Below are 49810 nucleotides of genomic sequence, written 5' to 3' on the forward strand. Positions count from 1 at the left end.
GGGGCGCCCGGTCCGGCGGATCGGCCCTCAGGCCTCCACCGTGAGGATCGCCTCGACTTCGGCCCGCTCGCCGCCGTCTTCGATCCAGACGAACCGGAAGGCGCCGCTGCGCCGGGCCAGGAACGCGATCTCCAGGAAGGGATTGGCGGCGACGCCGGGCTCCAGGTCCCAAGCGAGGACCGGCGCCCCGTCGAACGTGCATTCGAAGCGGTGGACGATCCGGCGCGGCACGCGACGGCCGTCGGGGCCGAGGCGGAGCCCCGATTCCATCGGATGCATCAGCAGCGCCCGGATGATGATCGCCTCGCCGGCCTTGGCGGTGGCCGGCACCTTGACGCGGGGTGTTTCCATCAGCCCGGCTCCAGCGGCAGGTCGAAGCCGCAACCACCGACGACCACCGCCACCATGCCCTCGGCGCGCAGCACGCGCCCGCCGGCGGTCTCGGCCAGGGCGATCACCGTCTGCGACCGGGCGAGGCGGATACGGGTGGCGAGGCGCAGCGGACAGCCGGTGTCGCCCACATGGAAGGTGGCGATCCGGACGAGCGGGTTGTCGGGCGCCAGAAGGCGGACGCGGGTGATCGGATCATCGGCTCCGCCGGATCGCAGCACGACCGGCACCGAGTATCCGCTTTCCGCCACCTCCGGAACCTCGAGCGTCAGGTCACCGGTGTCGACAGGTCGGCCGGCGGCGAAAAGGGCGATCTCCGAATCGGTTCGCGCCGCGGTCGCGGCCGCGCTGGAGGTGAACGAACCGAGACAAGGTGCCGCAAGCGCCCATGAGAGGACGCGCCTGCGGGTTGGTGCATTCGGACGCCACACGATCGAAAGCCTCCGCTATTCCCCTGATTCAAAGCGACTTTTCGACGAATTGCGACCGCCCGCCGAGGACGGCTGACGCGCCGCCGGCCATCCGGCGATAACGCTACGTAAGCCATTTCCCACTTTGCGCTTTTAACCTTGTTATAAATGCGTATAATTGTGTCATTAACACCTACACGTCGCGTAGCCAGCGTACGACATGGTTCCAACGCAACTTTGGGCACCCCCATGCAGCACGACCCCAATATCACGAAGCAAACGACGGGAATCGGCGACATCGCCAAGAAGGCAAGTGATACGCTCCGGGCTCTTTCGCACGAGCACCGCCTCATGATCATCGGTCTCCTCGCTCGCGGCGAGAAGTCCGTCGGCGAGCTCGAGCGCATCCTCGAACTTCCGCAGCCGGCAGTATCGCAGCAACTGGCCCGTTTGCGTCTTGACAATCTCGTCACCTGCCGTCGCGACGGCCGCACCATCTACTACAGCGTGACCCCAGCCCGGATCGGCGATCTCTTCAACGAGCTGAGCGTCATCCTGCTGCCGGGCGAGGCCCACGAGGCTTCCGAGGTGACGAGCTTCGAACAGGTCCAGTATCGCGCGGCCGCGCGCTGACCGGCAGTCTGCCCCGCCAGCTTTCCGCCCGCTCCGCAGCCGTCGTTCCGCATTGCAGCATTTCGTCATTTTCCCGAGCCTCAACAACCCCGCCTCGCGCGGGGTTTTTTCTTGGCCGGAACGCAGCAAGGCCCGATCCGCTGGGCGGATCGGGCCTGACCTTGAGGCACGGCTGCCACATGCCCCCCGGGGCTAATCGCATCCGGGGACGGCGTTCACACGCGAACGGCCGGGCGGACGTCCGGCCTTCAGCGGATCAGCGAGCCACGTCCTCGACCGCGTCGCCGGTTTCGCGGACGTCGCGTCCGACGCCGCGGACGGTGTTGTCGCAGGCGCTGAGCACGAACGACGAGATGAGGACAGCCACAAGAGCAACGAAGGACTTGGACATGGGTGGATGATCCCTTCTGGCGACGCCAAGGACCGGACCTGTCAGGGGATGGGGCCTCGGGCCGCCGCGGATCGGATCCGCCTTGGCCGTTTCGCCCCGCCGGTCGTCGTTCGGGCGGGGATGTCCGCCTTTTCTCGGGCGGAACGGCTCCTCCCGGCCGGAACGACCCCGAGGGTCTGACAAGGGTCCGGCGCTCCAGCCTGCGTCTATCGGCCGTCGCGCCTGTCCGTAACGCGTGCGGGCGGGACGCAAGTTCCCGCCCGCACGACATTTTCCACAGAGGATCAACCGAATGGCCGCCGGATCACTTCAGCATGTCGGTGACCGCGTGGGTCCAGGCGCCGGTGGGCTCCTTGGTGATGACCGGGGCCTCGCCGCCGGCGGCGAGCAGGATCTTCACCGTGCGCTCGTAGTCGGCCGGGTCGAGGGTGCCGTCTGAGCCCTCGGTCAGCTTGTTGATCTCGCCCATCATGCGGACCTGGTGCTTCTCGGTCTGGGCGCCGGTCTCGTCGTTGTCGAGCACGATCTGCGCCGCCTCCTCGGTGTTCTCCCGGGCGTAGGCCCAGCCCTTCAGGGAGGCGCGGACGAACTTGGCCATCTTGTCCACGAAGGCCGGATCCTGGAGCTTGTCCTCCATCACGTAGAGGCCGTCCTCCAGGGTGGCGACGCCCTGCTCCTCGTACTTGAACACCACGAGGTCCTCGGGCTTGAAGCCGGCGTCGATGACCTGCCAGTACTCGTTGTACGTCATGGTGGAGATGCAGGCCGCCTGCTTCTGGATCAGCGGATCCACGTTGAAGCCCTGCTTCAGCACGGTGACGCCGTCGGCGCCGCCGGTGGTCGGGATCCCGAGCGTCGCCATCCAGGACAGGAACGGATACTCGTTGCCGAAGAACCAGACGCCGAGGGTCTTGCCCTTGAAGTCCTCCGGCTTGGTGATGCCGGTCTCCTTCAGGCAGGTCAGCATCATGCCGGAGCGCTTGAACGGCTGGGCGATGTTGACCAGCGGCACGCCCTTCTCGCGGCTGGCGAGGGCGGAGGGCATCCAGTCGACGATGACGTCGGCGCCGCCGCCGGCGATCACCTGCGGCGGGGCGATGTCCGGTCCGCCGGCCTTGATGGTGACGTCGAGGCCTTCCTCTTCGTAGAAGCCCTTGTCCTTGGCCACGTAGTAGCCGGCGAACTGGGCCTGCGTCACCCACTTCAGCTGGATGGTGACCGGGTCGGCCGCCAGCGCGGGCCCGGAGACGAGGCCGGCGACGAGGCCGAGAGCAGCGATTGCACGTTTGGTCGTCATGGTGCTTCCCCTCTTTATGTGCCTTCGGTCGCCGGCTCGATCCGGCGCCTTGGGTGCATGCGCATCCGGGCGCGTGCGCCCGGGTGCGGTATCCGCCGGCCCCCGCCCCTCGCCGTTCAGCGGCGCATGGAAGGGTGCCAGAAGGTGACGAGCCGCTCCACGAGGCCGATGGCCCCGTAGAACAGCGAACCGGCCAGGGCCGCGACGGCGATCTCGGCCCACACCATGTCGATCGCCATGCGGCCGACCTCGGTGGAGATGCGGAAGCCCATGCCGACGATCGGCGTGCCGAAGAATTCGGCCACGATGGCGCCGATCAGCGCCAGGGTGGAGTTGATCTTGAGGGCGTTGAAGACGAACGGCATGGCGGCCGGCAGGCGCAGCTTCAGGAGTTCCTGGCCATGCCCGGCGGCATAGGTGCGCATCAGGTCGCGCTCCATGCGACCGGCGGCGTCGAGCCCGGCGAGCGTGTTCACCAGCATCGGGAAGAAGGTCATGATGACCACGACGGCCGCCTTGGACGGCCAGTCGAACCCGAACCACATGACCATGATGGGCGCGATCCCGACGATGGGAAGCGCCGAGACGAGGTTGCCGACCGGCAGGAGGCCGCGTTTCAGGAAGGGCACCCGGTCCACCAGGAGGGCGACCAGGAAGCCGGAGCCGCAGCCGAGCGCCCAGCCGACGAGCACGGACTTCAGGAAAGTCTGGCGGAAGTCGGCCCAGAGCGTGGCGGTCTCGGCGGCGAGCTTGGCCCCGATCGCCGACGGCGCGGGCAGCAGGACCGACGGCACGCCGAGGCCGCGCACCAGCACCTCCCAGAGGATCAGGAGCCACACGCCGAACAGGATCGGGATGGCGAGATCCGCCGCCCGGCGGGCGACCGGATGGCGGGGAGAGAGGCCGGCGATGCGGTCGACCGTCGTCCAGGCGAGAAGCCAGACGGCGACGAGCGCGAACCAGAAGCCCTGGCCCATGCCGGGAGAGCCGGCCGGCAGGGGGCCGTCCGGCAGGTCGTCGATCAGGAGGGCGGCGCCGGCAAAGGAGGCGACCAGGCCAAGGCCGATCGCGAGGGCGTCGGCGCGGCGCAGGAAGAGGGCGGCGGCGACCACCACACTTGCCGTGAGGCCCCCAAGGGCGACGGGCGACAGGCCGAGGGAGGTCGCGTCGCCCGGCAGCGGAAAGGCGAGGAAGATGGCGACGATCGCCAGGAAGGGCAGCACGCCGCCGCCGCGCAAGGGGGCGAGGAGCGCGTTCACGAGCGGATCCCCATGCGCTGGCGGACGATGCGATCCAGCATGCCGACGATGGCGACCAGCACGGCGGCCATGAGGGCGGCGGCGAAGAGGGCGGACCAGATCTGCACGGTCTGGCCGTAGTAGGAGCCGGCGAGGAGCCGGGCGCCGAGGCCCGCGACGGCGCCGGTGGGCAGTTCCGCCACGATGGCGCCGACGAGGCTGGCCGCGATGCCGACCTTCATGGAGGTGAAGAGGAAGGGCACGGCGGCCGGCAGGCGGAGCTTCCAGAACACCTGGGACGACGTGGCCGTGTAGGTGCGCATCAGATCGAGGTGCAGCCGGTCGGGCGAGCGTAGGCCCGTGACCATGCCGACCGCGACGGGGAAGAAGCTGAGATAGGTGGAGATGAAGGCCTTCGGCAGGAGGCCCGTGACGCCGAGCGCGTTGGCCACCACCACGATCATCGGGGCGATCGCCAGGATCGGGATGGTCTGGGACGACACGATCCAGGGCATCAGGCTCTTGTCCAGCGTGCGGCTGTGGACGATCAACACCGCGAGACCGATGCCGAGCAGGGTGCCGATGCCGAAGCCGACGAGCGTGGACGAAAGCGTGATCCAACCGTGGTAGACGAGGCTGCGCTTGGAGGTGATCGGCGTTCCGACCGTCGTCTTCCAGAGCTCCTGCGCCACCTGGTGCGGCGACGGCAGGATGGGCCGCTCCATGGTGTAGGTGGCGAGGAAGAGCTCTCCGGCCGTGTAGGGCGTCCCCGCCCGGTCCAAGGCGTCGCGCTGGACGGTCACGTTCAGGACGTAGGTGGCGACCATCCAGACGACCAGGATGGCGCCGACCACCGCCAGCACCGGGACGGCGCTCTCGGCGACCCAGCGGGAGACCGCGTGCGGCCGGTGCGCGGCCCGGAGCGGCGCGATCGCCTCAGTCCGCATAGGAATGCCCGGCCCGCAGGCCCTCCCGGACGCGGTGGGCGATCTTCAGGAACTCGGGCGTCTCGCGGATGTCGAGCGGTCGGGGCCCGCGCGGCAGGTCGCTCTCCACGATGTCGTGGATCCGGCCGGGCCGTGGGCTCATGACGACGATCTTGGTGGAGAGGTAGACCGCTTCCGGAATGGAGTGGGTGACGAAGACCACGGTCTTCTCGGTCTTCGCCCAGAGCTGCAGGAGCTGCTCGTTGAGGTGATCGCGGACGATCTCGTCGAGGGCGCCGAACGGTTCGTCCATCAGGAGGAGATCCGGTTCCACGGCGAGCGCGCGGGCGATCGAGGCGCGCTGCTGCATGCCGCCGGAAAGCTGCCAGGGGAATTTCTTCTCGAACCCGGCGAGGTTCACGAGGGCGAGGTTCTTCTGCACCCGGCGCAGCCGCTCCGCCTTCGGCAGCCCCATGATCTCCAGCGGCAGGGCGACGTTGGAGGCGATCGACCGCCAGGGATAGAGGGCTGGCGCCTGGAACACGTAGCCGTAGGCGCGGTCGAGCCGGGCCTTCTCCGGAGAGGTGCCGTTCACCGTGATGGTGCCGGCGGTCTGACGCTCCAGGTCGGCGATCACGCGCAGGAGCGTGGTCTTGCCGCAGCCGGACGGGCCGATGAAGGAGACGAAGTCGCCCTTCTCGATGGTGAGGTCCACGTTGGAGAGCGCATGGACCGGCCCGTCCGCGGTGGTGAAGGTGAGCGACAGGCCGCGCGCATCGATGACGGACGGCCGGGTCGAGGATCTGGCCTCTGTCATGGAACGGGTTTCCTGGCGACGCGGGTCCAGCGGAAGCACATGGGCCATGGCGATGCTCGGGGTTATGCAGGAGTGGGTGGGGGGCGTCCACCGCTGGGCGGTTCCCCCCACCCCGGCCCTCCCCCACAAGGGGAGAGGGAGAGTGTGGCGGTTCCAGAGGCTGACAAGGGCCGGCGGTGTTACCTCCCCCCTGATCCCGTCGCCCCCTCCCCCCTTGAGGGGGAGGGACGGGGTGGGGGGTGCTCCCGCCGCCCTAATGCGTAAGGGGTCCCCCCCCTCACACCCCGATCGGCATGTGCTCCGGCTTCCTCTCGATCATCCGCGGCGCGGTGATCTCCTTCCAGACGCTGAGCGCCTGGTTGACCGGGTTGTTCGGCTTGCGGGGCACGAACTGGCCGCGGCCGGGGCGCGGGCTTTCGTTCTTGCCATCGGCGTAGACCACCTCGCCGCGCGAGAGGGTGTAGCGCGGCAGGCCGGAGACCTCGACGCCCTCGAACACGTTGTAGTCGATGATGGACCGCTGGGCGGCGGCCGTGATGGTCTTGGTCTTCGCCGGGTCCCAGACCACGATGTCGGCGTCGGAGCCGGGCAGGAGCGCGCCCTTGCGCGGGTAGAGGCCGAGGATCTGGGCGATGTTGGTGGAGGTGAGCGCCACGAATTCGTTCGCCGTGATGCGGCCGGTCTTCACGCCCTTGGTCCAGAGGACGGGCATCCGGTCCTCCAGGCCCCCGGTGCCGTTCGGGATCTTGCGGAAGTCGTTCACGCCGAACCGCTTCTGCTCCGTCGTGAAGGCGCAGTGGTCGGTGGCGACCACCTGGAGCGAGCCGGCGGAAAGGCCCGCCCAGAGGCTGTCCTGGTGCTGCTTGTTGCGGAACGGCGGCGACATCACCCGGCGGGCCGCGTAGTCCCACTCCTGGTTGAAGTATTCGGTCTCGTCGAGGGTCAGGTGCTGGACGAGCGGCTCGCCGTAGACGCGCATGCCCTTCTGGCGCGCCCGGCGGATGGCCTCGTGGGCCTGCTCGCAGGACACGTGCACGATGTAGACCGGCACGCCCGCCGCGTCGGCGATCATGATGGCGCGGTTGGCGGCCTCGCCCTCCACCTCCGGCGGGCGGGAATAGGCGTGCCCTTCCGGCCCGGTGACGCCGGCGGCGATGTACTTGTCCTGCAGGGCCGCGACGATGTCGCCGTTCTCCGCGTGGACGAGCGGCAGGGCACCGAGCGCGGCGCAGCGCTGGAACGACGCGAACATCTCGTCGTCGTTGACCATCAGGGCGCCCTTGTAGGCCATGAAGTGCTTGAAGGAGGTGATGCCCCGCTTCACCACCTCGCCCATCTCGTCGAAGACCTCCTTCGACCAGCCGGTGATGCACATGTGGTAGGAATAGTCGGCGCAGGCCTGCCGGGTGGCCTTCTCCTCCCAGGCCGCGATGGCATCCAGGAGGCCGCCGTCGGTGCGGGACGGGATCACGAAGTCGACCACCATGGTGGTGCCGCCCGAGAGGGCCGCGGCCGTTCCGCTCTCCCAGGTCTCGGCCGCCGTGGTGCCCATGAAGGGCATTTCCAGGTGGGTGTGCGGGTCGATGCCGCCCGGCATGATGTAGGCGCCGGTGGCGTCCAGCACCGTCTCGGCGGCAAGGTCCGGCCCGATGGCGGCGATCTTGCCGCCCTCGATCAGAACGTCGGCTTCATAGGAGCGGTCGGCGGCCACGACGGTGCCGCCCTTGATGACTGTCGCCATGTCCCTGTCACCCTCTCGTGACGCCGCTCATGTCGGCGGCTTGATTTTGACCAGATGATCGAAGTTTTTCGCAGTTCGGTCAATCGGGCAGCGTGCCTAATCGGGAGCCAGATTGGCGGGGCAAGTGCCTGTGGGCAAGGCTTCTTGTGTCCATGGCGTACGACAGACCCACGCGAAGCCGGTCAGGCCGCATAGGCTTCTGGATGTGCGTCCGTCATCCCGGCGAACGCCGGGATCCAGCGGACAGGTCCTCCGCTCAACCGGTGCAACTCCATCTGCCGTCGGCTGGGCCCCGGCTTTCGCCGGGGTGACGACCTAGATCATCGCGCAGCGTGCGGTCGAGCCGATCGCGCTCTCCGGCCCCCCGTCTGACTGTGCCAACCTCACTCCACGATTTCCGCCGTCTCCAGCGCCGCGTGGAACAGCACGTCGGCGCCGGCGGCCGCCCATTCCTTGCTGATCTCCTCGTCCTCGTTGTGGGAGAGGCCGTCGACGCAGGGGCAGAAGATCATGGCCGTCGGGGCGACGCGGCTCACCCAGCAGGCGTCGTGGCCGGCGCCGGAGACGATGTCGCGGTGGGAGTAGCCCAGGCGGTCGGCGGCGGTGCGGATGCGGGCGAGCAGCGTCTCGTCGAAGGCGACGGGGTCGAAGGCGCCCACCTGCTCGATCTCGATGCCGAGCTTCAGGTCCTCGGCGATCCGGGCCGCGCCCGCGCGGATGCGCTGGTCCATGTCGGCGATCACCGCCTTGTCCGGGTGGCGGATGTCGACGGTGAAGACCACCTTGCCCTGGATGATGTTGCGGCTGTTCGGAAAGACCTCCATGTGGCCCACCGCCCCGACGGCGAGCGGGGCGTGGCTCCAGGCCACCTCATCGACCAGTTGGACGATGCGGGCGGCGCCGAGGCCGGCGTTGACGCGCTTCGGCATGGGCGTGGAGCCGGTGTGCGCCTCCTTGCCGGTGAGCGTGATCTGCAGCCACTTCAGGCCCTGGCCGTGGGTGACGACGCCGATGTCGATGCCCTCGTCCTCCAGGATCGGCCCCTGCTCGATGTGGAGCTCCAGCATGGCGTGCAGCTTGCGCTGACCGACCGGCTCCGGGCCCTCGAAGCCGATCCGCTTCAACTCCTCGCCGACCGTCTTGCCCTCGACGTCCTTGCGGGCCTTGGCCCACTCTTCCGTGAAGACGCCGGCGAACACGCCGGAGGCCAGCATGGCGGGGGCGAAGCGGGTGCCCTCCTCGTTGGTCCAGTTGACCACCTCGATCGGCCGGCGGGTCTTGATGCCGAGATCGTTCATGGACCGGACGACCTCCAGCGCGCCGAGCACGCCGAGAACGCCGTCATACTTGCCGCCGGTCGGCTGGGTGTCCAGGTGGGAGCCCATCATCACCGGGTCGAGCGTGGGATCCGCGCCCTCGCGGCGGGCGAACATGGTGCCCATGGAGTCCACCGCCACGGTCATGCCGGCGTCCTCGCACCAGCGCTGGAACAGGAGCCGGCCCTCGCGGTCGCTGTCGGTCAGGGTCTGGCGATTGTTGCCGCCGCGCACGCCGGGGCCGATCCTGGCCATCTCCATAAGGCTGTCCCAGAGGCGGTCGCCGTTGATGCGCAGGTTGTCGGTCGGGGTCGGCATGGGGGCTCCTGGGGAAGGGTCAGGTTGGGAGTCTGGCCGGATCGGCCGAGAAAGGATCGAAGGCCGGAACGCCGGTCGGTTCGAAATGCCGGAGGTTGCGTGTGAGGATGCCGTCGCCGCGCACGGCGGCGGTGGCGGCGATTAGGACATCTGCAAGACCGGGATGCCGGCCGGCCGCGACCAGACGGTCGGACAGGGCCGCAGCCGTCAAGGCTGCCTGCATATCGAGATCGACGATGCGGCTACGGAAGATCTCCAGAATGCCCACGAACCAGGCCGCGAGTTCTCCGGCGCGACGGGCCGAGCCGACCCGTTCGAGCCGGTGGATGCCCTGCTGGATTTCCATGGCGGCGATGGTGGGCAGGAACCAGCGGTGCTGGTTGGCCAACGCCCAGGTGATCCGTTCCGGAGCGATCGGCGACCGACCCGGCGCGAAATGAGAGATCACCGAGGTGTCGACGAGGAAGTTCACGCCGCCGCCGTGTCGTCGAAGAGGTCGATGTCGCGAATGCGCGGCCGCTCGTCCTCGGGGAGTTCGACGGGGCACGGGATCTTCATCAGGTATTCGACGAAATTGGGTTCGGGCGCCTCCGGGTGGAGGCGACGTCCTTCCTCGATCGGCACCAGCATGGCGACTTCCTTGCCGTGTCGGGTGATCACCGTCGGCTCGCCGGTCACCGCGGCCTCCACCAATTCGGAGAGGCGGGCCTTCGCGTCGCGCAATTGGACCTTGTTCATGGCGCCCTCCGCGCTGTGACCACTTGTAGTCACAGTATGCCGCCCCGACCGGCCGTTCAAGATCGGCTCACCGCTTGAACTCCACCTCGATGAAGCTCATCGGCTCGGTCCCGCCGTTGACTACGTTGTGCTCCACACCCTCCGGCCGGGTGTAGGTGGCGCCCTTCGGCACCTCCACCCGGCGCTCGCCGCCGGCCTCCTCGATCAGGAAGGAGCAGTCGGTCATCGGGATGACGAGATACGCCATCCCGTGCCGGTGCCAGCCGGTGTCGGCGCCGGGTTCGAAGTCCCAGCGCGTCACCCGGCAGCGGTCGTCGTCCTGCAACACGGTGGCGACCGCAGGCGGCCGCGCTGTGAACCTCGACATGGCCGCCCCCGCGCTCTTCGGGTCACATGGTCGGGAAGGTGAACACCGCGCCGGACTTGATGCCCTCCGGCCAGCGCTGGGTCACGGTCTTCAGGCGGGTGTAGAAGCGCACCCCCTCCGGCCCGTAGATGGAGTGGTCGCCGAAGAGGGACCGCTTCCAGCCGCCGAAGGAGTGATAGGCCACCGGCACCGGGATCGGCACGTTGATGCCCACCATGCCGACCTCGATCCGGTCGGCGAAGGCCCGGGCGGCGTCGCCGTCGCGGGTGAAGATGGCGGTGCCGTTGCCGTATTCGTGCCGGTTGATGAGGTCCACGGCGTGGTCGTAGGTGGGCGCGCGCAGGACGCTCAGCACCGGGCCGAAGATCTCCTCCTTGTAGATGGTCATCTCCGGCGTGACCCGGTCGAACAGGGTGCCGCCGACGAAATAGCCGTTCTCGTAGCCCTGGAGCGTGAAGCCGCGGCCGTCCACGACGAGGTCGGCGCCTTCCTTGACGCCCTGCTCGATGTAGCCGAGCACCTTCTGCTGGTGCGCCTTGGTGATGACCGGCCCCATCTCGGCCGACGCGTCGGTGGACGGGCCGATCTTCAGCGCCTCCACCTTGGGCTTCAGGGCCTCGACCAGCTTGTTGGCGGTCGCCTCGCCCACCGGCACGGCGACCGAGACAGCCATGCAGCGCTCGCCGGCGGAGCCGTAGCCGGCGCCCATCAGGGCGTCGACCGCCTTGTCGATGTCGGCGTCGGGCATGACGATCATGTGGTTCTTGGCGCCGCCGAGCGCCTGCACGCGCTTACCCCTGGCGGTGCCGGTGGCGTAGACGTATTCGGCGATCGGGGTGGAGCCCACGAAGGACACGGCCTTCACGTCCGGATGATGCAGGATGGTGTCCACCGCCACCTTGTCGCCGTGGACGACGTTGAGCACGCCGGCCGGGAAGCCGGCCTGCTGGAACAGGTCGTAGGCCAGCATGACGGCGCCCGGGTCGCGCTCGGACGGCTTCAGCACGAAGGTGTTCCCGCACGCGATGGCGATCGGGTACATCCACATGGGCACCATGGCGGGGAAGTTGAACGGCGTGATGCCGGCCACGACGCCCAGCGGCTGGCGGTCGGAATAGCTGTCGATGTCCGGACCGACGTTGCGGGAGAACTCGCCCTTCAGGAGGTGCGGGATGCCGCAGGCGAACTCGACCACCTCCAGGCCGCGCTGCACCTCGCCGAGGGCGTCGTCGTGGGTCTTGCCGTGCTCGGCCGAGATGGCGCGGGCGATGTCGGCCGCGTGGCTCTCGATGAGTTCCTTGAACTTGAACATGTAGCGCGCGCGCTTCAGCGGCGGCGTGCGGCCCCACGCCTCCGAGGCGGCCTTCGCGGCGGCGATCGCTTCGGAGACCTCCTCGGCGGAGGACAGCGGGACGGTCGCGACCTGTTCGCCGGTGGCAGGATTGAAGACCGGCGCCGTACGGCCGGAGGTGGAGGCGACAAGGCGGCCGCCGATGGCGTTCATGATGGTGCGCATGGGTGTTTCCGTCCGTGGGTGTTTCGTCGTTGGTCGGCGCGTGGGGCTCCCCCTCTCCCCAACCCTCCCCCACGAGGGGGGAGGGGGCGCGTCGGCGCTCGGGTCAGAAGCGGTGCATCGCAGCCGGTCGTTATGGCGCTGGAACCGATCGGGACCCCCTCCCCCCTCGTGGGGGAGGGTCGGGGAGAGGGGGAACACCGCCGACGCCAGCCGTTTCCCCCTCCCCTTCACTTAAGCTTCGACAGCACCATCGCCAGCGTCGCCACGATCTCGTCAATCTGGTCCGTGGTGATGATCAGCGGGGGCGACAGGGCGATGATGTCGCCGGTGGTGCGGATGAGGACGCCCTCCTCGTAGGCGTCCAGGAAAGCCTGGAAGGCGCGCTTGGTGGGCTCGCCCGGGATGGGTTCCAGCTCGATCGCGCCGATCAGGCCGATGTTGCGCACGTCGATCACGTGCGGCATGCCGCGCAGCGTGTGGAGCGCGGTTTCCCAGTAGGACGCGAGGTCGGCGCCGCGGGTGAGGAGGCCCTCCTCCTCGTAGGTGTCGAGCGTCCCGAGGGCGGCCGCGCAGGCGACCGGGTGGGCGGAGTAGGTGTAGCCGTGGAAGAGCTCGATCAGGTGCTCCGGCCCGGTCATGAAGGTCTCGTAGATGTCCGACGAGACGAACACGCCGCCCATGGGGATGACGCCGTTGGAGATGCCCTTGGCGGTGACCACCATGTCCGGAACGACGTCGAAATACTCCACCGCGAACGGCGCGCCGAGGCGGCCGAAGCCGGTGATGACCTCGTCGAAGATCAGCAGGATGTCGTGCCTGGTGCAGATCTCGCGGATGCGCTTCAGGTAGCCCTTCGGCGGGATCAGCACGCCGGTGGAGCCGGCCACCGGCTCCACGATCACGGCCGCGATGGTGGACGGGTCGTGGAGGGCGACGAGCTTTTCAAGGTCGTCGGCGAACTCCACCCCGTGCTCCGGCTCGCCGCGCGAGAAGGCGTTGCGGGCAAGGTCGTGGGTGTGGCGGATGTGGTCGACGCCGTTCAGGAGCGTGCCGAAGAACTTGCGGTTGTTGGTGATGCCGCCGACCGAGATGCCGCCGAAGTTCACCCCGTGGTAGCCGCGCTCGCGGCCGATCAGGCGGAACTTCTGCCCCTTGCCCTTGGCCCGGTGGTAGGCGAGCGCGATCTTCAGCGCCGTCTCCACGCTCTCCGAGCCGGAGTTGGTGAAGAACACGTGGTCGAGAGGCTTCGGCAGGTAGTTGACGAGCCGGGCGGCGAGTTCGAACGCCTTCGGATGGCCCATCTGGAAGGCGGGCGCGTAGTCCATCTCGGCGATCTGCTTCTGCACCGCCTCGACGATCTTCGGCCGCGCATGGCCGGCGTTGCAGCACCACAGGCCCGCGGTGCCGTCCAGCACCTTGCGGCCGTCCGCCGTGGTGTAGTGCATGTCCTTGGCGCCCACGAACAGGCGCGGGTTCTTCTTGAACTGCCGGTTCGCCGTGAACGGCATCCAGAAGCTGTCGAGATTGTTGCCGCCGGGGGCGGGCGCGGGCGTGGACATGAAGGTGCGATCCCTGTGCTCGAAGAGCCTTGAAAGCCGTGTCGGCGAGCACTTTATCGACATCCAAGGATAGTGAACAAGGCGATATGTTCCGTCGACTGTTCAGCCGGTTTTTCTTGCCTTTTTGCCTCCGGTGTTCAGAATCCCGAACATCTGAACAGGGCGCGGGGGAGTGGCCCATGGATGTCGGCGGTCGTTTGAGGGCGGTGCGCGAGGCGCGGGGCCTGTCGCAGCGGCAGCTGGCCCGAATGGCGGGCATTTCCAACGCCACCATCAGCCAGATCGAATCGAACGCCATCAACCCGTCCGTCGGGGCGTTGAAGCGCATCCTGGACGCCCTGCCGATGCCGCTCGCGGACTTCTTCGCCACCACGGACGCGCCCGCGAAGGTGTTCTACCGGGCCGGCGAGTTGACCGAGATCGGCCGAGGCGGCGTCTCCTACCGGCAGGTCGGCACGGATCTCACCGGCAAGGCCCTGCAGATCCTCACCGAGCGCTATCAGCCCGGCGCCGATTCCGGCCGGATCCCGCTGAAGCACCAGGGCGAGGAGGCCGGCGTCATCATCCGCGGCCAGCTGGAGGTGACCGTCGGCGACCAGCGCGCGGTGCTGGGGCCGGGCGACGCCTACTATTTCTCAAGCTCCGAGCCCCATCGTTTCCGCAACGTCGGGCCGGAGCCGTGCGAACTCGTCAGCGTGTGCACGCCGCCGTCCTTCTGACCGCCCGCCCCTCGACGGAGGCCGCGCAAGGGCATACAAAAACGAACGATAGGGCGCCGGACTTCACGCATGGATGATTTCAATCTTGCCCGGGCGCGCGCCTCCAAGAAGCGCACGCGCATCCAGGCCGAGAACGAGGAAAAGATCCTCGACGCGGCCCTCGACGCGTTTTCCACCTACGGCTTCCGAGGCGCGACGGTGGACCAGATCGCCGAGCGGGCCGGCATGTCGAAGCCCAACCTGCTCTACTACTTCCGCCGCAAGCAGGACCTCTACACCGCCGTGCTCCAGCGCACGCTGGACATGTGGCTGACGCCCCTCGGCGAGATGAACGCGGACGGCGACCCGGCGGAGGAGATCGGCCGCTACATCCGCCAGAAGCTGCAGCAGTCGCGCGACCACCCGCAGGAGAGCCGCCTCTTCATCGGCGAGATCATGCAGGGCGCACCGATGATCGCGACGGTGCTGAAGACCGAGCTGAAGGACATCGTGGAGGAGAAGGCCGGCGTGATCCGCGGCTGGGTGAAGGCCGGCAAGCTGGCGCCGATCGACCCGGTGCACCTCATCTTCATGATCTGGGCGACGACCCAGCACTACGCCGACTTCGACGCCCAGGTGAGCGCGCTGCTCGGAAAGGGCGTGGAAGACGAGAGCGTGTTCAGGGACGCCGTGGAGACGGTCACGGGCGTGCTGCTGCGGGGCATCCTGCCGCGGTGATCCGGCCCTCCTCGCGCCGGCCCGTTTTCGCGCCCGTCATGGTCCGCGAAGGCGGACCAACGACGCCTTTCCGAGCGCTGCGCGCCCGTCCGTCGGTGCCCCCGACCGTCATGGTCCGCGAAGGCGGACCACCAACGCATTTGACAGGACGTTGCGTCATCCAATGCGTGGGTGGTCCGGATGAACCGGACCATGACGGCTTTGGTGGCCGCCGGCCCTCATGTCCAGCTTGGACCTGCGCATCCGTGAATCCACCCGTGTGCCCGTCCGCTGGCTCGCGCGCCTACCCGCTCGCGCGCGTCATGGTCCGCGAAGGCGGACCAGCCACGCATATGACAGGACGTTGCGCCATTCAAAGCGTGGGTGGTCCGGATGAACCGGACCATGACGGCGGTGCTGCCGCGGGGGTCACTCCGGCTCCGGGCTGTCGGCGACCGAAAAGATCTCGCCGAGCACGCGTTCCGGATCGGCAAGGAACCGCCGCGTCACGCGGACGTGTTCCGTCTCGCCCCATTCCACCCGCTCCAGTCCGTCCGGGCCGATCCGGTAGATCCAGGCGTCGGGATAGGCCATCAGGATCGGCGAATGGGTGGCGATGACGAATTGGGAGCGAGCCTCGACAAGCTCCTTCATGCGGACAAGCATGGCGAGCTGACGCGTCGGCGACAGCGCGGCCTCCGGTTCGTCCAGCACGTAGAAGCCGTTGCCGCGGAAGCGGTTCTCGATCAGCGCCATGAAGGACTCGCCGTGCGACTGCTCGTGCAGCGAGCGGGACGAATAGCCGGGCATGATCCGAGCGCCCGGGCCGGGTTCCTGGTCCAGCTGCTCGATCGACGTGGCGAGGTTGAAATAGCTTTCCGCCCGCAGGAAGAAGCTGTCGCGCGGGCGACGCGGCCCGCGGACAAGACGTAGCGCCTTGTGCAGACCGGAGTGGGATGCTCGGGTCGAGAAGGTAAAGTTGCGCGAGCCGCCCTCGGGATTGAGGCCGGCCGCGACCGCGATCGCCTCCACCAAGGTGGACTTTCCCGATCCGTTCTCCCCGACGACGAAAGTAACCTTCGGGTGGAGTTGCAGGCTCTCCAAATGCGCGATGGCCGGCAGCGTGAAGGGAAAGCGGCCCGGCTGGGCGCGGCCCGGGGGTATCTCCACCCGGACGACATAGTGCTTGCAGTCGACAATCCGAACACGCCTGGCCTCGTCAGCGCTCATTTCTGTTCCGCACACGGTTTCATCGGATGGAGCCCGATGTCCTCGTCAGCATACCAGAGCACGAGACCAATCCTCGCTTCCAGGAATCCCACCTCGGCCGCCGGAGCGTGAAAAGACCAAGTCGATGCGTCGCGGTCGTCGTCCGGAACTCGGGTCGCGCCTGACGGCGGCGACGTCGTTGTCTCCGGACGACAGCAGATCCCGCGCCGGATCCGGATGCGGATTGGCGCTATCCCCCCCCGCCTCACTCCGCCGCCACTTTGTTCGCCGCCGCCGGGTTGTTCGGATGCGTCGTCCAGTTGGCGTATTCGCGGTGGATCGGCCGGCCGGTGCGCGGGTCGACGCCCTCGGTGAGCTCCACCATGGTGATGCAATTGTCCACCGGGCAGACGTTGACGCAGAGGTTGCAGCCGACGCATTCGTCGTCCATCACCTCGAAGTGGCGCACGCCGTCCACCAGATGGGTGATCGCCTGGTGCGAGGTGTCCTCGCAGGCGATGTGGCAGCGGCCGCACTTGATGCAGAGGTCCTGGTCGATGCGCGCCTTGGTGACGTAGTTGAGGTTGAGATACTGCCAGTCGGTCACGTTCGGCACGGCGCGGCCGCGGAAGTCCTCGATCGACCGGAAGCCCTTCTGGTCCATGTAGGCGGAGAGGCCGTCGATCATCTCTTCGACAATCTTGAAGCCGTAGGTCATGGCCGCCGTGCAGACCTGGACGTTGCCGCAGCCGAGCGCGATGAACTCCGCCGCGTCCTTCCAGGTGGTGACGCCGCCGATGCCGGAGATGGGCAGGCCGGCCGTCGCCGCGTCGCGGGCGATCTCCGCCACCATGTTGAGGGCGATCGGCCGCACGGCCGGGCCGCACATGCCGCCGTGGCTGCCCTTGCCGTCGATGGTCGGCGTCGGGGCGAACAGGTCGAGGTCCACCGACATGATGGACGACACCGTGTTGATGAGCGACACCGCGTCCGCCCCGCCGGCCTTGGCGGCGCGGGCCGGGTAGCGGATGTCGGTGATGTTGGGCGTCAGCTTCACGATCACCGGCATGCGGCTCGCCGCCTTGCACCACCGGGTGACCATCTCGATGTATTCGGGCACCTGGCCGACCGACGAGCCCATGCCGCGCTCCGACATGCCGTGCGGGCAGCCGAAGTTGAGCTCGATGCCGTCGCAGCCGGTCTCCTCCACGCGCTTGACGATGGCGGTCCAGTTCCGCTCCTCGCACGGCACCATCAGCGAGACGACCATCGCCCGGTCGGGGAAGGCCTTCTTCACCTCGGCGATCTCGCGGAGGTTCACCTCCAGCGGCCGGTCGGTGATGAGTTCGATGTTGTTGAGGGCGATCAGCCGGCGGTCGTTGGAGTGGACGGCGCCATAGCGCGGGCCGTTCACGTTCACGATCTCCGGATCCTCGCCCAGCGTCTTCCAGACGACGCCGCCCCAGCCCGCCTTGAAGGCGCGCTCCACGTTGTACTTCTTGTCGGTCGGCGGCGCGGAGGCGAGCCAGAACGGGTTCGGCGACTTGATGCCGATGAAGTCGGTGCGAAGGTCAGCCATGGTGGTCGGTCCTGGAGAAAGAGGTCGAGGTCGGCTGCTGGAGATCCTTCCCCTCAGGGGAAGGTGCTGAGCGGAGCGAAGCGGAAGGGGTTGTCTTTTTTCTTGTCCTCGAGCCAGCTCGCCGGTCTGGAAAGACGACCCCTTCCGGCCCCTTCGGGGGGCCACCTTCCCCTGAGGGGAAGGATGTTCGCGTCGCGGCTCTCTTCACCCCATCAGCGCGGCGTGGATGGAGCGGGCGGCGATCTTGCCGTGTTCGACGGCCTGGACGGTGAGGTCCTCGCCGCCGAGCACGCAATCGCCGCCGGCCCAAACCTTGGGCAACGACGTGCGGCCGTCCGCGTCGACCACAATGCGGCCCTTGTCGAGGGCCACCGCCTCGGCGGTCTCGCCCGCCACGGGGCCGGGCACGAAGACCTGCCCGATGGCCTTCATCACCTGGTCCGCCGGGATCAGGACGCGCTCGCCGGTGCCTTCCAGCTTGCCGGAGAGGCCCATGCGGGTGCGCTCGAACTCCACGCCCGTGACGACGCCGTTGGCGCCGTGGAGCGCGACCGGAGCCGCGAAAGTGACGAGCTTCACGCCGTTCACCTGCGCCACCTCCTGCTCGTAGGTGGAGGCGTTCATGCTCTCCTGGCCGCGGCGGTAGACCATGGTGACCTCCTCGGCGCCGAGCTTCCTCGCCTGCACGGCGGCGTCCACCGCCGTCATGCCGCCGCCGATGACGACCACGCGCCGGCCGACCGGCACCATGGCCTTGTCCGGCGCCTGGCGGAGCGTCTCGATCCACGACACGGCGTCCTCCACGCCGAGCATCCCCTCGCCTTCCAGGCCGAGCGCGTTCACCGCCTGCAGGCCGAGGCCTAGAAACACGGCGTCGTAGGAGCGGCGGAGGTCGCCGAGGCGGATGTCGCGGCCGAGCGCCTTGCCGGTCTCCAGCGTGACGCCGCCGATGGAGAGGACGAAGTCCACCTCCTTCTGGGCGAAGTCGTTCACGGTCTTGTAGCTGGCAATGCCGTGCTCGTTGAGGCCGCCGGCCTTCGGACGCGCCTCGAAGACCGTCACGTCGTGGCCTTCGGCGGCCAGCGCGTGGGCGGCGGCGAGGCCCGCCGGGCCGGCGCCGACCACCGCCACGGTCTTGCCGGTCGGGGCCTTGCGGGCGCCGTAGCCGTCATGGCTCTCCATGTAGTGGTCGGTGGCGTAGCGCTGGAGGAGGCCGATGCGGACCGGCTGGTCCTCGGCCGTGTTGCGCACGCAGGCCTCCTCGCAGAGCGTCTCCGTCGGGCAGACCCGGGCGCACATGCCACCGAGGATGTTGGCCGAGAAGATGGTCTCCGCCGCCCCGTCCACGTTGCCGGTGCCGATCTTGCGGATGAACATCGGGATGTCGATCGACGTGGGGCAGGCCTTCTGGCACGGCGGGTCGTAGCAGAAATAGCAGCGGTCGCTCTCCACCACGGCCTCGTGGCGGGAGAGCGGGTCGTGCATGTCGGCGAAATTCTTCGCATACTGGTCGGGCGACAGCCGACCGGCGGCGACGTCGGTGCCGGCCGGAACGGCGGCCAGCGCGTCGAGGACGGATGACATCTGGTTCACTCCTCCGTTCGCCGGCTGGGCGGTTCGCCTGGCTGCCGGACGTCCGTGATCAGCGTTCGCATGCCGGGCGGCGACGACGGCCCGCCCGAAACCTCGGGCCGCCGTGACGACCGGCGGCCGCGACCCTCTGCGGCGGGTCTTCGCCCGCCTTCGTTGGGCCGGACGGTCGCGCCATCCGTGCCTTTCCTTGATCTTTCGGTAAAAATTTCCACCCGTCAAGCGGCGACCGACAGTCGTCGATGGTGCGGTGCGAAGGATTGGACGCCGAGTGCTTTATTGTTGGTCGTCGGCAGCGCCCGCCGCCCAGACCACGCCAAGGTGAACCGGACGGATCGAGACGGCAAGACATTGTGACGACTGGAGAAGTTTTGGCACGCAGAAAACCTGAATTGCTAATTCATGTTTTTACCTCGCGCAGCTGCCTTCTTTCCGTTCACCGATGCACAAACGTGCGCCGACCGCCCGGTGGATGGCGCGCGCGCATGAGAAGGCCCCGCTTCCGTCCACCGGGCGCAGCGGCTAGGGTCGGCGGCGTTCGCGTATGGTCAAAGGCGTATCCCATCGTGTCGCTGACTTCGGTCGACATCCTGTCCCGGCTCGTGTCCTTCGACACCACGAGCCGCCTCAGCAACCTGCCGCTCGTCGCCTGGGTGGAGGCCTACCTCGCCGCGCACGGCGTCGCGTCCGAGCGCATTCCGGATCCGACCGGCGAGAAGGCCAACCTCCTCGCCACCATCGGACCGGCGGACGTGCCGGGCTTCGTGCTCTCCGGCCACACGGACGTGGTGCCCGTCGACGGCCAGGACTGGTCCACCGATCCGTTCGTCCTCACCGAGCGGGACGGCCGCTACTACGGCCGCGGCGCCTGCGACATGAAGGGTTTCCTGGCAGTCTGCGTCGCCGCCGTGCCGGCGATGACCCGGGCGGAGCTGAAGCGGCCGATCCACCTCGCCTTCTCCTATGACGAGGAGGTGGGCTGCCTCGGCGTGCGCGGCATGATCGACCGACTCGCCGCGCGGCCCGCCCCTCCCCTCGCCTGCTTTGTGGGCGAGCCGACCGAGATGCTGCCGGTGATCGGCCACAAGGCCAAGCGCAGCCTGCGGGCCACCATCACGGGCCTCTCCTGCCATTCGTCCCTCGCGCCGCACGGGGTGAACGCGGTGGAGTATGCCGCCCGCCTGGTGGTGCGCATCCGCGAGATCGGCCGATGCCTCGCGGCCGGGCGGAGCGACCCGCTCTACGACGTGCCGGTGACCACGGCCCATGTGGGCACCATCGTCGGCGGCACCGTGCTCAACATCGTGCCGGACCGGTGCGAGTTCACGTTCGAGTTCCGCGCCCTGCCGGAGGAGGATGTGGACGCGCTCGTTTCGGAGGTGACCGCCTTCGCCCGTGACGAACTGGAGCCGGAGATGCGCGCCGTCGCGCCGTCGAGCGGGATCGCGTTCGAGCTCACGTCCGGTTTCCCGGGCCTCTCCACCGCCGAGGACGCGGAGGTCACCCGTCTCGCCAAGCGCCTTGCCGGCCGCAACGACCACGGCAAGGTGGCCTACGGAACCGAAGCCGGCCTGTTCCAGGCGGCCGGCATCCCGACGGTCGTGATCGGCCCGGCGTCCATCGGCGAGGCCCACAAGCCCGACGAGTTCATTGCCGCCAGCCAGATCGAAGCCTGCGAGCGGTTCGTCGCCAGGGTGATCGAGGCGGCTTGCGAGTAGGCGCGGGGCCGGGTGGTCGGCAGAGGACGCCCCGAATTCCTTCCCTTCAGGGGACCGCGGATTGCATTGCCGGCCGGAAGGGGTCGTCCTTGGCGGCGGACCGTGTGAGGAGACGGGTCGCAGGCGGTCACAGATCTGGCACCATCCTGCCCTCCCCCATGGACGTTCCGCCCGATCGGCGACACCATGGGTCCGTCGTCCGAATCCGCCGAGGACCGCCGTGCTGATCGCCCAGATTTCCGACCTCCACTGCACCGTTCCGGGCCGCGAGGTGGTGCCGGGCGTGGACACGGCGGAGCATGTGCGCCGGGCGGTGGAGCGCATCGCCGCCCTGCCGGACGCGCCGGATGCCGTGATCGTCACCGGCGACCTGGTCGACACGATCGTGCCTGAGGAATACGCGGTCGCGGCCGGCCTCCTCGGCGGCATCAAGGCCCCGGTGTTCCTCGTGCCCGGCAATCATGACGACCGGGACATGATCCGCGCCGCCTTTCCCGGCCACGGCTATCTTCCGGCCACTGGCCGCCTGAACCACGCGGTGGACCTCGGCGCGCTCCGTCTCGTCGGCCTCGATACCCTGGTGGATGGCGCCATCCACGGCACGGTCGGGGCCGACGGCCTCGCCTTCCTGGACGCCGCCCTCGCCGCCGCGCCGGACCGCCCGACCCTCGTGTTCCTCCACCATCCGCCGTTCGAGACCGGGCTGCCGATCATGGACGGCTGGCGCCTCACCGACGCCGACGCCCTGGAGGCGGTGATCGCGCGGCATCCCTCGGTCCTTCGCGTCGTCGCCGGCCATGTCCACCGGCACGTGACGGCGAGCTTCGGCGGCACGATCGCGATGACGGCTCCGGCCCTCTGCCACGCCATCGCGCTCGGCCCCGGCGACGGCCTGGGCAACCCGGAATACACCCTGGAGACGCCGGGCCTTCTCCTCCACCGGTTCGACGGCCGGCGGCTCGTCACGCACCTCGTCCAGACCGGCGGCGCCTGGCAGGCGCGGCGGTTCGACGGCTGATCGGGCGCGCCCGCAACCGGCTTGCGCCCCTTCGGGCCTTCCGCTATCGCTATCGGTCATGACCCTTTCGCACGTGGCTCTTGGCTGGTGGTGGCGGCGCTCCTGATCGGGCGGCTGCTTCCGCATGCGTGCGTGTGAGCATTCAAAATGGCCGCCCGGGACGAACCCGGCGGCCTTTTTCGTGTCTGGCTCACGAGAAGGTCCGAAAACCGGGTCGACCCGCGGCGACCCGGCTGGGACAACGGACCGATGACGCGGACGAGACTGGGGAAGGACGCCTTGATGGTGGAGACTGGAGCGTTCACGACCGCGGGCGGCGTCGCCGTCGAGCGCACGCCGCGGCAGGTGACCTACAAGGACGCCGCCCTCACCTACGTGGACCAGCTGGACGAGAGCCGCGGCGCGGTCTTCTCCTCCAACTACGAATACCCCGGCCGCTACGCCCGCTGGGACATCGCGTTCCTGAACCCGCCGGTGGCGCTCACCGCCCGCGGCCGCGGCCTCACCATCGAGGCGCTGAACGCCCGTGGCCGCGTGCTGCTGCCGGCCTTCCGGGCCGCCATCGAGGGCGGCGACGACCTCGTCAGCTTCGAGGCCGGCCCCGAGCGGATCAGCCTCACGGTGAAGGCGCCGGAGCCCGGCTTCCCCGAGGAGGAGCGCTCGCGCCAACCGTCGGTCTTCTCGGTCATCCGCCGGCTCGTGGCCTTTTTCCGCAGCGAGGAGGACCAGAACCTCGGCCTCTGGGGTGCCTTCGGCTACGACCTCGCCTTCCAGTTCGAGCCGATCGACTTCAGGCTCGACCGGCCGGACGACCAGCGCGACCTCGTCCTCTATTTCCCCGACGAGATCCTGATCGTCGACCACTACCGGGCCGCCGCCACGGTCTACGCCTACGATTTCACGGTCGCCGGCATGTCGACGGACGACCTGCCCCGCGACGGCGCGCGCACGCCCTTCCGCCCGTCGGACCGCATCCCCGGCCGCGGCGACCACGAGCCCGGCGAATACGCCGCCTCGGTCTCCAAGGCGGTGGAATATTTCAAGCGCGGCGACCTCTTCGAGGTGGTGCCCGGCCAGACCTTCTACGAGCGCCCGGCCGCGCCGCCGTCCGCCATCTCCCGCCGGCTGCAGGAGATCAACCCGTCGCCCTACGGCTTCATCATCAACCTCGGCGAGGCGGAATACCTGGTCGGCGCGTCGCCTGAGATGTACGTGCGCGTCACCTCCGGCCGGCGGGTGGAGACCTGCCCGATCTCCGGCACCATCCGGCGCGGCCGGAACGCCATCGAGGACGAGGCGCAGATCCGCACCCTCCTCAACTCCAAGAAGGACGAGGCGGAGCTCACCATGTGCTCCGACGTGGACCGCAACGACAAGAGCCGCATCTGCGAGCCCGGGTCGGTGCGCGTCATCGGCCGGCGCCAGATCGAGATGTACTCGCGCCTCATCCACACGGTGGACCACATCGAGGGGCGCCTGCGCGAAGGCATGGACGCGCTCGACGCCTTCCTCAGCCACGCCTGGGCGGTCACCGTCACCGGCGCGCCGAAGCGCTGGGCCATGCAGTTCATCGAGGACCACGAGAAGAGCCCGCGCGCCTGGTACGGCGGCGCGGTCGGCGCCATCCTGTTCAACGGCGATCTCAACACGGGCCTGACGCTCCGCACCGTCCGCATCAAGGACGGCATCGCGGCCGTCCGGGCGGGCGCGACGCTTCTCTACGATTCCGACCCGATGGAGGAGGAGAAGGAGACCGAGCTCAAGGCTTCGGCCATGCTGGCGGCCATCCGCGAGGCCGGCAAGGCCCGCTCGGCGGTGCTCGCCAACGGGCCGGACCAGGTGGGCGCGGGCCTCAAGATCGTGCTCGTCGACCACGAGGACAGCTTCGTCCACACGCTCGCCAACTACTTCCGCCAGACCGGCGCCGAGGTGGTGACGATCCGCTCGTCCAAGGGCGTCGGCGTGGACCCGGCCCTCTTCGACGCGCTGAAGCCCGACATGGTGGTGATGTCGCCCGGCCCGGGCAGCCCGTCGGACTTCCACTGCACCCGAACCATCCAGGCGATTCGCGAGCGCAACCTGCCCATGTTCGGCGTCTGCCTCGGCCTTCAGGCCATGGCGGAGGCCTATGGCGGCGACCTCGCCCGGCTGGAGACGCCCGTCCACGGCAAGCCGTCGGAGATCAGCGTCGCGCGCAACTCCATCCTGTTCGCCGGCCTGCCGGAGCGGGTGATCGTCGGCCGCTACCATTCGATCCACGCGGTCCGCGACCGGCTGCCCGCCGGGTTCGAGGTCTCGGCGGTCACCGACGACGGGATCGTCATGGCCATCGAGCACGCCCGCGAGCCGATCGCGGCGGTGCAGTTCCACCCGGAAAGCATCATGTCCATGGGCGACGACGCCGGCCACGTGATCGTCGCCAACGCCATCCGGGGCCTGCTCGGATCGCGTGCCGCCGGCAAGGACGAAGCGTCGCACGGGTAAAGTTAGCAATTGAGTAAGTATAACCCTGAATTTCAGGCGTGCACGTTCTACCCGAATAGCGTTACTGTTGGCGGGCGGGATCGTTCAGCTGGCGCAGACGGTCCCGCTCGCCGGTTATCCGGCAGCCGCGTTCGCGCGGTTTTGCGGTCCAAACTTCAGAGGAGAGCCTCGTGCTCTCCTCTTTTTTCATGCATCGCCCGCTCTCGGGGGCCCTGCCTCCGGCGCGCTGATGGGGCCGAGCCAGGCGGTCGATTCTCCCCGCTGCATCCGGATCGCCAGGCGGAAGCTGTTGGCCATGCGCTCGGCGCGCTCCACCACCGCGCTCGCGGCCTCCGGGCCGAAGGTTTGGCGCGCCGCCTCCTGGAAGAGGGCGAGCCAGCGCAGGAAGTGCGCGTCCTCCAGGCCGGGCAGCCCCAGGTGCGCGGGCAACGGCCTGCCGCCGTATCCGCCGGTCCTCAGGAGCGCGGACGACCAGAAGGCCCGGATGGTCTCCAGGTGCTGGGGCCAGCGCTCGTCCGGCACCGCCGCCGCGAACACGGGGCCGAGAAGGTCGTCCCTCCGGGCAGCGCCGTAGAAGCGCTCCACCAGGAGCCGGATCCGCTCCTCGTCCACGCCGTCCACGACCGCCGGTCCGGCCGGTCCGGGCGCGGCCCGCACGATCAGTCGCTCGTCGGCCATGTGGTCTCGATCATTCCCGTCGTCCCCTCCGACGTCACCGTGACGGACCGTGGACGCTGTGCCAACACCGTGACATCCCGGATGCGCCCCGCTCCCGAAACGAGAAAGGCCGCCCCCTCGTCGGGAGCGGCCTTTCCATTGCCGGTCGCGGTCATCCGGACGAAGCCGGAGCCGCCTCAGGCGGAGGTCACCTCGAACGAGGCGACGATCCAGGACCCGTGAGCGGCGGACCGCAACTGATGACAATGAGACACTGGATCACCTCCTTTCGGTTGTTGATGGTGACCCCCATGTGGATGCCTCTCCCGGCAAGTGCAAGTCCCGGCGCGATTTTTCTTTCACGCGCCGCGATCCGCCCCGGCCGGCGGGGGACCGGGCCGCTATTGAACCTCCTTATCCCCGGCGCTAGACCACAAAGGATTGCTTCTGCGAGGGCCAGCCGTTGCGCACCGAAACCGCGAATCCCGTCCGCCTGTCGGATTATCGGCCGAGCGCCTACGCGATCGACACAGTCGATCTTCACGTCGCCCTCGACGAGGCGGACACGCTGGTCACCGCCACCCTGGCCCTTCGCCGCCGCGACGGAACCCCGTCCGGCGCGCCGCTGCGCCTCGACGGCGACGAGCTGGTCCTCGTCCAGCTCGCCCTCGACGGCGTGCCGCTGCCCGGCGACGCCTATGCGACCGACCCGGACGGGCTCGTCCTCCACGCGCCGCCCGAGGATCCGTTCCGCCTGACGATCGTCACCCGCCTCGACCCGGCCGCCAACACCAAGCTGATGGGCCTCTACCGGTCGAGCGGCACCTGGTGCACCCAGTGCGAGGCCGAGGGCTTCCGCCGCATCACCTACTTCCTCGACCGACCGGACGTGCTTGCGGTCTACACCGTGCGCATGGAGGCCCCGAAGGCGCTCGCGCCCGTCCTCCTCAGCAACGGCAACCGGGTGGAGGCCGGCGACCTGCCCGACGGCCGGCACTATGCGGTCTGGCACGACCCCTGGCCGAAGCCGTCCTACCTGTTCGCACTCGTCGCCGGCGACCTCGCCGCCAGGATCGACGGCTTCACCACCGCCTCCGGCCGCCCGGTGGAGCTCGGCATCTACGTGGAGCACGGCAACGAGACCCGGATCGACTACGCCATGGACGCGCTGAAGCGCTCCATGCGGTGGGACGAGGAGGTGTTCGGCCGGGAGTACGACCTCGACGTCTTCAACATCGTCGCCGTGTCGGACTTCAACATGGGGGCGATGGAGAACAAGGGCCTCAACGTCTTCAACGACAAGTACGTGCTCGCCGACCCGGACGTCGCCACCGACACGGACTATGCCGGCATCGAGGCGGTGATCGCCCACGAGTACTTCCACAACTGGACCGGCAACCGCATCACCTGCCGCGACTGGTTCCAGCTCTGCCTGAAGGAGGGTCTCACGGTCTTCCGCGACCAGGAGTTCACCTCCGACATGCGCTCGCGCCCGGTGAAGCGCATCGCCGACGTGCGCACGCTCCGCAGCCACCAGTTCCCGGAGGACGGCGGCCCGCTCGCCCACCCGGTCCGGCCGGAGGTCTACAAGGAGATCAACAACTTCTACACGGCCACCGTGTACGAGAAGGGCGCCGAGGTGATCCGCATGCTGAAGACGCTGGTGGGCGACGACGCCTTCCGCGCCGGCATGGACCTCTACTTCGACCGCCACGACGGCGACGCCGCCACGATGGAGGATTTCGTCGCCTGCTTCGCCGAGGCCTCCGGCCGCGACCTCTCCGCCTTCATGCACTGGTATTCCCAGGCCGGCACGCCTACGGTGGAGATCGCCGAGGCCTATGATCCGTCCGCCCGCACCTACCGGCTCACCTTCACCCAGACCGTGCCGCCGACGCCGGGCCAGCCGGTGAAGCAGCCGGCCGTCATTCCGGTCCGCTTCGGCCTGGTCGGCTCCAACGGCGCCGACATGACCTACGCATCGGTCAGCGGCGCGGAGGTGCGCGACGACGTGATCGCCCTCACCGAGACCCGCCACGAGGTGGTGTTCACCGGCGTGTCGGAGCGGCCGGTGCCGTCGCTCTTCCGCGGCTTCTCCGCCCCGGTGAAGCCCCAGATCGCCCTGACCCCGTCGGACCTCACCTTCCTGATGCGTCACGACGGCGACCCGTTCAACCGCTGGCAGGCGGCCTCCACGCTGGCCATGACCATGCTGGTCGCCGGGTCGGAGGCGGCGCGGTCCGGCGTCACCCCGCGCATCGACCCGGCCTACCTGGACGCCCTCGACGAGACCATCGCCGACGGAACGCTCGACCCGGCCTTCCGGGCCCTGATGCTCGCCGTGCCGGGCGAGAACGACGTCGCCCGCGAGATCGGCGAGAACGTGGATCCGGACGCCATCGCGACCGCCCACCGCACCCTGCGCGCGGCCATCGGGGCGCGCCTGGAGACCACGCTGGCGCACATCGTCTCGGAGGCGAGCGAGGCCGGGGACGTGGCCTATACGCCGGACGCCGCCGGCGCCGGCCGGCGGTCGCTGGTCAACGCCGCCCTCGACCTTCTGGCCGCGACCGGCCGGATGGAGGTGCTGGAGGCGGTGGAGCGCCGCTTCGACCTCGCCACCAACATGACCGACCGGGTCGCCGCCCTTTCCATGCTGGTCCACCGCAACGCTCCGGGGGCCGAGGCGGCCCTCGGGCGATTTCACGATCGCTTCGGATCCGTTCCCCTCGTCGTCGACAAGTGGCTCGCCGTCCAGGCGACGGCGCCCGATCCGTCCACCCTCGACCGGGTCCGGGGTCTGACCCGGCACCCGTCCTTCTCGTTCCGCAATCCGAACCGGACCCGCTCCCTGATCGGCTCCTTCGCCAACCTGAACCCCACCCAGTTCGCCCGCCCGGACGGAGCCGGGTTCGACTTCGTGGCCGACGTGGTCCTGCTCCTCGACGGCACGAACCCGCAGGTGGCCGCCCGCATCGTGACCAGCTTCCGCTCCTGGCGGAGCTACGAGGCCAGGCGGCGCGCGAAGGCCGAGGCGGCGTTGAAGCGGATCGCCGGCAAGCCCACCCTGTCGCGGGACGTGAGCGACATCGTGGAGCGGGCCCTAGCCTGACCGGCCGCTCCTCCCGCCCGCCCCCTCCCGCCCGGCCGAGGCGGCCGGGTGGAGGGTGTTGCAAGTTGGCCGACTCGGCGGTCGTTAACGGGTTTTTCAGACCCCGGCGCTGGACAGCGAGAATCGCTCTGATTCACACTGACTTGGTCGATTCGGGGCGCGTCGTACCTCCCGGGCGTTCGTCGCAACCGAGCATAGCGAGTGGGGGTACCGGGAATGGCGCGGGCGGACTCTGCCAACGCGTCGAGCGGGTGGCGATCTCTCTTCTTCAAGAGCGCCGCCGAACCGGAGGGCGCCCTGAAGGGTCACGCCCGCCTTCTCGCCCAGCCGGCCTACCGGCGGCTCGTCCAGGCCGAGCCCATCTTCCGCCGCTCGATCCCGGTCCTCATCGCGGTATTCCTGCTCGTGGTCGGTGTCGCCCGTGTGACGAACCTCGCCGAGCGCCGCGACGAGACCGGCGCGACCGCCCGCGACATGATCGCCATGCTGGCCGAGACCCTCGACGCGACCCTGTCGGCGAGCGCCCCGGAGGACGCCACCGCCGAGGGCTACGCCACCGCCGTGCGCACCGCGCTCCGCGAGGCCCTGCCTCCGTCCGCCACCAGCGACGGGCGCATGATCCTCGTCGCCGACGTGGACGGCGAGATCCAGGCGACCGCCCCGGAAGACAGCGCCCTCGTCGGCCAGAACCTCGCGGCCCTGTTCGGCCCCGGGCAGCCCATGGTGGTGTTCGGCGAGCGCGCCGGCGTGCTGCCGATGACCCTCGGCGACGGCCGGGAGGCGTTCGCGACCGTCCACCACCTGGCCGGCGCCCGCGGCTCCGTCGCCGTCTACCAGCCGACCGACCAGATCTTCCTCAACTGGCGGCGCGACGTGTCGATGAACGTGTCGCTCTTCATCGGCACGAGCTGCATCCTGATCGTGATGGTCTACGCCTTCTTCGCCCAGACCTCCCGGGCGACCGAGGCGGACCGCATCTACGCGGCCACCCAGATCCGGGTCGACACCGCGCTCCGGCGCGGCCGCTGCGGCCTGTGGGACTGGGATCTCGCCCGCGGCCGGCTGTTCTGGTCGCCGTCTATGTACGTCATCCTCGGCATGCAGCCGAACCAGGACCTGATGGGCTTCAGCGAGCTGCAGGCCATGATCCACCAGGACGACATGGACCTCTACAGCCTCGCCCGCGACATCCTGGAGACCGGCCAGAACGCCGCCGACCTGGAGTTCCGCATCCGCCACGCGGACGGCAACTGGGTCTGGCTGCGCGCCCGGCTGGAGATCGTCCGTGACCGGGACGGCGCGCCCCACCTGATCGGCATCGCGGTGGACGTGACCGAGCAGAAGCGCCTTGCCGAGATGACCGCCACCGCCGATCTCCGCCTGCGCGACGCCATCGAGACCATCTCCGAGGCCTTCGTCCTGTGGGACGACGACAACCGCCTCGTCATGTGCAATTCCAAGTACCAGTCCCTGCACCAGCTGTCCGACACGGTCACCCGCCCGGGCACGCCTTACGACGCCGTCATGGTGTCGGCGCGCCAGCCGGTGGTGCAGAGCCACGGCAAGATGGGCGACTTCTCCGGCGAGCGGTCCTACGAGGCGCAGCTGGAGGACGGGCGCTGGCTGCAGATCAACGAGCGCCGCACCAAGGACGGCGGCTTCGTGTCGGTCGGCACCGACATCACCGAGCTGAAGCGCCACGAGGAGCGCCTTCTCGACAGCGAGCGTCGCCTGATGGCGACCGTCGCGGACCTGCGCCAGAGCCGCCACCAGATGCAGCTCCAGACCAGCCAGCTGGTGGAGCTCGCCGAGAAGTACGCCGAGGAGAAGGCCCGCGCCGAGGCCGCCAACCGGGCGAAGTCGGAATTCCTCGCCTCCATGAGCCACGAGCTGCGCACGCCGCTCAACGCCATCATCGGCTTTTCCGAGATCATGCGCTCGGGCATGTTCGGCGACCTCGGCTCGCCGAAGTACGACGAATATTGCCGCGACATCCACGAGAGCGGCACGTACCTGCTCAACGTCATCTCCGACATCCTCGACATGTCGAAGATCGAGGCGGGCCGCGTGAACCTGTCGCTCGACAGCGTCGTCCTCGACGACGTGATCGCCGACAGCACGCGCATCATGACGCCACAGGCGGAGGACCGGAAGATCCGGCTCGTCACCAGCTTCGAGGCCTCCCTCCCCATGGTGGCCGACCGCCGCGCCATCAAGCAGGTGGCCCTCAACCTCCTGTCGAACGCGCTGAAGTTCACGCCCATGAACGGCTCCGTGACGGTCTCCACCGCCGTCCAGGGTCAGATGATGATGCTCACCGTGGCGGACACGGGTATCGGCATCCCGGCCCACGCGCTGCAGCAGCTCGGCCAGCCCTTCGTGCAGGTGGAGAACCAGCTCACCCGCAAGCACCCGGGCTCCGGCCTCGGCCTCGCGATCGCCCGCTCCCTCGTCGAACTCCACGGCGGCAGCATGACGATCGAGTCGTCGGAAGGCATCGGCACCACCGTGACGGTCCGCTTCCCCCGCATCGCCGCCCCGACGGCCAGCGACGGCACCGCCGCGGTCGCCGAACAGACCACCGTCCCCGCCTCCTCCGGCCTCGCCCGCGCCGTCGCGGTGGCTAACGCCCGAAGCGCCAGTCGGTCGGTGCACTGACGGGCGGCAGGGAGCGGAACCGCTCTCCCGGCCGCGGATCTCCTGCCGCGGCTTCACCCGACAGCCCTCCCCTCGGCGCTCGCCCGCTCCGGCGCGAATGCGCGACGCGCCATCACCGGGTCGCAAAAAGCCTTCTCCCGTTTTTCACCGCTCCTGTTGAAATCCCCGCTGCCCGTTCCGACATAATCCCCATCGGGTCCGGGCCCCTCTGGCGAGCGCTTGCGCTCGCGATGTCGGACCCTTCCACGTGATGCGGACTGTTTGTCCGCCTGTTGGAGGGATCCCTTGCCGATCACTGCCGAAATCATCCCGCCGTCCGCCGTTCGCGCCCCTGCGGTCGCCTCCACCCTGGCCGACCTGGTCGCGGTGGAACGGCGTCTCGACACCTTCGCCCGCGTCATGGACAGCGCGGTCGGCATCCCGGGCACGCGCCTGCGGTTCGGCGCGGATTCCGTCATCGGTCTGGTGCCGGGCATCGGCGACGCGGCCACGCTCTGCCTGTCGGCCTACCTGGTCTACGAGGCGCAGAAGATCGGCGTGCCCGACCGGATCCTGCGCAAGATGCTCGCCAACATCGCCGTCGACGCCGCCATCGGCGCCGTGCCGCTCCTCGGCGACGTGGCGGACGTGTTCTTCAAGGCCAACCTGAAGAACATGGCGCTCATCCGCCAGCACATCGCGGCGCTGAAGGCCGAGCACGCGGCTCCGGTCGCCGTGTCCCGCACCGACGGCGCCGCCCGGACGGTGACCCGATGAGGCCGCTCGTCATCGGCCTCGCCGGGGCGGCCTTCGTCGTCTGGTCGCTGATCGCCTGGGCCATGCACGCGCTGGTCCAGGCCGCCGGCAATGTTGCGGCGCTGAACTCGGATCTTCTTCCCGTTCCGCCGGAATGGGTGGTGTTTTTGTCTGAAATATTCTCTGGCGCTGGCGGGATCGGTGCTACACTGGTCGTGGTGATTTGGGGCTTTGGTACCGCGTTGATCGTCGGAGCGGCCGCGCTCGGTCTTGCCATCGCCCGTCGTGCCGGGCGGGGCGACCGTCGCATCACCATCTTCCCTCCGGGATCAGGTCCAGGCCCAGGAATGCCCGGCACCCGCGGCCACCACCGTGTGGACTGGCGCCGCGGGAACTGGGAAAGCGTGGCGATCAGCCTGCTGCGGCGGTTGCGGAACCGCTGACCGGCCGGCGTTCGCGAAAGCGCCGGCCCTCGTCTCGAGCGGCCGGCGTTCATTGTGTCTGCGTTGGGCGGTGCGCGGGAGTTGCGTGGGGAGGCGTGCCGCGTTTGTCCTGTTCTGTCGCGTAAGGGTGCGGCTCCGATGCCGCGCCCGACTGTACCCCTGGAACGGGCGGATCAGCCCGGAGGGGAGCCGGCCGCAAGAGCCGGTTGGAGGCAACAGCAAGCAACGGGAGGACGCTCGATGTCAGAATACACCGGTGCGGATCAGCGATTGGCCTGCGTGGCCACCCTCGGCGCCATGTCGATCGCCGTCTGGGCGGGAGAGCGGCTCGGCTTCCGCGACGACGCGCTCTGCCGCTACGTGGCGCGCGTGGTCGAGGCTGGCCTCGGCGACCGCGGCTACGACGGCGCCGTCACGCGCATCGTGCGCGACCTGGAGGAGGCCGGCCTTCCGGTTTCCCGCGAAGAGGTCGAGGACATGATGATGGGCTTCGAGCGCCGTCTTCGCCTGGATCTCGGCCTGCCGGTCACGGCGCCCCAGTTCGTCATCGAGGCCGACGAAGACTTCCCGGGCGCCGTGCGGGCCGCCTGACCGGCGCACGCCACAGACCCGATGCCGCGCGGCATGGCCCCGGGCCGTGCCGCGGCGAGCACCCGTCACCCTTTCTTCCGCTCCACGGTGCCGATCAGCCGCTCGAAGGCGGCGCGCACGCTCGCCTGCGTCTCCTTGAGGTGGGTCTGCAGCGTCTCCACGCTCGGCATCCCGCCCGCCTGGGTGACGAGGGCGAGAAAGCCCTTCGGCGCGTCCGCCGGCTTGAACCGGCCGGTGATCGACAGGCGCAGCACCTGGGTCAGGTCGTTGTAGAGGCGGATCGCCGGGATCAGCACCTCTCCGTCCGCCCGGGCCAGCACGCCCGCGCGCTCGGCCATCACCAGCGCCGCCTCCGTGTTCGTCGACACGATCTTCGGGTGCGTGCCGCCGTGGAGAAGTTGCAGCGTCTGGGCGATGAACTCCACGTCGATCAGCCCGCCCGGCGCCACCTTCATGTCCCACGGGTCGCTCGACCCCTTCTCCTGCTCGATCCTGGCCCGCATGTCGGTCACGTCGGCGAGGATCACCTCCCGGTCGCGCGGCCGGGCGATCGTCTCGCGGATCACCGCCTCCACTTCCTCGCCGAGCCCGCCGGTCGCCGCCACCACGCGCGCGCGAGTCAGCGCCATGTGCTCCCACGTCCAGGCGTCCTGGCGCTGGTAGCGCGCGAACGCGTCCACGCGGGTCGCCAGCGGCCCCGCGTTGCCGGATGGGCGGAGCCGGAAGTCCACCTCGTAGAGCTTGCCCTCCGCCGTCGGGGCGGAGAGCGCCGTCACCAGACGCTGGGTGGCGCGGGCGAAGTACTGGCTCGGCGCCAGCGGCCGGGGGCCGTCGGAGGCGGAGGCCTCCGGATCGTGGTCGTAGAGGAGGATGAGGTCGAGGTCGGAGGCGGCGGTCATCTCCCGCCCGCCGAGCTTGCCCATGGCGATCAGCGCCACGCGGCCGCCGGGCACGCGCCCGTGCGCCTTCTCCAGCTCGTGCAGCGTCGCCGCCAGCAGCCGCGACAGGATCACATCCGCCAGCCGCGCGAAGGCCGCTCCCGCCTGCCGCGCCGTGATGGTGCCGGAGAGGACGCGCACGCCGATCAGGAACATCTGCTCCTGGCCGAAGATGCGGGCGCGGTCCAGCACCTCCTCGTAGGCGCGGCTCTCGCCGAGGGTCACGTCCAGCCGCCGGTCCAGCTCCGCCGCGTCCGGCACCGTGCCGAAGAAGGCCGGCTCCAGCACCGCGTCCATCACATGGGGCCGCCGTCCCACGATGCCGGCGAGCCGGGGTGCGGTGCCCATGATGGTCGCCACCAGGCTGAGCAGCGCCCGGTTCTCCGACAGCATGGAGAAGAGCTGCACGCCCGCCGGCATGTTCTTCAGGAAGGTGTCGAAGGCGATGAAGGCCGCGTCCGCCGCGTCCGTCTCGGCGAGCGCCTGGAGGAGGTTCGGCGTGATCTCGGTCAGGATCTCCCGCGCCCGGGTCGAGCGGGTCGCCGCGTAGCGGCCGAAGTGCCAGGCCCGCACCGCGCGCGTCACCTCCTGCGGCCGCTGGTAGCCGAGGCCGGCGAGCGTCGCCAGCGTGTCCGGATCGTCCTCGTCGCCGGTGAAGATCAGGTTGCCGAGGCTGCCGGCGAGCGACGCCTCCTCCTCGAAGAGGTCCGCGTAGTGGGCCGACACCGTGTGGAACCGCCGTTCCAGCCCCGCCGCGAAGGCCTCCACGTCCGGCTCGCCCATCATGCGGCCGATGCGGGCGAGGCCTGAGGGCGTGTCCGGCAGCGTATGGGTCTGCTCGTCCGCCACCATCTGGATCCGGTGCTCCACGGCCCGCAGATAGCCGTAGGCCTCGGCGAGGTCGTCCCGCGTCGCCGCCTCCAGCCAGCCGTGGGCGACCAGCGCGTCCAGCATGGCGATGGTGCCGCGGCCGCGCAGGTCCGGGTTGCGCCCGCCCGCGATCAGCTGCTGGGTCTGGACGAAGAACTCGATCTCCCGGATGCCGCCGCGCCCGAGCTTCACGTTGTGGCCGTAGACCGCCACCTTGCCGTGGCCCTTGTGGGCGTGGATCTGCCGCTTGATCGAGTGGATGTCCCGGATCGCCGCATAGTCCAGGTACTTGCGCCAGACGAACGGCGCGATCTCCTTCAGGAACTGCTCGCCCGCCGTCACGTCGCCGGCGCAGGGCCGCGCCTTGATCATGGCGGCGCGCTCCCAGTTCTGCCCCATGCTGCCGTAGTATTGCAGCGCCGCCAGCACCGACACGGCGATCGCCGTCGCGCCCGGGTCGGGCCTCAGCCGCAGGTCGGTCCGGAAGGCGTAGCCGTCGGCGGTGCGCTCCTGGAGGATCTTCACCAGCTGGCGCGTCATGCGCACGAACAGGGTGGCGACGTCCGCGTCCTCCGGCGCCGGGGCGATGTCCCGGTCGTAGAAGACGATGAGGTCGATGTCGGACGAATAGTTCAGCTCGAACGCGCCATGCTTGCCCATGGCGATGATGATCCAGCCCGAGCCCGTCTCCGGATCGTCCGGGTCCGGCAGCGTCAGCTTTCCGGCCGTGTGCGCCGCCCGCAGGATGAAGCGCGCCCCCGCCCGCACGGAGGCGTCCGCGATCGTCGTCAGCGCCCGGGTGACGGCCGGCACGTCCCAGATCCCGCCGAGGTCGGCGAGCGCGATCACGAGCGCGGCCTCCTGCTTGGCCTGCCGCACCATCCGCATGGCGCCTGCCTCGTCCGGCGGGATCGTGGCGACCAGGTCCGCCGCGAGGGCCGCGATGCGGGCCTCCGGCGCCTGCCCGATGATCCGCGCCAGCCGCTCCGGCTTCCGGAACAGGTGCTCGCGCAGATACGGGCTGTCCGAGGCGGCCGCCAGCACCAGCGCCTCCGCGTCCGGCGCGGCGCTCAGCGCCTCCCTGAGCGCGTCCCCGCCGTCCCGGGCGAGGCCGTCGGCAAGGTCCGATCGGGCGAGCGCCAGATCGGGGCCGGCCTCCGGCACACGGCGGATGCGGGCGCCGAGCGGCCCGGCCGCGTCGGATCGGGGCTTGTCAGTGGACGTCGGTTCCATCGGTCCTCATCTCCGCGCCGTCCGGGTCCTGGCGGACCGGCAGGATCAGGGTGGCGGAGAGGCCCGGGCCCGCATCCGCCAGATCCAGCCGCCCGCCGTGCAGGCCCGCCACCGCCGAGACGAGGCTGAGGCCGAGGCCCGAACCGGGCAGGGTCCGGCTCCGTTCCAGGCGCACGAACCGCTGGGTCACGCGCGGCCGGTCTTCCGGCGGAATCCCCGGCCCGCGGTCGGCCACGGTCAGGCGCACCCCGCGGCCCGCCTGCTCGGCCCGCAGAGTCACCTCCCCGGCCGCGCCGGCCGGCGCGCCGTCGGGCGGCAGGGCATACTTGATGGCGTTGTCGAGGAGGTTGGCAAGGGCCTGGCTCACCAGCGCGCGGTTGCCGGCGATCGGCAGCGGCCCCTTCACGTCCGTGATCAGCCGCCCGCCGGCGTCCTCCACGACGGGCTCGTAGAGCTCCGCCACGTCGGCCGCGATGGCCGCCGCGTCGAGCGGCACCAGTTCGTCGCCGGAGGATTTCGCCTCCACCCGGGCGATCCGGAGCAGCGCGTCGAACAGGTGGATCAGCTCGTCCGCGTCCTCGATCGAAGCCCCGATCGCCTCCCGGCAGCCCGCCTCGCCGGCGCCGTCCCGAAGCGCCGTCTCCAGGCGCGTCCTGAGCCGGGTCAGCGGCGTCTTCAGGTCGTGGGCGATGTCGTCCGACACCTCCTTCAGGCCCGTCATCAGCGCCTCGATCCGGTCGAGCATCCGGTTGAGGCTTTCGGCGAGATTGTCGAACTCGTCGCCGCTGCCGGTCACCTCCAGGCGCCGGCTGAGGTCGCCGGAAATGATCCGGCGCGACGTGTCGGCCATGTTCTCCACCCGGCCCAGCACCGACCGGCTCACGAACACCCAGGTCACGAGCCCCATCACCACCATGACGCCGATCGCGAACTGGATCGATTCGGCGATCACCGTTTCGAACTCCACCCGCTCGCCCACGTCGCGGCCGACCAGCAGGCGGAATCCGCCCGGCAGGGCGAACACCCGCACCACGGCCTGGAATTCGCGCGTCAGCTCGCCGTCGAGCCGGCTGTAGCTCACCTGCACCGGCCGCCCGTCCGGCAAGTTCAGCACCGCGAGCGGCAGGTCGGCCACGTTGCCCACGATGGTGCGGCCGGAGAAGTCCGCCACCAGGTATAGGCTGGCGCTCGGCCGCCGGCTGCGGATCTCCACCGCGCTCACCAGCTGGCGCAGTCCCCCGCGCCGGTACTGCTCCACCAGCGAGCTGATCTCGCTGGTGATGGATGCCTCTAGCTGCCGGGCCAGGAGATCGGTGGTCGTGCGCGAGATGTAGGCGATCAGGAACAGGGTCAGCCCGGTGAAGACCACCAGGTAGACGATCGCCAGCTTGAAGGCGGTCGTGCGGACCAGCCTAATCGGGGACGGAATCACGGATCATGTATCCCGCGCCGCGGATGGTGTGGAGGAGCGGGTGGTCGAATCCCTTGTCGATCTTGGACCGGAGCCGCGATACGTGCACGTCGATCACGTTGGTCTGCGGGTCGAAGTGGTAGTCCCACACGTGCTCCAGCAGCATGGTGCGCGTCACCACCTGCCCGGCGTTCCGCATCATGTATTCCAGGAGGCGGAACTCCCGCGGCTGCAGCACGATCTCGGTGTTGCCGCGGGTCACCCGCTGGTTCAGGCGGTCCAGCGTCAGGTCGCCCACCCGGTAGCTCGTCTCCACGCCGCCCGGCTGGTTGCGGCGGGCGAGCGCCTCGATGCGGGCGAGGAGTTCGGTAAAGGCGTAGGGCTTCGTCAGATAGTCGTCGCCGCCGGCGCGAAGGCCGATCACCCGGTCGTCCACCTGCCCGAGGGCGGACAGGATCAGCACCGGCGTGCGGTCGTTCCGCCGGCGCATGTCCTCCACGATGGCGAGGCCGTCCCGCTTCGGCAGCATGCGGTCGACCACGAGCACGTCGAAGCCGCCGGCTTCCGCCAGCCGCTGCCCCTCCTCGCCGTCCGCCGCATGGACGGACGCGTGCCCCGCCTCCTGGAGGACGCGGGTGAGGTAGGACGCGGCTTCGGTGTCGTCTTCGATGATCAGAACGCGCATGGCGTCCACTGTAGCGCTCCCGGCTGGATTCGGCGACGGGGCGTGAACGTGGCCGGTGGCGGAGCCGGACACAAGTGAACGATCGGAAAGGTGGCGCTCCCGTCGCGGCCGGCCGGCGGCGGGCACGAAAAAAGCGGGCCGGTTTCCCGGCCCGCCTTTTCGTCATGCCTGCCCCGCCGTCAGGCGTTGCCGATGGTCACCGCCACGAAGCGCACGTTGTCGCCGGACTTCACGCGCATCAGGACCGACTTGCGGCCGGCCTCGGAGGCGGCCTTCAGGCCGTTCTCCACGTCGCGGGCGCCGTTCACCGGCTGGCCCGCGACCTCCAGGATCACGTCGCCCTGGCGCAGGCCCTTCTCGGCCGCGGCGCCGTTCGGGTCCACCTCGGTCACCACCACGCCCGCGTCGCCGGCGCCGACCGTCGCGGCCGGGGCGAGCGACAGGCCGAGGTCGTCGATCGAGGCCGGAGCGGTGGTCTGCGGCGACACCGCCGCCTGCTGCTGCTCGCCCGGCAGGGTGCCGAGCTTGACCTTGACGGTCTGCTTCTCGCCGTTGCGGTAGAGCTCGACGTCCACCTCGGTGTTCGGCGCGTAGGCCGCGATGGTGCGGGCGAGGTCGCGCGCGCTCTCCACCTCGGCGCCGTTCACCGCCACGATGGCGTCGCCGGCGCGGATGCCGGCCTTGGCGCCCGGGCTGTCCGGCTGCGGCTCGGTCACGAGGGCGCCCTTGGCGGCCTCCAGGCCCAGGCTCTCGGCCAGATCCGGCGTCACCGGCTGGATCTGGACGCCCAGCCAGCCGCGCACCACCTGGCCGTCGTCGATCAGGTCGCGCACGACCTGCTCGGCGGTGGCAGCCGGGATGGCGAAGCCGATGCCGACCGAACCGCCCGACGGCGAGTAGATGGCGGTGTTCACGCCGATCACCTCGCCGGTCAGGTTGAAGGCCGGGCCGCCGGAGTTGCCCTTGTTGATGGGCGCGTCGATCTGGATGAAGTCGTCATAGGGGCCGGCGCCGATGTCGCGGCCGCGGGCCGAGACGATGCCGGCGGTCACCGAGCCGCCGAGGCCGAACGGATTGCCGACGGCCACCACCCAGTCGCCCACGCGGGTCTCGCCCTTGGAGAAGGCCACGTGCGGGAACTCGCGGGAGGCGTCCACCTTGACGACCGCGAGGTCGGTCTTCGGGTCGGTGCCGACCACCTTGCCCGGGTATTCGGCGCCGTCGTTCATCACGACGGTGACCTCCTCGGCGCGCTCGACCACGTGGTTGTTCGTCACCACGTAGCCGTCGGCCGTGATGAAGAAGCCCGAGCCCTGGGCGAGCGCGAAGTTCTCGCCGCGCGGGCCGCCTTCGCCCGGCGCGCCCGGCATGCCGGGCATGCCCGGGATGTTGGGGCCGCCCGGCTGGCCGAAGCGCCGGAAGAACTCGTAGAGCGGATGGTCTTCGGGGATGTTCGGCAGGCCGCGCATCTGGCCGCCTGCGTTGGCCTCCTCCGTCGCCTTGACGCGGATGGAAACGACCGCCGGCTGCACGCGCTCCACCACGTCGGCGAAGGACAGCGGCTGCTGGATCGCTTCGGAGATGTTCTGGGCGTTGGCCGGAGTGTCGAGCGGGAAGACGGTCTGGCCGGCGACGAGCCCACCGAGGGTGAGGGCGAAGACGCCGCCGAGGAGCGCGCGCTTCATCGTGGCGGCGCGTCCGGACCGGGGATTCTGTGAGGTCGACATAGGACTTGCGAACTCCAAGCTGAGGGATGCTCGGTTCGGAGCCGCCGGGCGATCCCGCCATCGGGGTCGTCAGTTTCGTCGATCGGCTCCTGCGTCCGGAATATGGGGCTGCAAAGCGCCCGCAAAACGACCGCTCTAATTAAATCTTCGTAACGTCAGGGCATTCCGCGCTGATCTTCCGACAGAACACGAGCCAGCGCGGCCTCCTCCTCGGCGCTGAGGCGACCGTCGGCGGCGACGCGCGCCCGCCGGCGCCACGCCAGGAAGGACGCCAGCGCCCCCACCGCCACCAGCACCGGGGCGGCGAGCCAGAGGATCAGCGTGTGCCCCTCGAACCTCGGCTTCAGGAGCACGAATTCGCCATAGCGCGCCACCAGGAAGTCGCGCACCGCGTCGTCGTCGTCGCCCGCCGAGAGCCGCTCGCGCACCAGCACGCGGAGGTCCTTGGCGAGCTGGGCGTCGCTGTCGTCGATCGACTGGTTCTGGCAGACCATGCAGCGGATCTCCGCCGAAAGCGCCCGCGCCCGGGCCTCCAGCGCCGGGTCCTGCAGACGCTCGCCGGGCTGCACCGCGAGCGCCGGCCCGATCGCCGCGAGGACGAGGCCGATCGCCAGGAGAACCGCTCTGAGGGGATGCCGCATGGCCCCTACTCCGCCGCGACCGGCGCCGCCGGCGTGTGCCGGGCCGGCGTCGGCGCCCCCACCCGGAGCCGCCGGTCGGACAGCGACAGGATCCCGCCGGCCATCATCACCAGCGCGCCGATCCAGATCAGCGTCACCAGCGGCTTGTCGAACATGCGAACCACCAGCTGGTCGGTGCGCTCGCTCTCCTCGCCGAGGGTCACGTAGAGCTGCGACACCCCGTGCGTGACGATGGACGCCTCGGTCGTGGGCATCTGGCGCGCCGTGTAGAGCCGCTTGGCCGGGTCCATCTTGGCCACCACCACACCGTCCTTGCGGGCCGTCATGTGGGCGACGAGCTCGGTGTAGTTCGGCCCGCGTCGGGTCTCGGCGCTGTCGAAGGTCACCTCGTAGCGGCCGATGGTGGCGGTCTGGCCCTGCTTCATCACCAGGATGTTCTCCACCTGGAGCGACGTCACCCCCACGATGCCGAGGATCATCACGCCGAGCCCCGCATGGGCGACCGCCGTTCCGTAGGCCGAGCGCGGCAGCCCGGCGAGCCGCCGCCAGCCGATCGCAAGGCCCACGTCCGCGAAGCGCGCGCGGCTGACGAGCTCGCTGATCGCGCCGACGATCAGCCAGGCCGCGAGGCCGATCCCGAGCACGGCCAGCACCGGCCCGCCCTCGGTCAGGTACCAGGCCATGAGCGCCGCCGCGATCGCCGCCGCGAAGGCGGCCATCAGCCGCTGCGACGCGCCGAGGAGGTCGCCGCGCTTCCACGCCAGATAGGGTCCGAACGGCACCGCCAGCATCAGCGGGATCATCAGCGGCCCGAAGGTCAGGTTGAAGAAGGGCGCGCCGACCGAGATCTTCTCCCCCGTCAGCGCCTCCAGCACCAGCGGATAGAGCGTGCCGACCAGCACCGTCGCGCACGAGGCGGTCAGGATGATGTTGTTGAAGACGAGCGCGCCTTCCCGGCTCACCGGAGCGAACACGCCGCCCTGCGACAGCTGCGAGGCCCGCAGCGCGAACAGCGACAGGCCGCCGCCGATGAAGACGCAGAGGATCGCCAGGATGAACACGCCGCGCGCCGGATCGGTCGCGAAGGCGTGCACGGACGTCAGCACGCCCGAGCGGACCAGGAAGGTGCCGAGCAGCGACAGCGAGAAGGTCAGGATCGCGAGGAGCACCGTCCAGATCTTCAGGGCGTTGCGCTTCTCCATCACCACCGCCGAGTGGAGGAGAGCGGTGCCGGCGAGCCACGGCATGAAGGAGGCATTCTCCACCGGGTCCCAGAACCACCAGCCGCCCCAGCCGAGCTCGTAGTAGGCCCAGTAGCTGCCCATGGCGATGCCGGCGGTCAGGAACACCCACGCGGCCAGCGTCCACGGCCGCACCCAGCGCGCCCAAGCGGCGTCGATCCGGCCCTCGATCAGCGCCGCCACGGCGAACGCGAACGAGATCGAGAAGCCCACGTAGCCGAGGTAGAGGAGCGGCGGGTGGATGGCGAGGCCGATGTCCTGCAGGATGGGGTTGAGGTCCTGCCCCTCGAACGGCGCCGGCGACAGGCGCGCGAACGGGTTGGACGTCGCCAGGATGAAGCCGAGGAAAGCCACCGTGATCCAGCCCTGGACGCCCAGCACGTTGGCCTTCAGGCTCGCCGGCAGGTTCTGGCCGAACGCCGCCACCGACCAGCCGAACAGGGCGAGAATCAGCACCCAGAGGAGCATGGACCCCTCGTGGTTCCCCCACACGCCGGTGATCTTGTAGATCAGCGGCTTCAGCGAGTGGGAGTTCTCGTAGACGTTCGCCACCGAGAAGTCCGACACCAGATAGGCGTAGGTCAGCGCCGCGAAGGAAAGGCCGACGAAGGCGAGCTGCGCCGTCGCGATCGGCGAGGCCGCCGCCATCAGGGCCGGGTCGCCGCGCCGGGCGCCGACGATCGGCATCACCGATTGGACGAGCGCCAGGGCGAGGGCCAGCACCAGCGCGAAATGACCGATCTCGGCGACCATGCGTCCTCCCATCCCGTGTCGTGGCCGGGCGTCGGCCGGAAACTTTTACAGGGCCCGCCGGCCGGATCGCCCGGCGAACCCGATGCGCCTCAGTTGGTCAGCCGCGCGGGCTCCGCCGCCGGCGTCGCGGCCGGCGCGGCGGCGTCCGTCGGCGCCGGATCCCGGGTGGACGGCATGGCCGCGCCATCGCCTTCCCACACGCCCTGCGCCTTCAGGCTGTCCACCACTTCCTTCGGCATGTAGTTCTCGTCGTGTTTGGCGAGCACCGTGTCGGCGCGGAACACCCCGGCGGCGTCGAGCATGCCCTCGGTGACGACGCCCTGCCCTTCCCGGAAGAGATCCGGCAGCAGGCCCGAATAGGTCACCTGCACGGCGTTCACCGTGTCGGTCACCTCGAACGTCACCGTCGCGTCGTCGCCGCGCCGGACGGTGCCTTCCTTGACGAGCCCGCCGAGGCGCAGCCGCTGGCCGGGCTCCGCGCCCGTGGTGGCCACGTCGGTCGGCGTCTTGAAGAGCGCGATCTGGCCGCTCATGGCGTAGAGCACCAGCCCCATGGCCGCGGCCAGCACCACGCCCACCACGCCGATCAAGGTCAGCCTGCGCGTCTTTCGCGTCATCGCCATCGCCGTCGTCCCGCCCTCTGGTCCCTGCCGTGTCCCGAAGCCGCACCTCTCCGCGGGCGCGTGCCGGCTCGTCCAATGCCGGGGGTCGCCCTTCCGGTCAGGGAACGAGCCCCATGCTCTTCGCCGCGTCCTGGATCTGCGCCAGGATCGTCGGGTCGTCCTTGAAGGTCTCTTCCGCCTTTTTCAGGGCGGCGCTCGCGTCCTCCGGGCGCTCCATCACACCGTAGGCGCGGATCAGCTGCATCCAGCCCACCGGGTCGCGCGGGTTCTGCTCCAGGCGGTCCGCCAGCCGCTGGACCATGCCGGCCACCATCTGGGCCCGCTCCTCGTCCGACATCGCCTCGGCCGCCGCCACGTCGGCGGCGCCCGGTCCCGCCGCCGGCCCGGCGGAAACCGCCGGCAGCCCCGCCGGCTCCGGCGTGTCCGCCGGCCGGCCGAGGGCGGCGAGCGCCCGCTTCCGGTTCTCGCGCACCGGCTCCAGCCACGGCGCGTCCGCGGCCGAGCGGCGGATGATCTCGTCGTATTCGGCAAGGCTCTCCTCGTTGCGCCCCGCCTGCAGCAGGCCGAGCGCCCGATAGTAGCGCGCCTTGATCCGGTCCGGATCGGCCTGGACGGCCGCGTCCAGCGCCGCCTGCGCCTCCTCGGACACCAGCCCCTCCCCGGCCGCCACCAGGGTCTCGCCGAGCGCCTCGTTCAGCTCCGGCGACGGCCCCTCGATGCGGATGATCTCCCGGTAGGCCCGCGCCGCGTCGTCCACCCGGCCGGTGCGAAGGTAGATGGGCGCCAGAACCTTCCAGCCCTCCGCGTCGTTCGGCTGGTTGACGAGGTGCGCCTCCACCCGGGCGATCATCTCGACCACGTTGTTCGGGTCAGGCGGCGCCTGCAGGCGCGCCGCGAGCGGCTGGTCGGGAAGGTCGGGCGATCCGGTCGACGCGTAGACGCCGAGCGCCAGGAGGGGGATCGCCATCGTCGCCGCCATCGCGGCGGGCTTCGCCCAGGACCGGCGCGGCGACGCGGCCTCCGCCGCCTCGCTCGCCTTCAGGAGGCGGCGGGCGATCTCGGCCCGGGCCGCCTCGGCTTCCGCGGCGCCGATCAGGCCCCGCTCCCGGTCGCGCTCCAGCTCCGCCAGCTGGTCGCGGTAGACCGCCCGGTCGTGCGCGCTCGCCGGCAGCGCGGCGCGTCGATGCCGCGCGAGCGGCACGATCACGGCGAGCGCCGCCGCGACGGTCATCAGGGCGAAGACGATCCAGACCAGCATCGGAGCGATGTCACCTCGGCGGGCCGCAGAGGCGGCCGCTCGCCGTCACATAAGCGACTTGGCCCGGTTCCTCAATGATGTCCGTCAAACCGTCGCAGGCTGCGCGCTCACTCGAAGCTCGGCAGCGTCGGCCGGCTCGCGGCGGCGATGTCGCGGCTCTTCTGCACCAGCGCGGCGTGTTCGTCCCCGAACGTGAGCGCGGACAGGCTGATCAGCGTGTCGCTCGCGGCCCTGATGGCCGCGTGAAACTCGCCGCGGCTCTTGCGCAGCTGTTCGATCAGCCGCCCGCCCTGCACCTCCAGGGAGCGTTCCACCACCGGTACCAGCCGGGTCACGAGTTCGTTGAGGGCGAGCGCGTCCTTGGACTTCCGCACCGCCATCAGCAGCGCCACCGCCCGGATCGCGTCCCTCGCCTCGGCTTCCGCGGGCGGGTGGCCGGCCGACACCGTCAGGGCGGCGCGGATCAGCGCCACCACGCCCCCGATGTCCTCCAGGATGAGGCCCGACATGGCGCGCCGCAGCTCGCTCAGCCGCTTCAGCCAGGTGCCGTCCTCCTCCAGGGCCAGCACGCCGGTCACCGCGCGCACGGCTTCGTGATACCGGCGGATCTCCTGCAGCATGGCGTCGAGCCCGTTCGGGTCCTCGCGCAGGCCCGCGTACCGGGTCACCGACCGCTGCACCACCGAAAGCGCCACGTCCACGAACACCCGCCCGTCGGACCGGCGCACCGTCGCGATGTCGTCGTCCTCGTCCGCCAGGGCCAGCGCCACCCGGGCGAGCGTCGAGGTGGACGGCGCGCGCGACGCCACCGCCAGGGCGGCCAGTTCCAGGTCCTTCGGATAGGTGTGCACGAAGGCGACGGTCTGCTCGATCGCCAATCGTTCGGTGGGATCCCACGGCTGGATGGCGACCGGAAGCCGCATCAGCAGCCGCTCCAGGGTGGGCAGCCGGCCGGCGAGGTCGATCAGGTCCATGGCGTCCCGCAGCACCTCCTCGCCGCCGAGCGCCACGATGAAGCGCTGCAGCTTCTTCGGGTGCTCCGCCGCGGCGGCCGCCTGCCGGGCCAGTTCGCCCACGGCGGCCGACCGGAGCACGCCGAGGTTGTCGTTCATGTGCCGTTCGGTGGAATAGCCGCGCAGCGCGTGCGGGTGCAGCCACGGGCGGAACTGCTCCGTCATGGCGACCCGCGTCAGGTAGGTCCAGATGGCGTCGATCGACTGCGCCGCGATCCAGCCCGGCTGGCGCGGCGTCAGCGTCTCCGGGATCACGAACGGGGCGAACGGCTGGAAGAAGCTGTCCTTGACGGTTGCCGGGTCCGGCAGCACCGCGCCGTTGCCGTGGATGGCCGTCCGGGTCGCGTCCAGGATCAGCCGCGCCTCCGCGTCCGCCTCGCCGCCGGCCTTCGTTTCCAGCGTCCTCAAAAGCAGCGCGCGGGCGCCGGGCGAGAGCCCGTTCAGGTAGGAGACGACCTTGTCTTGGATGAGCCGGCCCTGGGACATGTCCTCCGCCTCGCATTCGCGCGATGCGATGTGTTGAGACAAGGTGAGCCAGAAGCGTTACCGAACCGTGAGTCGCCCCCGCGATTCCGCCAGGGGGCGGCCGGATTCGCGCGCCGGTCGATGCGCCTCCCGCACCCGGCCAGGGCCGTCTCGCCGCCGGCCCCCGAAACGCGAAACGGGGCCGCCCGAAGGCGGCCCCGCTCCATGCCGTCTCGTCGCTGTCGGTCGGGCTCAGCCCACCGGGCGCCAGGACCCGTCCGGGTTGCGGCAGGCTTGGCCGCGGGCGGTCTCCGGGCGACCGTCGATGTAGATGGTGCTCACATACTCGCGGCACTGCGAGTTGTTCACGTAGTAGGTCGGGCCGGTCTGCACGTCGCCGTACACGCCCGTCTGCGGGTTGGACCAGCGCTGAGGAGCGCCCGTGTTCAACGCCTGCACCTGCGAGGCGTAGTAGTACTGGCGGTCCTGCTCGTCCATGCGGGCGCCGATCTGGTTGCCCACGAAGCCGCCGATCAGGGCGCCGGCCGCCACGGCCGCAATCCGGCCGGAGCCGGAGCCGAACGCCGAGCCGATAGCCGCGCCGCCGACGGCGCCCGCCAGCGTCCCGAGCGACGCCTTCTGACCGACAGTGGGGTCGGACGCGCAGCCGGCGAGCGTCACGCCGACCATGCTGACCGCAATCATCTTCTTCACACCGAGCATGATATCTCCCGTCTCCGCCTCGGCCGTTCCCTGCGCGGGAGCAAGCCGTCGTCCCCGCTGCGCTGCCTTCAAACCGCGCAAATCGTCCCTGGTTCCTTGCGACAGGAACGTGGCCGAATTGCGAAGAACAAGGTGGCGGCGCCTTTGCGGCTGGCGACGCCGTCCGCAAGGGCCCGGTCCGTCAACTCTGCGGCAGCCGCACGGTCACCTTCAGCCCGCCGAGGTCGGAGGTCTCGAAGGCGAGCTTGCCGCCGTAGGCCTCCACCAGTTCGTCCACGATGTTGAGCCCGAGGCCGGAGCCCGGCACGCTCTCGTCCAGTCGCCGCCCTCTGGCCAGCACCACCGCCGCCTGCCCGTCCGGAAGGCCCGGGCCGTCGTCCTCCACCGTCACGGCGATCATCGGCCGCGCGCTCGCCTCTCCGGCCTCCGCCGCCACGGTCGCCCGCACCCGACCGCGGCCGAATTTGGCCGCGTTGTCCATCAGGTTGCCGACGAGCTCGTCCAGGTCCCGCCGCTCGATCCGGGCCTTCAGGTCCGCCGGGCCGTTCACCTCGATGGCGAGATCCCGGTCCGCGTAGGCGCGCCTGAGCACCGCCGCGACCCCGTCGAGCGAGCGCCGCGCCTCGGCGGCGGCGCCGATCACCCGGCGCTCGGCCGCCATGCGGGCCCGGTCCAGGTAGCGGTCCACCTGGGCGCGCATCACGGCCACCTGTTCGGTCACCTTGGCGCCGAGCGGCCCGTCGTCCGCGCGGGCCTCGTTCAGCATCACGCTGAGCGGCGTCTTCAGCGCGTGGGCGAGGTTGCCCACGTGGCCGCGCGCCCGCTCCACGATGGCGCCGTTCGTCTCGATCAGGGCGTTCAGCTCCTCCGCGAGCGGCGCGATCTCGCGCGGCAGGTCCGCCTCCAGCCGGCTCGCCCGGCCCTCGCGGATCGCCTTCAGGCCGTCCCGCATGGTGTCGAGCGGCCGCAGGCCCAGTCGCACCTGCAGGATGGTGGCGAGCACGAGGCCGACGGCGAACACCGTCAGGGTCGCGAACACCCGGTTGCGGAACGACGCGATGTCGGCCTTCAGTTCGTCCGCGTTGCCGGCGACCGCCACGTCCAGCTCCCGGCCGCCGATCAGCCGCACCCTCTGCGCCACCAGCCGGAGCTCGTAGTTGAGCGGCCCCACCACGTAGCTGCCCGCCACCGTGCCGTCCGCCGGCGGTTCCGGCACGTCCAGGATCTCGCCGAAGAGCGACCGGGACGCCGCCGTCACCTGCCCGGTCCGGGCGTCGCGCACCAGCCAGTACCAGCCGGACAGCGGCAGGTTGAAGCGCGGCTCCCCGGCATTGTCGAACGCCGGCGCCTCTCCTTCCGGCACGAGCGCGACCGCGCCCGCCAGCGTCTTCTGGTAGACCGCGAGCCGCGCGTCGAACGAGCGCTCCAGGCTGCCCCGGTAGAGTTGGGTGAGGAGAAGGCCGGCGCCCGCCAGCGAGACGGCGCTCCACAGCACCGCCGAGGCGACGAGGCGCCAGGCGAGCGAGCGTTCAGCCACCTCCGCCCTGCCCCCCGGAGCCGGCCCCCGGCCCGGCCGTTCCCACCCGGTAGCCCAGCCCGCGCACGGTCTCGATGATGTCGACGCCGAGTTTCTTGCGCAGGCGGCCGATGAACACCTCGATGGTGTTGCTGTCCCGGTCGAAATCCTGGTCGTAGAGGTGTTCCACCAGCTCGGTGCGCGACACCACCTTGTCCTTGTGGAGCATCAGGTACTGGATGAGCCGGAACTCGTGGGACGTCAGCTTCACCGGATTGCCCGAAACGGTCAGCCGCCCGGCCTTCACGTCCAGCCGCACCGGCCCGATCTCGATCTCGTTGGAGGCGTGCCCCGCCGCCCGGCGCACCAGCGCCCGCAGGCGCGCCAGAACCTCCTCCATGTGGAAGGGCTTGGCCACGTAGTCGTCGGCGCCCGCGTCGATGCCGGCCACCTTGTCGCTCCAGCGGTCGCGGGCCGTCAGCAGCAGCACCGGCATGCGCCGCCCGTCGCGCCGCCAGGTCTCCAGCACAGACAGCCCGTCCATGGCCGGCAGGCCGATGTCCAGCACCACCGCGTCATAGGGTTCCGTGTCGCCGAGGAAGTGCCCCTCCTCGCCGTCGAACGCCACGTCCACCACGAAGCCGGCGTCGCGGCAGGCGGCGGCCAGTTGGCGGTTGAGGTCCTTGTCGTCCTCTACGATCAGTACGCGCATGTTTGTCCGTCCCGCCGCCGCGAACCGGAGCCGCGGCCTTTCCCTTCGTCCGCTCAGCCGCCGCCCGCGATGGCTCCGGTGCGGGCGTCCACCACGATGGTCACCACGCGCCCGCCCGGCCCCATCACGGCCAGCCGGTAGACGAGCCGGCCGCCGCTCTCGCACAGCTCGGCGTTCACGATGTCCCCGTCCACCCGGCGGGCGACGGACGAGAGCCGCATCGCCTCCCCGGACGCGATCGCCGCCTGGGCCTCGCGCGCCGACAGGCAGTCCGCCGCGGCCGCGGTCGGGGCCGTCGCGGCGAGCGCTGCGGCGAGGAATGCACCGACGATCGGGGATTTTCTGTGGCGGCGGGTCATGGGTGCCACCTTAGGGCGCAGCGGCTGAACCGTCCATGAATACGCCGCCCGGACGGCCGCCCGTCTCCGTGTTTCTGGCGATCCGTCAGCCCGATCCCGCGAGCGGCTCCGCCTGCCCCGCGTCCACGCGCCCGCCGTCACTCCACCGGGTCCGGCGGCAGCCAGTCCGCGTCCGACCGCCGCCACCCGGGCGACACCGACACCGGACAGGGGTGCGCCTCGTGCCCCGGCGGCGGCGTCCAGCCCGAGCCCGGACCGTTCACCGTCACGTTCACCACCAGCCCCGCCCCGTCAACCACCGCCGTGCGAACCACACCGCCGCCCGACGCGCCCAGCCCTCCTTCAGCGGACCCGGCGACGCCGTCCGCGCCCACGCCATCGCCCGTCGCCACGCCGTCCGCGCCCACCCCATCCCCCGTCGCCACGCCGTCCGCACCCACCCCATCCCCCGTCGCCACGCCGTCCGCGTCCACGCCATCGCCCGCCTCCCTGCCCTTCGCGCCCGCGCCTTCTCCCGCCGGACCGCCGTCCGACCCGTCCACGCCCGCGGCCTTCGCCGCCCGGCTCGCCGTCCGCCTCGCCGCCATGCCGCCGTCCTCCGCTCGCGCCCTGTCCGTCACCCGACCGAGATGATCCACGCCTCGCCGCGGCCGCCGGCGCCGCCGGCGCCGCTCGGGGCGCCGTTGGTCGCGCCGCCGCCCCCGCCGCCGCCGCCGCCCGGGACGCCGCCCGCGCCGCCCGTGCCGCCGGCCGAGGTGCCGGTGCCGTTGCCCGCG

The 49810-nt window shown here is 70.1% G+C and carries 43 protein-coding genes; 11 read left to right on the top strand and 32 right to left on the bottom strand.

The features are described from left to right. Positions 1-27: 27 nt before the first annotated feature. Entirely contained in the window at positions 28-351 is a 324-nt protein-coding gene (locus HND91_RS17300) for a thiosulfate oxidation carrier complex protein SoxZ (protein WP_181707851.1), read from the bottom strand. Beyond that, positions 351-821 (bottom strand): thiosulfate oxidation carrier protein SoxY, encoded by a 471-nt coding sequence (locus HND91_RS17305; protein ID WP_181707852.1) that lies wholly within the window; start codon positions 819-821, stop codon positions 351-353. Before HND91_RS17305 ends, HND91_RS17300 begins: the two co-directional genes overlap by 1 nt. Before the next feature lie 228 nt (positions 822-1049). On the opposite strand from HND91_RS17305, the gene HND91_RS17310 reads away from it, so the two are divergent. Next, on the top strand, positions 1050-1433 hold the full coding sequence (locus HND91_RS17310) for an ArsR/SmtB family transcription factor (protein WP_181707853.1): 384 nt from the start codon (positions 1050-1052) through the stop codon (positions 1431-1433). A gap of 256 nt (positions 1434-1689) precedes the next feature. Here HND91_RS17310 and HND91_RS17315 read toward each other — a convergent pair whose 3' ends face one another. The 12 genes from HND91_RS17315 to aptA form a co-directional block, all read right to left on the bottom strand. Continuing rightward, positions 1690-1824: an entericidin A/B family lipoprotein gene (locus HND91_RS17315; RefSeq protein ID WP_181707854.1), complete on the bottom strand. Its 135-nt coding sequence runs from the start codon at positions 1822-1824 to the stop codon at positions 1690-1692. 304 nt (positions 1825-2128) lie between these two features. Beyond that, complete coding sequence (locus tag HND91_RS17320; protein ID WP_181707855.1) at positions 2129-3121, bottom strand: ABC transporter substrate-binding protein; 993 nt, start codon at positions 3119-3121, stop codon at positions 2129-2131. 116 nt (positions 3122-3237) lie between these two features. Beyond that, positions 3238-4380: an ABC transporter permease gene (locus HND91_RS17325; RefSeq protein ID WP_425485482.1), complete on the bottom strand. Its 1143-nt coding sequence runs from the start codon at positions 4378-4380 to the stop codon at positions 3238-3240. Further along, the gene (locus tag HND91_RS17330; protein WP_246329555.1) at positions 4377-5186 is read right to left on the bottom strand and encodes an ABC transporter permease; all 810 of its coding nucleotides are present in this window, start codon (positions 5184-5186) and stop codon (positions 4377-4379) included. The genes HND91_RS17325 and HND91_RS17330 overlap by 4 nt, the downstream gene beginning before the upstream one ends. Positions 5187-5295: 109 nt before the next feature. After that, positions 5296-6102, bottom strand: coding sequence for an ABC transporter ATP-binding protein (locus HND91_RS17335; protein ID WP_181707857.1), 807 nt, complete (start codon positions 6100-6102; stop codon positions 5296-5298). Positions 6103-6379: 277 nt separating this feature from the next. Then, on the bottom strand, positions 6380-7843 hold the full coding sequence (hydA, locus tag HND91_RS17340) for a dihydropyrimidinase (protein ID WP_181707858.1): 1464 nt from the start codon (positions 7841-7843) through the stop codon (positions 6380-6382). A 383-nt stretch (positions 7844-8226) separates the two neighbouring features. Next, positions 8227-9477, bottom strand: a complete 1251-nt coding sequence (locus tag HND91_RS17345) for a Zn-dependent hydrolase (RefSeq protein WP_181707859.1) — start codon at positions 9475-9477, stop codon at positions 8227-8229. Between the two features lie 19 nt (positions 9478-9496). Further along, positions 9497-9949 (bottom strand): PIN domain-containing protein, encoded by a 453-nt coding sequence (locus HND91_RS17350; protein WP_181707860.1) that lies wholly within the window; start codon positions 9947-9949, stop codon positions 9497-9499. Beyond that, entirely contained in the window at positions 9946-10215 is a 270-nt protein-coding gene (locus tag HND91_RS17355; RefSeq protein ID WP_181707861.1) for a type II toxin-antitoxin system Phd/YefM family antitoxin, read from the bottom strand. Before HND91_RS17355 ends, HND91_RS17350 begins: the two co-directional genes overlap by 4 nt. Before the next feature lie 67 nt (positions 10216-10282). Continuing rightward, positions 10283-10582, bottom strand: a complete 300-nt coding sequence (locus tag HND91_RS17360; RefSeq protein ID WP_181707862.1) for a cupin domain-containing protein — start codon at positions 10580-10582, stop codon at positions 10283-10285. Between the two features lie 22 nt (positions 10583-10604). Next, positions 10605-12098 carry a CoA-acylating methylmalonate-semialdehyde dehydrogenase gene (locus HND91_RS17365; RefSeq protein WP_181707863.1) on the bottom strand — a complete coding sequence of 498 codons (1494 nt, stop codon included), beginning with the start codon at positions 12096-12098 and terminating at the stop codon, positions 10605-10607. Positions 12099-12325: 227 nt separating this feature from the next. Continuing rightward, a complete protein-coding gene (aptA, locus tag HND91_RS17370; RefSeq protein WP_181707864.1) occupies positions 12326-13657 on the bottom strand; it encodes an omega-aminotransferase AptA in 1332 nt (443 codons plus the stop codon). A gap of 179 nt (positions 13658-13836) precedes the next feature. On the opposite strand from aptA, the gene HND91_RS17375 reads away from it, so the two are divergent. Together HND91_RS17375 and rutR are read left to right on the top strand one after the other, a co-directional pair. Then, positions 13837-14376, top strand: a complete 540-nt coding sequence (locus tag HND91_RS17375) for a cupin domain-containing protein (RefSeq protein WP_181707865.1) — start codon at positions 13837-13839, stop codon at positions 14374-14376. A 69-nt stretch (positions 14377-14445) separates the two neighbouring features. Beyond that, a complete protein-coding gene (gene rutR / locus HND91_RS17380) occupies positions 14446-15093 on the top strand; it encodes an HTH-type transcriptional regulator RutR (RefSeq protein WP_181707866.1) in 648 nt (215 codons plus the stop codon). 408 nt (positions 15094-15501) lie between these two features. Here rutR and HND91_RS17385 read toward each other — a convergent pair whose 3' ends face one another. From HND91_RS17385 to HND91_RS17395, 3 genes are all read right to left on the bottom strand, one after another. After that, entirely contained in the window at positions 15502-16302 is an 801-nt protein-coding gene (locus HND91_RS17385; protein WP_181707867.1) for an AAA family ATPase, read from the bottom strand. Between the two features lie 244 nt (positions 16303-16546). After that, the gene (gene preA, locus HND91_RS17390) at positions 16547-17860 is read right to left on the bottom strand and encodes an NAD-dependent dihydropyrimidine dehydrogenase subunit PreA (protein ID WP_181707868.1); all 1314 of its coding nucleotides are present in this window, start codon (positions 17858-17860) and stop codon (positions 16547-16549) included. Between the two features lie 204 nt (positions 17861-18064). Next, positions 18065-19444 carry an NAD(P)-dependent oxidoreductase gene (locus HND91_RS17395; protein WP_181707869.1) on the bottom strand — a complete coding sequence of 460 codons (1380 nt, stop codon included), beginning with the start codon at positions 19442-19444 and terminating at the stop codon, positions 18065-18067. A gap of 572 nt (positions 19445-20016) precedes the next feature. Between HND91_RS17395 and argE the strand changes: the two genes are divergently transcribed. The 3 genes from argE to HND91_RS17410 all read left to right on the top strand — a co-directional run bounded on the left by argE (position 20017) and on the right by HND91_RS17410 (position 24670). Continuing rightward, positions 20017-21168 (top strand): acetylornithine deacetylase, encoded by a 1152-nt coding sequence (gene argE, locus HND91_RS17400; protein ID WP_425485483.1) that lies wholly within the window; start codon positions 20017-20019, stop codon positions 21166-21168. A gap of 220 nt (positions 21169-21388) precedes the next feature. Next, complete coding sequence (locus HND91_RS17405; RefSeq protein ID WP_181707870.1) at positions 21389-22186, top strand: metallophosphoesterase; 798 nt, start codon at positions 21389-21391, stop codon at positions 22184-22186. 249 nt (positions 22187-22435) lie between these two features. Further along, positions 22436-24670, top strand: a complete 2235-nt coding sequence (locus HND91_RS17410; RefSeq protein ID WP_246329544.1) for an anthranilate synthase — start codon at positions 22436-22438, stop codon at positions 24668-24670. A 186-nt stretch (positions 24671-24856) separates the two neighbouring features. Here HND91_RS17410 and HND91_RS22870 read toward each other — a convergent pair whose 3' ends face one another. After that, complete coding sequence (locus HND91_RS22870) at positions 24857-25348, bottom strand: group III truncated hemoglobin (RefSeq protein ID WP_246329545.1); 492 nt, start codon at positions 25346-25348, stop codon at positions 24857-24859. 442 nt (positions 25349-25790) lie between these two features. On the opposite strand from HND91_RS22870, the gene pepN reads away from it, so the two are divergent. The 5 genes from pepN to HND91_RS17440 all read left to right on the top strand — a co-directional run bounded on the left by pepN (position 25791) and on the right by HND91_RS17440 (position 32866). Further along, positions 25791-28439, top strand: coding sequence for an aminopeptidase N (gene pepN, locus HND91_RS17420; protein WP_181707871.1), 2649 nt, complete (start codon positions 25791-25793; stop codon positions 28437-28439). A gap of 216 nt (positions 28440-28655) precedes the next feature. Continuing rightward, on the top strand, positions 28656-31097 hold the full coding sequence (locus HND91_RS17425) for a sensor histidine kinase (RefSeq protein ID WP_181707872.1): 2442 nt from the start codon (positions 28656-28658) through the stop codon (positions 31095-31097). A 285-nt stretch (positions 31098-31382) separates the two neighbouring features. Further along, positions 31383-31853 (top strand): DUF4112 domain-containing protein, encoded by a 471-nt coding sequence (locus tag HND91_RS17430; RefSeq protein ID WP_210272763.1) that lies wholly within the window; start codon positions 31383-31385, stop codon positions 31851-31853. Further along, positions 31850-32275 carry a hypothetical protein gene (locus tag HND91_RS17435; RefSeq protein ID WP_181707873.1) on the top strand — a complete coding sequence of 142 codons (426 nt, stop codon included), beginning with the start codon at positions 31850-31852 and terminating at the stop codon, positions 32273-32275. Before HND91_RS17430 ends, HND91_RS17435 begins: the two co-directional genes overlap by 4 nt. A 240-nt stretch (positions 32276-32515) precedes the next feature. Beyond that, on the top strand, positions 32516-32866 hold the full coding sequence (locus HND91_RS17440; RefSeq protein WP_181707874.1) for an ATPase inhibitor subunit zeta: 351 nt from the start codon (positions 32516-32518) through the stop codon (positions 32864-32866). Between the two features lie 65 nt (positions 32867-32931). On the opposite strand, the gene HND91_RS17445 is transcribed toward HND91_RS17440, so the two are convergent. From HND91_RS17445 to HND91_RS17510, 14 genes are all read right to left on the bottom strand, one after another. Then, positions 32932-35907 carry a bifunctional [glutamine synthetase] adenylyltransferase/[glutamine synthetase]-adenylyl-L-tyrosine phosphorylase gene (locus HND91_RS17445; protein WP_181707875.1) on the bottom strand — a complete coding sequence of 992 codons (2976 nt, stop codon included), beginning with the start codon at positions 35905-35907 and terminating at the stop codon, positions 32932-32934. Further along, on the bottom strand, positions 35888-37339 hold the full coding sequence (locus tag HND91_RS17450) for a sensor histidine kinase (RefSeq protein WP_343057385.1): 1452 nt from the start codon (positions 37337-37339) through the stop codon (positions 35888-35890). Before HND91_RS17450 ends, HND91_RS17445 begins: the two co-directional genes overlap by 20 nt. Next, positions 37320-38003 (bottom strand): response regulator transcription factor, encoded by a 684-nt coding sequence (locus tag HND91_RS17455; protein WP_181707876.1) that lies wholly within the window; start codon positions 38001-38003, stop codon positions 37320-37322. The genes HND91_RS17450 and HND91_RS17455 overlap by 20 nt, the downstream gene beginning before the upstream one ends. A 179-nt stretch (positions 38004-38182) precedes the next feature. Beyond that, positions 38183-39688, bottom strand: coding sequence for a Do family serine endopeptidase (locus HND91_RS17460; RefSeq protein WP_246329546.1), 1506 nt, complete (start codon positions 39686-39688; stop codon positions 38183-38185). A 197-nt stretch (positions 39689-39885) separates the two neighbouring features. Then, positions 39886-40371, bottom strand: a complete 486-nt coding sequence (locus HND91_RS17465; protein ID WP_181707878.1) for a cytochrome c-type biogenesis protein — start codon at positions 40369-40371, stop codon at positions 39886-39888. A 5-nt stretch (positions 40372-40376) separates the two neighbouring features. Continuing rightward, complete coding sequence (locus HND91_RS17470) at positions 40377-42365, bottom strand: heme lyase CcmF/NrfE family subunit (RefSeq protein WP_181707879.1); 1989 nt, start codon at positions 42363-42365, stop codon at positions 40377-40379. 89 nt (positions 42366-42454) lie between these two features. Further along, positions 42455-42982 carry a cytochrome c maturation protein CcmE gene (ccmE, locus tag HND91_RS17475; protein WP_181707902.1) on the bottom strand — a complete coding sequence of 176 codons (528 nt, stop codon included), beginning with the start codon at positions 42980-42982 and terminating at the stop codon, positions 42455-42457. 103 nt (positions 42983-43085) lie between these two features. Further along, positions 43086-44246 carry a c-type cytochrome biogenesis protein CcmI gene (gene ccmI / locus HND91_RS17480; RefSeq protein WP_181707880.1) on the bottom strand — a complete coding sequence of 387 codons (1161 nt, stop codon included), beginning with the start codon at positions 44244-44246 and terminating at the stop codon, positions 43086-43088. A 107-nt stretch (positions 44247-44353) separates the two neighbouring features. Beyond that, positions 44354-45745: a hypothetical protein gene (locus HND91_RS17485; protein WP_181707881.1), complete on the bottom strand. Its 1392-nt coding sequence runs from the start codon at positions 45743-45745 to the stop codon at positions 44354-44356. 231 nt (positions 45746-45976) lie between these two features. Then, positions 45977-46447 (bottom strand): RT0821/Lpp0805 family surface protein, encoded by a 471-nt coding sequence (locus tag HND91_RS17490; protein ID WP_246329547.1) that lies wholly within the window; start codon positions 46445-46447, stop codon positions 45977-45979. A gap of 181 nt (positions 46448-46628) precedes the next feature. Then, on the bottom strand, positions 46629-47984 hold the full coding sequence (locus HND91_RS17495) for an ATP-binding protein (protein ID WP_181707882.1): 1356 nt from the start codon (positions 47982-47984) through the stop codon (positions 46629-46631). Beyond that, positions 47977-48675 (bottom strand): response regulator transcription factor, encoded by a 699-nt coding sequence (locus HND91_RS17500; protein ID WP_181707883.1) that lies wholly within the window; start codon positions 48673-48675, stop codon positions 47977-47979. The genes HND91_RS17495 and HND91_RS17500 overlap by 8 nt, the downstream gene beginning before the upstream one ends. 53 nt (positions 48676-48728) lie before the next feature. Further along, the gene (locus tag HND91_RS17505) at positions 48729-49034 is read right to left on the bottom strand and encodes a PepSY domain-containing protein (protein ID WP_210272764.1); all 306 of its coding nucleotides are present in this window, start codon (positions 49032-49034) and stop codon (positions 48729-48731) included. A 137-nt stretch (positions 49035-49171) separates the two neighbouring features. After that, positions 49172-49621 carry a hypothetical protein gene (locus tag HND91_RS17510; RefSeq protein WP_181707884.1) on the bottom strand — a complete coding sequence of 150 codons (450 nt, stop codon included), beginning with the start codon at positions 49619-49621 and terminating at the stop codon, positions 49172-49174. Positions 49622-49810 lie beyond the last annotated feature (189 nt).

Origin of the sequence: Chthonobacter rhizosphaerae, assembly GCF_013839525.1 — a bacterium.
GTDB lineage: Bacteria > Pseudomonadota > Alphaproteobacteria > Rhizobiales > Pleomorphomonadaceae > Chthonobacter > Chthonobacter rhizosphaerae.

Excerpts from the sequence above, each read along its gene's own strand:
- HND91_RS17375 (WP_181707865.1), top strand. The coding sequence starts at position 13,837 with ATGGATGTCGGCGGTCGTTTGAGGGCGGTGCGCGAGGCGCGGGGCCTG.
- HND91_RS17300 (WP_181707851.1), bottom strand. The coding sequence starts at position 351 with ATGGAAACACCCCGCGTCAAGGTGCCGGCCACCGCCAAGGCCGGCGAG.
- HND91_RS17365 (WP_181707863.1), bottom strand. The coding sequence starts at position 12,098 with ATGCGCACCATCATGAACGCCATCGGCGGCCGCCTTGTCGCCTCCACC.
- HND91_RS17435 (WP_181707873.1), top strand. The coding sequence starts at position 31,850 with ATGAGGCCGCTCGTCATCGGCCTCGCCGGGGCGGCCTTCGTCGTCTGG.
- HND91_RS17455 (WP_181707876.1), bottom strand. The coding sequence starts at position 38,003 with ATGCGCGTTCTGATCATCGAAGACGACACCGAAGCCGCGTCCTACCTC.
- HND91_RS17460 (WP_246329546.1), bottom strand. The coding sequence starts at position 39,688 with ATGAAGCGCGCGCTCCTCGGCGGCGTCTTCGCCCTCACCCTCGGTGGG.
- HND91_RS17360 (WP_181707862.1), bottom strand. The coding sequence starts at position 10,582 with ATGTCGAGGTTCACAGCGCGGCCGCCTGCGGTCGCCACCGTGTTGCAG.
- hydA (WP_181707858.1), bottom strand. The coding sequence starts at position 7,843 with ATGGCGACAGTCATCAAGGGCGGCACCGTCGTGGCCGCCGACCGCTCC.
- HND91_RS17425 (WP_181707872.1), top strand. The coding sequence starts at position 28,656 with ATGGCGCGGGCGGACTCTGCCAACGCGTCGAGCGGGTGGCGATCTCTC.
- HND91_RS17440 (WP_181707874.1), top strand. The coding sequence starts at position 32,516 with ATGTCAGAATACACCGGTGCGGATCAGCGATTGGCCTGCGTGGCCACC.
- HND91_RS17310 (WP_181707853.1), top strand. The coding sequence starts at position 1,050 with ATGCAGCACGACCCCAATATCACGAAGCAAACGACGGGAATCGGCGAC.
- HND91_RS17385 (WP_181707867.1), bottom strand. The coding sequence starts at position 16,302 with ATGAGCGCTGACGAGGCCAGGCGTGTTCGGATTGTCGACTGCAAGCAC.
- HND91_RS22870 (WP_246329545.1), bottom strand. The coding sequence starts at position 25,348 with ATGGCCGACGAGCGACTGATCGTGCGGGCCGCGCCCGGACCGGCCGGA.
- HND91_RS17315 (WP_181707854.1), bottom strand. The coding sequence starts at position 1,824 with ATGTCCAAGTCCTTCGTTGCTCTTGTGGCTGTCCTCATCTCGTCGTTC.
- ccmE (WP_181707902.1), bottom strand. The coding sequence starts at position 42,982 with ATGACGCGAAAGACGCGCAGGCTGACCTTGATCGGCGTGGTGGGCGTG.
- rutR (WP_181707866.1), top strand. The coding sequence starts at position 14,446 with ATGGATGATTTCAATCTTGCCCGGGCGCGCGCCTCCAAGAAGCGCACG.
- HND91_RS17470 (WP_181707879.1), bottom strand. The coding sequence starts at position 42,365 with ATGGTCGCCGAGATCGGTCATTTCGCGCTGGTGCTGGCCCTCGCCCTG.
- HND91_RS17465 (WP_181707878.1), bottom strand. The coding sequence starts at position 40,371 with ATGCGGCATCCCCTCAGAGCGGTTCTCCTGGCGATCGGCCTCGTCCTC.
- aptA (WP_181707864.1), bottom strand. The coding sequence starts at position 13,657 with ATGTCCACGCCCGCGCCCGCCCCCGGCGGCAACAATCTCGACAGCTTC.
- preA (WP_181707868.1), bottom strand. The coding sequence starts at position 17,860 with ATGGCTGACCTTCGCACCGACTTCATCGGCATCAAGTCGCCGAACCCG.
- HND91_RS17500 (WP_181707883.1), bottom strand. The coding sequence starts at position 48,675 with ATGCGCGTACTGATCGTAGAGGACGACAAGGACCTCAACCGCCAACTG.
- HND91_RS17510 (WP_181707884.1), bottom strand. The coding sequence starts at position 49,621 with ATGGCGGCGAGGCGGACGGCGAGCCGGGCGGCGAAGGCCGCGGGCGTG.
- HND91_RS17355 (WP_181707861.1), bottom strand. The coding sequence starts at position 10,215 with ATGAACAAGGTCCAATTGCGCGACGCGAAGGCCCGCCTCTCCGAATTG.
- HND91_RS17445 (WP_181707875.1), bottom strand. The coding sequence starts at position 35,907 with ATGGAACCGACGTCCACTGACAAGCCCCGATCCGACGCGGCCGGGCCG.
- HND91_RS17410 (WP_246329544.1), top strand. The coding sequence starts at position 22,436 with ATGACGCGGACGAGACTGGGGAAGGACGCCTTGATGGTGGAGACTGGA.
- HND91_RS17345 (WP_181707859.1), bottom strand. The coding sequence starts at position 9,477 with ATGCCGACCCCGACCGACAACCTGCGCATCAACGGCGACCGCCTCTGG.
- HND91_RS17505 (WP_210272764.1), bottom strand. The coding sequence starts at position 49,034 with ATGACCCGCCGCCACAGAAAATCCCCGATCGTCGGTGCATTCCTCGCC.
- HND91_RS17330 (WP_246329555.1), bottom strand. The coding sequence starts at position 5,186 with ATGGTCGCCACCTACGTCCTGAACGTGACCGTCCAGCGCGACGCCTTG.
- HND91_RS17490 (WP_246329547.1), bottom strand. The coding sequence starts at position 46,447 with ATGCTCGGTGTGAAGAAGATGATTGCGGTCAGCATGGTCGGCGTGACG.
- HND91_RS17395 (WP_181707869.1), bottom strand. The coding sequence starts at position 19,444 with ATGTCATCCGTCCTCGACGCGCTGGCCGCCGTTCCGGCCGGCACCGAC.
- HND91_RS17335 (WP_181707857.1), bottom strand. The coding sequence starts at position 6,102 with ATGACAGAGGCCAGATCCTCGACCCGGCCGTCCGTCATCGATGCGCGC.
- ccmI (WP_181707880.1), bottom strand. The coding sequence starts at position 44,246 with ATGCTGGTCTGGATCGTCTTCGCCCTGATGACCGTCGCGGCGGCGCTC.
- HND91_RS17485 (WP_181707881.1), bottom strand. The coding sequence starts at position 45,745 with ATGTCCCAGGGCCGGCTCATCCAAGACAAGGTCGTCTCCTACCTGAAC.
- HND91_RS17320 (WP_181707855.1), bottom strand. The coding sequence starts at position 3,121 with ATGACGACCAAACGTGCAATCGCTGCTCTCGGCCTCGTCGCCGGCCTC.